A 45,823-nucleotide genomic window follows, 5' to 3' on the forward strand; every position below is an offset into this window, starting at 1 on the left:
TTGCGGAAGTGGCGGAATTGGTAGACGCACCAGATTTAGGTTCTGGCGCCGCAAGGTGTGAGAGTTCAAGTCTCTCCTTCCGCACCATTATCGGAAAACCCAGCATGATTTTGCTGGGTTTTTTCTTTTTTGGTTCTGGACTCGGGAAATCATTAGATTTGCCGAATTAAAAAAGCGAGCTCATGGCTCGCTTTTTTTCTATCTGTGGATTGAGTAACTTACTACATACCTAAAGCGTATTTCAGTACTTGAGCCTTGATCGGTCCTGAGTTTTCAGCAAACTTCAATGCAGCATTACGTACAAACTTCAATGGCCCAAGATCGTTGCTAAAACTTTTATAGAAAAAGTCCATGCCAGTCTGCATGAGTAAGTTGTCAGGTCGACGTGCACGTTCGTATTTCGCGAGTAAGGCATCTTCCAGCTGCTCTTTGTGTTCTGTTACCGAAAGGAGAACGTCTACATCTTTGAAGCCTAAGTTTACCCCTTGCCCTGCAAGCGGATTGATCGTATGAGCAGAGTCACCCACTAATACGCAATTTTTGCTTGAGTAGCTTTGCGCATGACGACGAGTGAGTGGAAATGAGCCAAACTGTAAAACTTCAATATCGCCCAATTCAGCAGGGAAATGACGTAAGATTTCTTCCCTTAGTTGAGGCTTACCCATCGCACACAGTTGTTTAATGCGTTTTGGCGAGTCATACCAAACCAACGAACCTTGGCCTACTTCTTGACCGTCTTCATTAGTCAAAGAGCACAAAGGTAAAAATGAACGCGGGCCTGAAGGAGTAAATTGTTGCCAAGTGATATCTTGCTGTGGCAATTCTGTTTTCACGTTAATCAACATGCAGTGTTGTCGGTAATCCCACGCAGTCACACCAATTCCAGCCAATTGACGAACTTTAGAGTTTGCACCATCAGCACCAATTACCCAGTTAGCTTCAAACTGCACCCCACTTTCTAGTGTCACAAGGTTTACATCTGCAAACTCAATGTCTTTTAATCGCTCGGGACACATCACGGTTAGATTGTCATACTGAGAGAAGACTTGCCAAAGACCTAATTGGATTAGGCGGTTTTCAACGATATAACCTAGTTGCTCCAATGACAGTTCATCAGAGTGAAAACGAGTACGGCACTCCGGGTGCTCCCAAGTCTCTAAACGCCGATAAGGGCAAACTCGCATACTTTTAATTTCTGACCATGCGCCGAGTGAATCAAGTAACTCCACCGACTGGTGCGAAATCGCAGATACGCGAATATCCATCGCCTGAGCGGCATCAAAAGCTTTGGGTTTTGCACCTTCAACCAAGACAACGTTTCTGCCCTGCTTGGCAAATCCAACAGCGACGGCTGCCCCAACCATACCGCCACCGATCACGGCGATGTCATACTTGTTCATTTTTTACTCTTCATCGTGCTGATTAATTGGCTTTTTTTATTGTACTTTCCATGGCTATTTTTACAAAATTGTTTAACAAAAAACCTTGTTCTGCATAGGGCGAAAAACTAGATTTCATCAGGCTTTGCAGAGAATTAGCCAGATCACTAGTCAGGTGCTTTTTAAAGCAGTACAATACGCCGCTTACCGCCGTGATGGCGGCTATAATTTGAGCAATAGCTCTCCAATTTAAGTACAACTGAACGAGCGAAAGTGAGATGAGTAAGAAACTGCTAATTAAAACCTGGGGCTGCCAGATGAACGAATACGATTCATCAAAAATGGCCGACCTGCTTAATGCTGCAAACGGCTACGAGCTGACGGAAGAGCCAGAGGAAGCAGACGTACTTCTACTTAACACCTGTTCGATCCGTGAAAAAGCGCAAGAGAAAGTTTTCCACCAGCTTGGCCGCTGGAAAACACTAAAAGATAAAAAACCTGGCGTAGTTATCGGTGTAGGTGGTTGTGTAGCAACGCAAGAAGGTGACCATATTCGTGAACGTGCACCATACGTCGACGTTATTTTTGGCCCACAAACTCTGCACCGCCTACCTGAGATGATAAAACAATCTCAGTCGGATGACGCACCAGTTATGGACATTTCGTTCCCAGAGATCGAAAAGTTCGACCGCCTACCAGAGCCTCGTGCGGAAGGCGCGACAGCATTCGTTTCTATTATGGAAGGCTGCTCGAAGTACTGTACTTACTGTGTCGTACCGTACACTCGTGGTGAAGAAGTAAGCCGTCCAATGGATGACGTGCTGTTCGAAATCGCACAGCTTGCTGAACAAGGCGTACGTGAAGTAAACCTACTGGGTCAAAACGTAAACGCGTACCGCGGTCCAACACACGACGGTGAAATCTGTTCATTTGCAGAACTGCTTCGTTTGGTTGCGTCTATCGATGGTATCGACCGTATTCGTTTCACAACGAGCCACCCGCTAGAATTCACTGACGACATCATCGCGGTTTACGAAGATACGCCTGAGCTTGTGAGCTTCCTGCACTTACCTGTGCAAAGTGGTAGTGACCGTATCCTAACTATGATGAAACGCCCTCACACCGCTATCGAGTACAAGTCGATCATCCGTAAACTGCGTAAAGCTCGTCCTGATATTCAAATCAGTTCAGACTTTATTGTTGGTTTCCCTGGTGAGACAGACAAAGACTTCCAAGACACCATGAAGCTAATCAAAGATGTAGACTTTGACATGAGCTTCAGCTTCATCTTCTCTCCACGTCCAGGTACGCCAGCAGCGGATTACCCTTGTGATGTATCAGAACAAGTGAAGAAAGAGCGCCTTTACGAACTACAGCAAACTATCAATGCTCAAGCGATGCGTTACTCTCGCTTGATGCTTGGCACAGAACAACGTGTTCTAGTTGAAGGTCCTTCGAAGAAAAACCTAATGGAACTGCGCGCTCGTACAGAAAACAACCGTGTAGTAAACTTTGAAGGTAGTGCAGACCTAATTGGTCAGTTCGTTGATGTGAAGATCGTAGACGTATTTGCGAACTCACTGCGTGGTGAGCTAGTACGTACTGAAAAAGACATGGATCTTCGTAGTGTGATTTCCCCAACGCAGATGATGGCGAAAACACGTCGCGAAGATGAGCTGGGTGTAGCTACTTTTACGCCATAAGCTCGTATAAATAGCCATGGAGAGCCTGGTCGTTATCAGGCTCTCATTAAGTGGCAAAAAATGAGAGGCAACATTGAGTAATAAAATCGTAACTCTAGAAATTAACCTAGAACCTTCCGACAACCGCCGACTTGCTAGCCTGTGCGGTCCATTCGATGACAACATCAAGCATTTAGAACGTCGTCTAGGCGTTGAAATTAACCACCGTAGTGACCATTTTACAATTGTCGGTAAACCTCATACCGCATCAGCTGCGCTGGATATCCTGAAAACTCTGTATGTTGATACCGCACCTGTACGAGGTGAGCTCCCAGATATTGAGCCTGAGCAAATCCACCTAGCGATCAAAGAGTCTGGTGTTCTTGAGCAGAATACTGAGTCTAATATCGAGCACGGTAAAGAAGTCTTCGTCAAAACCAAGAAAGGTGTGATCAAACCACGTACGCCAAACCAAGCGCAGTACTTAGTTAACATGGTCACGCATGATATTTCTTTTGGTATTGGCCCGGCTGGTACAGGTAAAACTTATCTTGCTGTTGCAGCAGCAGTTGACGCACTAGAGCGCCAAGAGATCCGTCGTATTCTATTGACGCGCCCTGCGGTTGAAGCCGGTGAGAAACTGGGCTTCCTACCTGGTGACTTAAGCCAGAAAGTCGACCCATACCTACGTCCGCTATACGATGCCCTATTTGAAATGTTGGGCTTTGAGCGCGTAGAGAAGCTGATTGAACGTAACGTGATTGAGGTAGCCCCTCTTGCTTACATGCGTGGTCGTACTCTAAACGACGCTTTCATCATTCTTGATGAGAGTCAGAACACCACGGTTGAGCAGATGAAGATGTTCCTAACGCGTATTGGTTTTAACTCTCGCGCAGTTATCACTGGTGACGTCACGCAAATCGACTTACCTCGTGGTGCAAAATCGGGTCTTCGTCATGCTATTGAAGTACTAAGCGAAGTCGACGACATCAGCTTTAACTTCTTTTTAGCAGACGACGTTGTACGTCACCCAGTGGTTGCTCGTATCGTTAACGCGTATGAGAAGTGGGAAGCACAAGACCAGAAAGAGCGTAAAGAGTTCGAGAAGCGTCGTCGTGAAGAACGCGATGCGAAGTTATTAGAAGCAGCGAAAGCCGAACTGAATGCACAAGTTGCTTCCACTAAGGAATAATCATGGCGATTGAACTTGATCTGCAACTGGCAGTCGAAAATGAAGAAGGGCTGCCTTCGCAGCAAGATTTCCAATTGTGGCTAGATAAGACGATTCCTCTCTTCCAGCCACAAGCCGAAGTCACCATTCGCATTGTGGATGAACAAGAAAGTCACACGCTTAACCATGAGTATCGTGGTAAAGATAAACCGACCAATGTGTTGTCTTTTCCATTTGAAGCCCCTCCGGGTATGGAAATAGATTTACTTGGCGACTTAATTATTTGCCGCCAAGTCGTTGAAAAAGAGGCAATTGAACAGAACAAGCCTCTGTTAGCACATTGGGCGCATATGGTTGTACATGGCAGCTTGCATCTGCTAGGTTATGATCATATAGAGGATGACGAAGCCGAAGAGATGGAGTCCCTCGAAACCGAAATCATGCAAGGTATGGGCTATGAAGACCCTTACATTGCTGAAAAAGAATAGCCATTGGCTATTCAGCAGGGAAAGGCGAACCACCAAAATGATTCTCGTGTTCGCCTCTCTATGTGTGCTATCACACTTCTGATAGCGTTACTTAATTGAGAAACAATGAACGAAGATAATTCTCCCTCTTCTAACGAAGATAAGAAAGAAAAGGCAGAAGGTCCGAGTAGAAAGTCCTTCTTTGAGCGTCTAGGTCAATTATTTCAGGGCGAACCAAAAGATCGCCAAGAGCTTGTGGATGTTATCCGTGACTCTGAAGTCAATGACCTGATTGACCATGACACCCGCGATATGCTTGAAGGTGTTATGGAAATCTCCGAAATGCGCGTGCGTGACATTATGATCCCGCGTTCGCAAATGGTTACGGTTGAGCGTACTCACGACCTTGATACCTTGGTTGCCTTGATTACCGATGCTCAACACTCTCGCTACCCTGTGATCAGCGAAGATAAAGACCATGTGGAAGGCATTCTTCTTGCGAAGGACTTACTTAAATACTTAGGCTCAGGCAGTAATCCATTTGATATCGAAGAAGTTATTCGACCAGCCGTTGTGGTACCGGAAAGTAAACGCGTTGATCGACTGCTTAAAGAGTTCCGTGAAGAACGTTATCATATGGCCATTGTTGTCGATGAATTCGGTGGTGTTTCTGGTCTTGTGACCATTGAAGATATCCTTGAAGAAATCGTCGGGGATATCGAAGATGAATTCGATGAAAGCGAAGAGACAGACATTCGTAAGCTTAGCAAGCATACGTTTGCTGTCAGAGCGCTGACAACCATCGAAGAGTTTAATGAGACATTTGGAACTAACTTCAGCGATGAGGAAGTAGATACCGTTGGTGGCATGGTCATGACTGCCTTTGGTCACTTACCTTCTCGTGGTGAACTGGTTGAAATTGAAGGTTACAACTTCAAAGTCACCGCTGCCGATAACCGTCGTGTCATTCAACTCCAAGTGACGATCCCAGACGAAGAAACCCTGGTTGAAGCCACTCAAGAGTAACGCGATACCCATTGGGAATCTCAGAAAATTATAATGATGAATGAACTCTTTCATCGCCTCAAGCGGCCCTTAGTGGCCGCTTTTGTTGGCGCCTCTACTACGCTCGCTTTTGCACCTTACCAGTTGTGGCCTATTGCCATTCTTAGCCCAGCTATTCTACTGATTCTTCTTGCTAACCAAACACCGAAACGCGCACTGTGGATTGGCTATGCTTGGGGGTTAGGTCAATTTGCAACTGGCGTTAGCTGGGTGTACGTCAGTATCTCCGGCTTTGGTGGCATGCCACTGATTGCTAATTTATTTTTAATGGGCTTGCTTGTCGCCTACTTGGCTGTTTATTCAGGCTTATTTGCCTGGCTAAACAACAAACTCTTTCCTCAATTTACGCTCACAAAAGCGCTTCTCGCTGCGCCCGCTTTATGGCTAATCAGTGATTGGTTGCGTGGTTGGGTGATGACCGGCTTCCCGTGGCTATGGCTAGGCTACAGCCAGATTGATGCTCCACTAGCAAGCTTTGCGCCTATCGGTGGCGTGGAACTGCTCACTCTGTTTATCCTTATTAGTGCGGGGGCATTAGCCTATGCTTGGGTTCATAAACAGTGGCTGATGGTGGTTATTCCTGCGGTATTACTCAGCACAGGCTTTGGGATTCGAAACTACGATTGGGTAACACCTCGGCCAGAAGACACGACTAAGCTCGCACTGATTCAAGGTAACGTAGACCAAAACCTAAAGTGGCTACCAAGTCAACGCTGGCCAACCATCATGAAATACGCTGACTTAACTCGTGAAAACTGGGACGCTGACATTATCGTTTGGCCAGAAGCAGCAATTCCCGCTTTTGAAATTGAAGTGCCTTCATTTTTGAGCAATATCGACAGCGCTGCAAAAATGAATAACAGCGCAATCATCACCGGTGTCGTCAACCAAGCTGAAGATCGACAGTTCTACAACAGTATTCTGTCCCTCGGCATCACACCATACGGTGACTACAGCTTCGATTTAAGCGAACGTTACCATAAGCATCACCTACTACCGTTTGGTGAGTTTGTACCATTTGAAGATATTTTGCGCCCATTAGCGCCATTCTTTAACCTACCGATGTCGTCGTTTAGCCGTGGGGCTTTTGTGCAGCCAAACATCGTTGCGAATGGCATGCACATGGCACCAGCGCTTTGCTATGAGATCATCTTTAATGAGCAAGTGCGTCAAAATGTGACTGACGAAACAGACTTCATTCTAACGCTTTCAAATGATGCATGGTTTGGTCACTCTATCGGTCCTCTTCAACATATGGAGATCGCCCGTATGCGTGCCTTAGAGTTGGGCAAACCGCTCATCCGCTCGACTAACAATGGATTAACAGCGGTAACCGATCACAAGGGTAAAATCGTTGAGCAAGTTCCGCAGTTTGAAACTGCAGTGCTGCGCGCAGAGCTCACCCCAACCGATGGGAAAACGCCATATCGAATCGTTGGTACTTGGCCATTGTATATTTGGGTTGGGTTAAGTTTAGCGCTGGCTTTCGGTTTAAGAAGAAAACAGAGCTGATAACAGCTTGAAAGTAGAAAAGACAAAAAAGAGGCGACCAAGCCTCTTTTTTATTCATTGTATTATGCAGTCGTTACGCGCCATTTATGGCTTTAATGACTGGCGAGTAAAGCCTTTGTGACCACATTTAATACACGGAATGATTACAGTTGGGTGGTTATACGTTGTCTTGTGACCACACTCATCACAGACCAAAGTGCCTAAGCCTATCACCTCTCCTGCTTCATATAGCCCTTGATGCTCTAAGTCATCGAACAACTCAACCCACTCAACTTTAGTTCGGTCTGTAATCTCTAACAGCCCTTGCCATATCGAATCCGCAATCGTTAAGTAAAACGGTCCGCTTTTGCTATCCTCGTAACTCTCTGAAAACTCTTTTAAGTCTGCTTTAAGGTACGCTTTGATTAAAGCCAATTCATCTTTGGTCAAGTCATTAGCAGCATCCACCACTTTGCCCGACGTCTCAATCGCTTTGTTAACTTCTTCCGGACTGTGCTTCAAGGTTTCAATCACATCCTCGAGCATTTCCTCATAACCTGTTTTACGTTTAGGCATAACTGACCTCCATCTTTCTCCTACCTGCGTCACTTAAGGGCGCATGGGTACAGATTGGCTATTGTTGTGATCCCTAGCTTTAGGTATTCTATGACGATCTATTTAAGTCTGTTCTAACCGAACTCACAAATTCCAAGATAACGGATACCATCGATGCAAGAACAATACAACCCACAAGATATTGAACAAAAAGTTCAAAAGCACTGGGATGACAACAAAACCTTTGTTGTAAGTGAAGACCCAAATAAAGAAAAATTCTACTGTCTATCCATGTTCCCATACCCAAGTGGTCGACTGCACATGGGTCACGTGCGCAACTACACTATCGGTGATGTAGTATCTCGTTTCCAACGCCTACAAGGTAAAAACGTGATGCAACCAATCGGTTGGGACGCATTCGGTCTACCTGCAGAAAACGCAGCAGTAAAAAACAAAACTGCACCAGCACCTTGGACTTACGAAAACATCGAATACATGAAGAACCAACTTAAGCTTCTAGGCTTTGGTTACGATTGGAACCGTGAATTCGCAACATGTACACCGGAGTACTACCGCTGGGAACAAGAGTTCTTCACTAAACTTTACGAGAAAGGTTTAGTTTACAAAAAGACTTCTTCTGTTAACTGGTGTCCTAACGACCAAACTGTTCTTGCAAACGAGCAGGTTGAAGACGGTTGCTGCTGGCGTTGTGATACGCCTGTAGAGCAAAAAGAAATCCCTCAATGGTTCATCAAAATCACTGAATATGCTCAAGAGCTACTAGACGACCTAGACAAGCTTGAAGGTTGGCCTGAAATGGTGAAAACCATGCAGCGCAACTGGATTGGCCGCTCTGAAGGCGTTGAGCTGAAATTTGAAGTTAAGGGTCAACAAGACCTAGAAGTTTACACGACACGTCCAGATACGCTAATGGGTGTGACTTACGTGGGCATCGCAGCCGGCCACCCTCTTGCAGCTCTTGCTGCAGAGAACAACCCAGAGCTTGCAGCGTTTATCGACGAATGTAAGAACAACAAGGTTGCAGAAGCTGAGCTAGCGACAATGGAGAAGAAAGGTATGGCTACTGGCCTTACTGCTATTCATCCATTGAACGGCCGTGAAGTACCAGTATACGTAGCAAACTTCGTATTGATGGACTACGGTACAGGCGCGGTAATGGCAGTACCTGCACACGACCAACGTGACTACGAGTTCGCAACGAAGTACGGTCTAGACATCGTGCCAGTTATCAAGCCTGCTGATGGCAGCGAGCTAGACATCTCTGAAGCGGCATACACAGAGAAAGGTGTACTGTTCGATTCAGGTGAATTCGACGGCCTAGAATTCCAAGCGGCGTTCGATGCAATTGCAGCGAAGCTAGAAGCAGAAGGCAAAGGCACTAAGACTGTAAACTTCCGTCTACGCGACTGGGGTGTATCTCGTCAACGTTACTGGGGCGCACCAATCCCAATGGTAACGACTGAAGACGGTGAAGTTCACCCAGTACCTGCTGACCAACTACCAGTGATTCTTCCAGAAGACGTGGTAATGGACGGCGTAACCAGCCCAATCAAAGCAGATAAAGAATGGGCGAAGACCACATTCAACGGCGAACCTGCTCTACGTGAGACAGATACGTTCGATACGTTCATGGAATCTTCTTGGTACTACGCGCGTTACTGTTCACCGCAAGCAGACGACATCCTAGATCCAGAAAAAGCAAACTACTGGCTACCAGTAGACCAGTACATCGGCGGTATCGAGCACGCTTGTATGCACCTACTGTACTCACGCTTCTTCCACAAGTTGCTACGTGACGCGGGCTACGTAACGTCTGACGAACCGTTCAAGCAGCTACTGTGTCAAGGCATGGTACTGGCAGACGCGTTCTACTTCGAGAACGAGAAAGGCGGTAAAGAATGGGTTGCTCCAACAGACGTAGCTGTTGAACGTGATGGTAAAGGCCGCATTACTTCTGCTAAAGACACTGAAGGTCGCGATGTAACGCACTCAGGCATGATCAAGATGTCTAAGTCTAAGAACAACGGTATCGACCCTCAAGAAATGGTAGATAAGTACGGCGCTGACACAGTACGTCTATTCATGATGTTCGCGTCTCCAGCAGACATGACGCTTGAATGGCAAGAGTCTGGCGTAGAAGGTGCGAACCGCTTCCTGAAACGTGTTTGGAAACTAGTGAAAGAGCACACAGCGAAAGGCGCAGCAGAAGCAGTAGATACAGCCGCGCTTTCTGGTGATCAAAAAGCACTTCGCCGTGACGTTCACAAAACCATCGCGAAAGTGACGGACGATATCGCTCGTCGTCAAACATTCAACACCGCGATCGCAGCGATCATGGAGCTGATGAACAAACTAGCGAAAGCGCCTCAAGAATCTGCGCAAGATCGTGCAATCCTTGACGAAGCACTGAAAGCTATTGTTGTCATGCTTTACCCTATCACTCCGCATATCTCATACGAGCTATGGGCAGCACTAGGTGAAACAGACATTGATAACGCGGCATGGCCGACGTTTGACGAAAAAGCGCTAGTTGAAGACGAAAAAACTATCGTTGTTCAAGTTAACGGTAAGCTACGTGCGAAGCTAACAGTCCCAGCAGATATCTCTAAAGACGATATCGAACAGCTTGGTCTAAACGACGAAAACGTGGTTAAGTTCACTGATGGCCTGACTATTCGTAAAGTTATTTACGTTCCAGGTAAACTGCTGAACATCGTTGCAAACTAATCGCAGCTGTCAATTTGTCTCTGTGTAGCGAACTTATTTGTTAACCAAGAGTCATTAAACAGGGTAGTTTTCTACCCTGTTTATTTACCTCAAACCATTCACATGAGTGGTTTAAGGTAAATAACCCCTTCAATTTAGGATGAATACAATCAATGCGCTTTTTCTCTTTGATTAAACTACCAGTGGTATTGGTATTAGCGGGGCTTCTTTCTGCCTGTGGTTTTCACCTTCGCGGCGAGTATTCCGTACCGGAAGAGCTGCACACTATGTCTTTCTCCAGCTACGATGAATACAGTGAATTAACTCGCTATGTACGCTCTCAACTCGAACTGAACAAAGTTGAACTTGTTCAACCATCATCGACGGTACCCAACCTTCATTTGACGGAAGCGACAATCGATGAGCGTACACTATCGCTTTATCAAAATAGCCGTGCAGCAGAAAAAGAGCTGACATACGTAGTAAAATACCGTGTGACGATTCCTGGCTATGGTTCTAAAAACTTTACGACAACAGTAAACCGCAACTACCTAGACAACCCGTTGACTGCACTTGCAAAATCTGTTGAGCGTGACGTAATTGAAGACGAGATGCGCTTGCAAGCTGCAAAACAGATGATGCGCCAGTTGGGCCGTATTCGTGCCGAATATGAAGCAGGACAAATCTCTGAGCCAGCGAACAAAAACTCTTAGTCACTATGCGAATTTATGCCGATAAGCTAACGGATCATTTAACTAAACAAGTTAAACAGGTTTACTTAATCTTTGGTAATGAGCCGTTACTGATTCAAGAAAGCCGCCAAGCCATCCAAAAGGCAGCGTTTCAGCAAGGTTTTGAGGAAAAACACCGTTTTGCTGTGGATGCTAGCATCGACTGGAACCAAGTTTACGACTGTTTCCAAGCGATGAGTCTGTTTTCAAACCGTCAATTGATTGAGCTTGAAATTCCTGAAAGTGGCGTGACAACCGCCGTCAGCAAAGAGCTGCAAACACTGTGTGATATGCTTCATGATGACATCATGCTCGTCATTGTTGGTAGCAAACTGCCCAAAGCCCAAGAAAATGCGAAATGGTTCAAAGCATTAAGCTCAAAAGGCGACTGGGTAAGCTGTTTGTCGCCAGATCTACAACGCTTACCTATGTTCATTCAGGCACGTTGCCGCACGTTGGGCCTAAAACCCGATCAACAATCACTGCAAATGTTGGCTCAATGGCATGAAGGTAACCTGTTTGCATTGTCACAAAGCTTAGAGAAATTGGCCCTACTCTACCCGGATGGTGGGCTGACCATCATACGTTTAGAGGAAGCCCTAAGTCGCCATAATCACTTTACTACGTTTAACTGGATCGACGCCTTACTGGCAGGTAAAGCAAACCGTGCACAACGTATTCTTCGCCAACTTGAGGCGGAAGGGGTCGAGACCGTGATCTTGATTCGAAGTGTACAAAAAGAGTTGAGCCAACTTTTAAATATGCATCAAGACTTAACTCAAATGGGAATGAACCAGGTATTTGAGAAATATCGAGTTTGGCAAAACAAGCGTCCACTCTATAACGCAGCACTGACCCGCTTATCGGCGAGTCGTATTTGTGCATTGCTCTCCTTGTTGGCTCAAGCAGAGATAAAAGCCAAAACTCAATATGACGAGTCTGTATGGCCAACTATTCATCAGTTGAGCTTAGAAACCTGCTCTCCTGATATTAAGCTGGCAATTTAAAAATCAAAGCGTGATATAGTGCGCGACCTGTTTTGCAAGCAAGAATGTAAAACACTGTAGAGATAAGAGACAAACCGAGGAAAACCGAGTGCTTCGCGAAGAACTGAAAGACTTTTTAGCTGATAAAGCCGACGACATGAAAGCGGAAGACATTATCGTCCTAAATGTGGAAGATAAATCAAGCGTGACAGATTACATGATCATCTGTACTGGCACATCCAAACGCCACGTTTCATCCATCGCTGACCACGTTGCAACAGAAGTGAAAAAAGCCGGTCTTGAGCCACTAGGAATGGAAGGTGAAAACGAAGGTGAATGGGTAGTCCTAGATATGGGCGACGCCATGCTTCACGTGATGCAAGAAGAGCACCGCGAACTCTACCAGCTAGAAAAACTCTGGGGTTAATCTTTTGAAAATTCAACTAATTGCTGTTGGCACAAAAATGCCAAAATGGGTTGAGGAAGGCTTTCAAGAATATCGTCGCCGTTTCCCACATGATATGCCATTGGAGTTGATTGAAATCTCTGCTGGCAAACGTGGAAAAAATGCCGATATCGCTCGTATCCTGCAAAAAGAAGGGGAAGCGATGCTCGCTGCGGTACCAAAAGGCAACCGTATCGTCACGTTAGATATCCCAGGTAAAAAATGGGACACTCCTCAACTCGCTGAGCAGTTAGAAGCTTGGAAATTAGATGGCCGTGATGTATCAATCTTAATCGGCGGTCCTGAAGGACTCGCTCCTGCATGCAAAGCTGCAGCAGACCAAAGCTGGTCATTGTCTGCCTTAACGCTACCCCACCCTTTAGTGCGTATCGTAATGGCAGAAAGCTTATACCGAGCGTGGAGCATCACCGCGAACCATCCGTACCACCGCGAATAATCGTTGTTTAACTTTAGAGCCAAGCGTTAATGATTCGTAAGCGCCGCAGTCAAATCCGAGATTATCAAGCCGAAGCGCGTCTGTTTGCCAGCCGCGCTATTGTCGCTTTTATCGGTATTGTTCTCTTGATGGGAGCTCTGGTCGCCAACATGTACAACATTCAGGTGAACCAGTTTCAAGATTATCAAACCCGCTCGAACGATAACCGTATCAAAGTGGTTCCTATCGCGCCTAACCGAGGTCTGATTTATGATCGAAATGGTGTTTTACTGGCAGAGAACCGTCCCGTCTTTAACTTAGAACTGACTCCAGAAAAAATTAAAGACATTGATGCAACCATCCAAGAACTACAAACCATTCTGGAAATTACCCCAGATCAGATTGAACGTTTCCACCAAGAGCGTAAACGGACTCGTCGATTTAAGTCGGTCCCACTGCTTACCCAACTGAACGAAAAACAAGTAGCGGTATTCTCCGTCAATCAGTACCGCTTTCCTGGTGTAGAAATAAGTGCGACCTTAAAGCGCTACTACCCTTTCAGCGAAGTCTTAACCCACGTGATTGGTTACGTTTCTCGAATCAATGATCGCGACATGCAGCGCCTGATCCGAGAAGAAAAAGACGCAAACTATCAAGCCACTCGCGACATTGGTAAGCTGGGTATCGAAAAATACTACGAAGACCTCTTACACGGTACGGCCGGATATCAAGAAGTCGAGGTAAACAGCCGCGGCCGCGTGATTCGTACGTTAAAGTACGTTCCACCTGTACCCGGAAAAGACATCGTTTTAAACCTTGATATCAACTTGCAGCTGTACGTACACCAATTATTGGATGGCCGCAGAGGCAGTGCTGTAGTGATCGATCCTAGAGACAATGGCGTACTGGCTATGGTTTCAAGCCCTAGCTACGATCCTAACTCGTTCGTGCACGGAATCTCGGGTAAAGACTATCGCGCCCTTTTGAACGATAAAAACCGTCCCTTGGTCAACCGAACCACACTTGGCATTTATCCACCCGCGTCTACCATCAAACCATTTATGGCGGTAGCCGCGCTACAAGAAGGTGTCGTCACACCGAACACTACGCGAAATGATCCAGGTTATTGGCGCATACCAAACTCCAACACTCGCCCATTCCGTGACTGGTTGCGTTGGGGACACGGACGCGTCGATATCATTAAGTCGATCGAAGAGTCTGTTGATACCTTCTACTATCAAATCGCTTATGACATGGGTATTGACCGTATTTCGAATTGGATGATGATGTTCGGTTTTGGTGATTACACTGGCATCGATATCTACGAAGAAAGTAAGGCGAATATGCCGACTCGTGACTGGAAAATGTCTCGCCATAAAACCCCGTGGTACAAAGGCGATACGATCCCTGTGGGTATCGGCCAAGGTTATTGGACAGCAACACCAATGCAAATCGCCAAAGCGACCTCCGTATTAGTAAATGAGGGAGAAGTTATCGCACCTCACTTGCTCAAAGCGACGATAGAGAACGGCAACGACTTCGAAGAACAACAAACAACAGAATACGTGACTTACCCGCCAATCAAGAATGTACCGAAAAAGTACTGGGATATGGCGAAAGAAGGCATGCGTCGGGTAAACCATGGCACGCGCGGAACAGCTCGCCGCTCATTCTACAAAATGAGTTATCAAACAGCGGGTAAATCAGGTACTGCACAGGTCTTCGGTCTGGGTGAAAACGAAGAGTACAACGCCGATGAGATCGCCGAGCACTTACGTGACCATGCGTTATTTACTGGCTTTGCACCATTTGATGATCCAAAAGTGGTCGTCACTGTAGTACTAGAAAACGCCGGCGGTGGTTCTAGCAACGGTGCCCCAGTAGTAAGGAAAATTTTTGACCGAGTCGTTCTAGGCCCAGAAGAAATTGAGCCTGAAAACAATGCGAAGAAAGAGGTAAAACAGTAATGAAGATGGATCCCTCTACAGGTAAAAATCGCGCCCTGTTTGAACGCTTCCATATCGACTTACCACTCCTACTTGGCATATTGGCCCTGATGGGGTTTGGCCTCGTGATCATGTACAGCGCTAGTGGCCAAAGTTTACTGATGATGGATCGCCAAGCTATGCGGATGGTGCTTTCACTCGTTGTGATGATCGTTCTTGCGCAGCTTTCTCCACGAACCTACGAGAGCCTGGCACCTTTGATGTTCGTCGGCGGCGTCATACTGCTCTTTGGCGTGCTGTTTTTCGGTGAAGCATCTAAAGGCGCACAGCGTTGGCTTAACCTCGGTTTTGTGCGCTTTCAACCTTCCGAGTTATTGAAGCTCGCGGTGCCATTAATGGTGGCACGCTATGTAGGTCGACAACCCCTTCCGCCAACGCTAAAAACACTCATCGTTGCACTGATTATGGTCTGCTTGCCAACCATCCTCATTGCAAAACAGCCTGACTTAGGGACCTCTATTCTAATCGCCGCTTCCGGTATTTTTGTTATCTTCCTCGCGGGCATTAGTTGGAAAATCATCGCTGGTGCCGCCATCGCACTCGGTGGTTTCATTCCGATTTTGTGGTTCTTCTTGATGCGCGAATACCAAAAAGTTCGCGTACGTACTCTGTTTAACCCAGAGTCTGACCCGCTAGGTGCGGGCTACCACATTATTCAGAGTAAAATCGCGATTGGCTCTGGTGGTATTTCAGGCAAAGGTTGGTTGCAAGGCACTCAATCACAACTGGAATTTCTTCCTGAACGACACACTGACTTTATCTTTGCAGTAATTGCTGAAGAATGGGGTATGATTGGCTTCCTTTGCCTTTTAGCCATCTATCTATTTATTATTGGACGAGGTTTATACCTCGCCAGCCAAGCGCAAACCGCATTTGGACGAATGATGGCAGGCAGTATTGTACTCAGCTTCTTCGTGTATATTTTTGTAAATATTGGCATGGTAAGTGGCATCCTACCTGTAGTAGGTGTACCGTTGCCACTCATTAGTTATGGCGGCACATCAATGGTAACCTTGATGGCTGGCTTTGGTATTCTGATGTCAATTCATACGCACCGAAAAGCATTCTCTAAGGCGACCTAGACATGCAAAAACGCGCTTTATATTCCTTGGTTTTCTCTGCTCTTATTTTGGCAGGCTGTTCATCAACTAGCCAAAAAGAACAAGAAGGCCGTTACGAACTCGAATCCGATGTTGCACCGGATACACCGCTTTCAGTCGAACACATCGAGGATGCGCACCCTAAATATGAACCGTACAGCCTAGGTGGGAACAAAGATTACCACTTGCGTGGCAAAGACTACAAAATAGTTCGCGATGCCAAAGGCTTTAAAGAAAAAGGCCGCGCATCTTGGTATGGGAAGAAGTTCCAAGGTCATTTGACTTCTAATGGCGAAATCTATGACATGTACTCAATGACAGCGGCTCATAAAACGCTACCGTTACCGAGTTACGTAAAAGTCACCAACACTGACAACGGCAAAACTACCGTAGTACGAGTTAATGACCGAGGTCCGTTTCACGATGGCCGTATTATCGATTTAAGCTATGCCGCAGCACATAAGTTAGATGTGATAAAAACAGGCACCGCGAACGTGGAAATTGAAGTGATCAGTATCAATCAGCCCACGGACAAAAAGTCATTAGAAGCGCACCCTAAGTACGTTATTCAAGTGGCATCATCAAAAAATGAAGAGCGCGCGCGAACTTTAGGCACCGAGCTTGGTCAAAAATTGGATACAGAAACTTTCCTAGAAAATGCGAAAGAGTCTTATCGCTTGTTGTTAGGGCCATTTACTGACTATTCCCTGACGCAAGCCACTCTAGATAAAGTAAAGTTGCTCGGCTATTCGTCTGCATTTATTAAAAAACACAACACTGCCAAATGACCTAGTGTCATGAATTTCTCCTCGATCCCCTCTTACATAGCTGGGGATTCTGATAAGATGTCCGCAGTTAACCCAAAAATTTGAATTACCATGAATAAAAATAAGTTTGTGAAATCTATTCTCGTTTCTTCGGTTGCCCTTTCTGCAACTTTCGCTCAATCTGCTCTTGCATCACCTATCGTTGTTCCAGATGCCCCTCAAATCGCGGCGAAGGGCTACGTACTGATGGATTACCATTCAGGTAAAGTACTGGCAGAGAAAGAGATGAACACAAAATTGTCTCCAGCCAGTCTGACTAAGATGATGACCAGCTACGTAATCGGCCAAGAACTAGCGCGTGGTAATATCTCAGAAGATGACGATGTCACCATCAGTAAAAATGCATGGGCGAAAAACTTCCCTGAATCATCAAAAATGTTCATTGAAGTGGGGACAACTGTAAAAGTACGTGACCTAAACCGCGGTATCATCGTCCAGTCTGGTAACGATGCCTGTGTAGCGATGGCTGAACACATTGCAGGCTCAGAAGATGCGTTTGTTGACCTAATGAACGCTTGGGCCAACACACTAGGTATGACGAACTCGCACTTTGCCAACGTTCATGGCTTAGATAACGCTGAACTGTACTCGACACCATACGACATGGCATTGCTAGGTAAAGCCCTGATCCGTGACGTACCAAATGAGTACCGCGTGTACTCAGAGAAGAAATTTACTTACAACGGCATCACCCAATACAACCGTAACGGTCTACTTTGGGATAAGAGCATGAACGTTGACGGCATCAAAACGGGTCACACAAGTAATGCGGGTTACAGCCTAGTAAGTTCAGCAACTGAAGGTCAAATGCGCTTGGTTGCGGTCGTTATGGGTACTAAAGATGCCAATGCTCGTAAGTCAGAAAGCAAAAAGCTACTAAGCTACGGCTTCCGTTTCTTCGAAACAGTGGCACCGCACAAAGCAGGTCAAACGTTCGTTGAAGAAAAAGTGTGGATGGGTAACAAAGACACTGTAGCGTTAGGCCTTGACCAAGATACTTACGTAACACTACCACGTGGTGAAGCGAAAAACCTAAAAGCCAGCTTCGTCCTTGAAAAAGAGCTAGAAGCCCCAATTAATAAAGGTGATGTAGTTGGTAAGCTATACTATCAGATCGATGGTGAAGATATTGCCGAATACCCACTAATGGCACTAGAAACCGTAGAGCAAGGTAGTCTATTTAGCCGCATGTGGGATTACATCGTATTGTTATTCAAGAGCTTCTTCTAAGAAGAACGTTAGAATAGCAAACTTATTCGCAAAGCCGCCTGAAAGGGCGGCTTTTTAAGTTTGAGATCCTCGTCTTGAGTTCCCCCTAATTTGACTGTACTATTTCGCACCGCAACGAATATCTACTGGAGTTATCGATATGCTAACCATCAACTCTGATGCAAAATTAAAAGACCTGCTTGAGTTCCCTTGTTCATTTACTTACAAGGTAATGGGTCATGCAAAGCCTGAACTTCCAGAGCTCGTTCTTGAAGTTATTCAGCGCCATGCTCCAGGTGACTACAGCCCGACCGTTAAACCAAGTGCTAAGGGCAACTACCACTCGGTATCAATCAACATCACTGCAACGTCTATCGAGCAAGTTGAGACGCTATACAAAGAGTTAGGTGAAATTGACATCGTGCGCATGGTTCTATAATTTTTTGATAGATTAAATTTTTTTTGAAAGCAGCTTCGGCTGCTTTCTTTTTATTTATCAATCAGATAACAAAACTTTACATCGCTTTCAGTTAAAAATCTGTTACTCAGCGGTAGAGCATCAGGGTTATCCGGTTTATAATCCAAAAACTTTATATATTAGCAACAGGAATTCCCATGCAACACCAACTTGTTGTAAAACGACTTGGCCGCCAAGACTATGAACCTGTATGGAAGGCGATGCATGAGTTCACCGACCAACGCACAGAAGAAACCCCTGATGAAGTCTGGTTGGTAGAACATAACCCAGTATTTACGCAAGGTCAGGCAGGTAAAGCTGAGCACCTTATTAACACTGGTGACATTCCTGTTGTACAAAGTGATCGCGGAGGCCAGGTTACGTATCATGGCCCTGGTCAGTTGGTCGCCTATTTCTTGATCAACTTACGCCGCAAAAAATTAGGTGTACGAGATCTCGTTACCACTATCGAGAACCTCGTGATCAACACGCTAAAAGCATACAATATCGATTCGGCCGCGCGACCTGACGCACCAGGCGTTTACGTTGACGGTAAAAAAATATGCTCTCTCGGTTTACGCATTCGTAAAGGATGCTCGTTTCATGGCTTAGCCTTGAACGTAAATATGGATTTAACACCGTTTCTGCGTATTAACCCTTGTGGTTATGAAGGTATGGAAATGGTTCAGGTCAGCCAATTCGGCGGCCCAGACAATGTAGAAGCCGTAGAAAAACAATTAATAGAAGAACTCGTTACTTTGCTCGACTATGAGCAAGTAGAATTCAGCACAGAAGCACCTTCTCAAGGTAATAAAGCATGAGCAAACCAATCCAGATGGAAAAAGGCGTTAAATATCGTGACGCCGATAAAATGGCATTGATTCCCGTAAAGAACATGCCTACAGAGCAGAAAGAAGTGCTACGTAAGCCTGATTGGATGAAGATCAAGCTACCAGCCGACAGCCAACGAATTCAAGACATCAAGGCGGCGATGCGCAAGAATAAACTTCACTCCGTATGTGAAGAAGCATCTTGCCCTAACCTAGCGGAATGTTTTAACCACGGTACAGCTACCTTCATGATCCTAGGTGCCATTTGTACTCGTCGTTGTCCTTTCTGTGACGTTGCTCATGGCCGCCCATTACCACCGGAAGCAGAAGAGCCTCAAAAACTGGCGAAAACCATCGCCGATATGAAGCTGAAATACGTAGTAATCACTTCTGTAGACCGTGACGATCTGCGTGATGGTGGTGCACAGCACTTTGCCGACTGTAACCGCGAGATCCGTGCGTTGAACCCGCATATTAAGATTGAAACTCTGGTTCCTGACTTCCGTGGTCGTATGGACGTAGCGCTTGATCTAATGAAAGATAACCCGCCAGATGTCTTCAACCACAACCTAGAAACAGCGCCACGTCTTTACCGTAAAGCTCGCCCAGGTGCAAACTACAAGTGGTCGCTGGAGCTTCTTAAGAAGTTCAAAGAGCAGCATCCAGATGTACCGACCAAATCTGGTTTGATGATGGGTCTTGGTGAAACCAAAGAAGAAATCATCGAAGTACTGAAAGATCTACGCGCACACGGCGTAACGATGCTGACTCTAGGTCAGTACTTAGCGCCAAGCCGTCACCACTTGCCAGTAGAGCGTTACGTTCCGCCATCAGAGTTTGACGAGCTAAAAGAAGTTGCACTAGAGCTTGGCTTCACGCACGCAGCGTGTGGTCCATTTGTTCGCTCTTCTTACCACGCCGATATGCAGGCTCAAGGTATCGAGATTAAATAAGCTCTCGCTTGTTTTAAAAAGCCTGTTTTGAAAAGAAAGGTTGGCTCAGTGCCAACCTTTTTTGTATCTGTCAAATGGTGATAAAAAGCCATTCTACCTCCGTCATTCTGAACAGCGAGGAACGAGCGTGATTGAGAATCAGTTTCCAACGTACTGATGATTTTTTGGGAAACGCTGAGTAAAAGAGTGTGCCTCAACAAGATTCCTGATCTCGCCTAGGCTCGTCGGAATGACGCGGTTTGGATATATTGAAAGGGACAGTGTTGGTAGCCATCTCCTTATCACACACTCTTCGCTATATCTCATTCCAAACGCCAGACAAACAAAAAGGCCCTCAATTGAGGACCTTTAGTATATCAATGTTCAAAATAGACGAGTCGAGTTCTAGGAGAACACACGGAGTTTGCGCGAGCAAATGAGTATGTTCGACACCGAAATCGACTCATTCTATGAAGAACAGTTAGGCGTAAACCGGTAGACGCTTACAAATTTCGAGCACTTTCTGTTTAGTCGCTTCGATAACTTCTTCGTTGCCGATGTTATCTAGAACGTCACACATCCAGTTTGCTAGCTCTTTTGCATCTTCTTCAGTGAAGCCACGGCGAGTGATCGCTGGCGTACCTACACGGATACCAGACGTTACGAATGGGCTGCGTGGGTCATTTGGTACTGAGTTTTTGTTCACTGTGATGTTTGCTGCACCTAGTGCCGCGTCTGCATCTTTACCAGTGATGTCTTTGTCGATCAGGTCCACAAGGAACAAGTGGTTTTCTGTGCCGTTAGATACGATTTTGTAGCCACGCTCTTGGAATTGACCAACCATTGCTTTTGCGTTTTTCACTACGCGAGCTTGGTAAGCTTTGAACTCTGGCTCCATCGCTTCTTTGAACGCTACTGCTTTACCAGCGATAACGTGCATTAGAGGGCCACCTTGACCACCAGGGAACACTGCTGAGTTCAATTTCTTGTACATATCTTCGCCAGCATTTGACAAGATAAGACCACCGCGAGGACCTGCTAGTGTTTTGTGCGTCGTTGTTGTTACCACGTGAGCGTGTGGAACAGGTGTTGGGTATTCGCCTGCTGCGATAAGACCCGCTACGTGCGCCATATCAACGAAAAGGTAAGCATCTACTTTGTCCGCGATTTCACGCATGCGCTTCCAATCAACGATTTGCGAGTAAGCAGAGAAACCACCGATGATCATCTTAGGCTTGTGCTCAAGCGCTAGCTGTTCCATCTCGTCGTAGTTAATTTGACCCGCTTCATCGATACCGTAAGGGATAACGTTGTAGTGCTTACCAGAGAAGTTAACTGGAGAACCGTGAGTCAGGTGACCACCGTGCGCTAGGCTCATGCCAAGAACTGTATCGCCTGGGTTAAGAAGCGCCATGTAAACCGCGCTGTTTGCTTGAGAACCTGAGTGAGGCTGTACGTTCGCGTATTCACAACCGAACAGTTTGCATGCACGGTCGATAGCAAGTTGTTCCGCTTTATCTACGTACTCACAACCGCCGTAGTAACGCTTGCCTGGGTAGCCTTCAGCGTATTTGTTCGTTAGCTGAGAACCTTGCGCTTCCATTACACGTGGGCTTGTGTAGTTTTCAGAAGCGATAAGTTCAATGTGCTCTTCCTGGCGAAGAGTTTCTTCCTGGATAGCTGCGAACAGTTCCGCATCGTAATCTGCGATGTTCATATCACGCTTAAGCATCTGTATCTCCTGACTCAGATTAGTACTGAAAGTTGCAAAAAAACTGTTGAATGACCCTACGCAAACGTTTTCGTCACCCTAATGGCGCGCATTCTACATAATTTGATCTGGGTCATAAAGAGAAATTTACAATTTTTCTCATGCAGTTTTTTCATGATGGCAAGCAATCTGTATCACGCCCGCATTGCAATTGCATAACGGCGATCTATTGCCTGTCAATTTTGTGCTTTACACCCTGTAAAATAGCAATTACATAGGTTTACCGTAAATTTTACCCTCTAGCTACCGAAAAGATCATCTTTTTACTACTATGCACGCCTTATTTATCACTAATGACTGCAACATTGATGGAAAAACACTCATTAAAAGAAGACTGGATAGCGATTCTCACGGGTACCTTTTTGGTAGCTCAAGGCGTTTTCTTTCTCCAATCCGCGAACCTTCTAACGGGAGGCACGACTGGATTGGCTCTGCTTATTAGCCAATTTACACCTTTTACCTTTGGTGTGCTGTACTTTTTAGCAAACAGTCCTTTTTACTTACTAGCATGGAAACGCTTCGGCCGTCATTTCGCCATTAATAGTGCCATTTCTGGCGCGTTGGTTTCTATCTTTGCCGATCATCTTTATTTGCTAATCTCGCTCGAATCGGTAAATGAAATTTATTGCGCCGTCGCAGGCGGGCTTTTAATGGGGCTCGGTATGCTGATCCTATTCCGACATCGCTCCAGCTTAGGTGGCTTTAACGTGCTGTGTTTGTTTATCCAAGACAAATTTGGCATTTCAGTTGGCAAAAGCCAAATGGCAATCGATGCATGTATCCTGTTTGCTTCATTCTTCTTTGTCACACCAGAAGTGATTGGCCTTTCAATTTTGGGGGCGTTTGCACTCAATGTCGTGTTAGCGATGAACCACAAACCGCACCGCTATTCCGTGACCTACGGTTCATAAATTTTTGATAATGATTGAAGCGCGATTTATAAGATTTCGCGCTCCAATCGCTATATAATACTTCGCGATTTCCAAATAGATCGGTACGGTATGCGCGACTTTCTGCAACAAGCTAAACAGACTCACAGTTGTATTGCGATTGGAGAGCTGATCTATAACCCGAAGACACAGACCCTTCATCAAGATGCTATCGCGATTGATCTTGAACCTCGCACCATTGAATTATTAGAACTGCTGTTAACAAGAGTTGGCCACCCACTCTCTGCTGACACCATTATTGAAACCATTTGGCAGAGCAAGTTCATCTCTAAGAATGTGCTCACGAACCGCATTAGCACCTTACTTGCACTGCTACAGCAGTACTTACCCGAATACGATGCCGCTAAGCTTTTAGTCACTTACCCCCGCAAAGGCTACTTTCTTAACCCTGCCAATATTCGTTTGGTGCCACCAGCGAAAAGCCATCGACGTGCTATTACAGCTCAAGTTGCGAACCGTAAGAACTTCAAGCTAATTTTTGCTTATAGCTTGTGTGCCATACTTGCAGTTTGTAGCGTGACGCTCGCAAGCTTGTTATGGCAACGCCAAGAAATCTCAACACAACAAACACGTCATCAACTACTGATTCCCAAAGTCGAGCTACTACTCAACCGTGTCGATGCGATTGGTTCCGAAGCAAGAAAGTATCGCATACTAGTCAAAGCCATCTTGCTGCAACAACAGGTCGAATATCCATACACCGACATCGCCAACCAAGAGGCTCCCAGTTACTTTCTTGATCCTATCGGTCATACGCCATATTTCCCTGGCGCACGAAACATGCAGACCAGCGACTACGAGCTCAATATCGAGTTAAAAGACGGCGCAGAGCAAGGCATCTTGAAAGCGCAGATGAACCTTATTTATCCTGCGACGGGCAAGCTGGCGTTTCGCAATGAGTACACACTGCGTTTATCTGACCTACAATCGGATATTTTCCAAATGCACTCGGATGTCGCGCATACTTCAATCTGCCTGCCCCTTCGGCAAGTACGTGGCAGCTTTCGGGTGTTCACAAAAAAATGTTATTCGAGAATGCCTTTTCTAGCCAACCTCTCCGACAATCTGATGAGTTTGCGGCTATAACAACGGCAAGACATCTCGCCTTATACGAGCACGAACATCAAAAGCTGGAAGCGTATTTAACTCAAGTACATTCGTCGTTTGATGTTTTGCCAGATGAGCTGAGCCTCTGGTTAGGTCTATTGCATTTCAAATTAGGTAACTTAGACAGGGCAAAAACTCTGTTAACGACACCAGATGGCGACTCACGTATCCAAAACGCGCTGATTTATACGTTTGTGTCTCACATCGCTTATAAACAAAACAAACTCGAACAGTTCCGTCTCAACTACATGGAATCACTGGTGGCACTGCTGCGCGTTTTACCTTCCGAGACATTGTTTGAACGTCTTTCTCAATCTGAATCGAAAGAGACTTGCCTTCAACCATGGAAAACGTTGCATGTCAGTTTGACCGATCAAGAAATTATCAGCCGATGGAAAGCGCTCATCAACGAGTATTGCACCAACGTAGCTAACGAAATAAGCCCAAATAAAACAAAGACCTAAATATAAAATTAAGCTTTCGTTAAGCCCTATTAGCTTTTGTTTTTTGCCCTTTTTAGCTCACTAAACTTAGCATGCTCGCATTCAAGCAACGGCCCAACATGAAGCGGCCTAATCAATCAGGAATGTAAACCATGCTAAACAAAATGACGCTTATCGCAGCAGCAACTCTGGCTCTTTACGGCTGTGGCGGCGGTTCATCTTCTGGCAGTGCTAATCCAAACAAAGTGCCTCAAGAAAGTTTCGACATCGCGATTCAAAACTCAATCTTCGCTCCCACGCCAAGCACACAACTAAACTACGCGTTTAGCCTGGATGGCCAACCTGAAGGCGAGATGAAACTGAGTTTCCAAGCGATGGATAACGAGCAATTGTTGGCAGCATTGGCACAAATCCCAAACAGCGAAGCAATGGTCCAGTTGGTTAATGACTTGGTGAACTACGGCGCCAAACAGTTCTACTATTCTGACGAACAGTACAACGACGATGAAGAGAGCAATACGCTTTATTTTGCAGGCTCTGATGGCGCACTTCATGAAGTCACCGACGCTTATTCCATTAACCAGCAGTTTGTTGCAATGCTGATGCACAGCAGCCCTATTTTCTGTCTCAACGGTGACGACGTAAAAGAGAAAAGCCCGAACATTGATATCGGTGAAGAGACCATATCTCTGCAAACCACTCTAACAGGCTACGCAGTTCACAACCTACTAGACAGTTTTGAAGAGCATGAGTGGGTGCAAAACCTGCCAATGACAGCATCTTGCCAAGTGGTTTGGCGGCAGCAAATCCGAGAGACTGGCGTACGTAAAACGTTCTCGATTTCAAGCAAGAAAATTGAAGCGGCGTACCTGACGGAAGAAAATACTTACAACCTAAACTGCGATGATATGGACTCAATGGAGTTCGCCACTTCGGCAGAACGTTGGTTTAACCCGAGCTTAGGTCTGATTGAGCAAATCGAGCTGCTAAAAGTACAACAAGTACAAATCAATGAAGAGAAAGTGCTGCTAACAGCAATTGAAACAAAATAAGCCTGTACTCCACAAGTATCTCGCATCTCAATAAAAAAGGCTTTGGGGAGCACACCAAAGCCTTTATCTCGAACATCAATCTTAAGGGGTGACACCCGAGTTTATTCTTCTATCAATAAAATACGAGTTTCGTAAGGTCGTAATACTTGATGGTTTGACGCGACTGCGCTCGCTGAGTTTTGATAGTTAGACAGCAAGTTTTTCGCTTTACTCATATCAAAACGTTCTGGCAGAACGCATTCCACCTCTTCAGCATAGTAGTTATTGATACACAGCAGCGTTTGCTTATCGTTCTGACGAGCGTAAGCAAAAATACGTTTGTGCTCTGGCAGTAAATCTTCATAACGGCCATCGGTGATGACTGGAACCTGTTTACGCAGTTCAATCAGACGCTTGTAAAAGTAGAACACCGAGTTCAAATCGGCAACCGCAGCTTCAGCATTGATTTCAGAGTAATTCTGCGCCACTTCAAGCCACGGCGTGCCCTCAGTAAAGCCCGCATGTTTTGCACTGTTCCATTGCATTGGTGTACGTGAGTTATCACGCGACTTCTGTGCCAAGATCGCCATCATATCGTCATGAGATACACCATCACGGTTGACCATGATGTCGTACATGTTAGTACTTTCAACATCACGATATTGGCTGATTTCGGTATAACCCGGGTTGGTCATGCCGATCTCTTCCCCCTGGTAAACATAAGGTGTGCCTTGCATCATATGCACTGATGCCGCAAGCATCTTGGCAGATTCAACACGGTATTTCTCGTCGTTACCTAATCGGCTCACAACGCGTGGTTGGTCGTGGTTACACCAGAACAGCGCCCCCCACCCTTTGCCATTTAAGCCCGTTTGCCAATGATTGAAGATCTGTTTTAACTGAATGAAATCAAACAGTGCTTTGGTCCATTTTTCACCATTTGGATAATCGACTTTCAGATGATGGAAGTTGAACACCATGGATAGCTCTTTGCCGTCTAGCGAAGAATATTGCTGGCAGTGCTCTAGTGTGGTGGAAGACATTTCTCCCACCGTCACGCTGCCGTACTTTTGAAACACGGCTTCGCTGATTTCTTGCAGATATTCGTGCACGCGAGGACCATCAGTATAGAAACGGCGGCCATCGCCAATATCATCGCTTGGGAAATCTTGTTGTTTAGAAATCAGGTTGATGACATCAAGACGGAAACCATCCACGCCTTTGTCTGCCCAGAAGCTGATGACTTCTTTGACTTCTTCACGCACTACTGGGTTTTCCCAGTTCAGATCCGCCTGCTCTTTAGCAAACAGGTGCAAGTAGTACTGCCCTGTCGCTTCATCCAATTCCCAAGCATTACCTCCAAATTTCGATTGCCAGTTGTTGGGCTCTGCGCCATCAACCGGATCTTTCCAGATGTAGTAATCACGGTAAGGGCTGTTTTTATCACCTAACGCCGATTGGAACCACTTGTGTTCTGTCGAAGTATGGTTGACCACGATGTCCATGATGATTCGAATGCCCAGCTGATGAGCCTCTGCCAACAGGGTATCGAAATCTTGCATCGTGCCGAACTCGGGGTTGATCGAGTAGTAATCGGAGATGTCATAACCGTTGTCGATCATTGGCGATTGGTAAACCGGCGTCAGCCAAATCGCATCCACACCGAGGTGTTTTAGATAATCCAGTTTAGAAATGATCCCTTTAATATCGCCCGTGCCTTTACTGCCGCTGTCACAAAAGCTTTTTGGGTAAATTTGATAGATGGTTGCGGTTTTCCACCAGCTCTCATCATGCTTGGTCATAGCCATTTCTAACACTCACTTACCAGTAATCGGAAACTTAAAATTTGAAAAGAAAAATAGGAGGAGGCAGCCAAGTCACTGCCTCAAATTGAATTACGCGTTTGCCGCCTCAAGCTCACCTTTGGCTTGTGCACGCTTATAAAGAATTAATGTTAATGCGGCAGGTACCACCATCGCGACTAACATCGCCAGAGCAAAGATGCCCCAGAACTGCGGCTGGATAGATAAGATACCCGGCAAGCCGCCCACACCGATACCGTTCGCCATGACGCCCGCACTACCACAGATAGCAGCAGCACATGCACTACCGATCATCGCACTCAACATTGGGAACTTGTATTTCAAGTTGATGCCGTACATGGCTGGCTCTGTTACGCCAAGGTAGGCGGAAATCGCCGCAGGCACTGAGATTTCACGCTCATCCTGCTTTTTACTGATGATAATGATGCCAACCACTGCCGATGCTTGAGCAATGTTCGATAGTGCAATCAAAGGCCAAATCGGCGTGCCACCCAATTCTTGCATCAACTGCAAGTCAACGGCGTTGGTTGTGTGGTGGATACCTGTGATCACAAGTGGCGCGTATAAGAAGCCGAAGATGGTTGAACCAATCATCGCAAAGTCACCCGTCATGGCTGCTTTTGCTGCGAAAGCAACGCCGTCACCCAACATACGACCGAATGGGCCAATGATAGAGTGCGCAAGAATCACAGACACAATGATAGAAACAAACGGTACTACTACTAGGTAAAGGTAAGACGGAATGATGCGTTTTAAGCGTGTTTCGATAAACGCCAGTGCGATACCTGCTAACATCGCGGGAATCACCTGCGCTTGGTAACCGACTTTCTCAATCGCAAACAACCCAAAGTCCCACACTTCAGGTACTTGCTTACCAATCAGGTAGGCGTTCATTAACTGCGGCGAAACCAATGTCACACCAAGCGTGATACCCAAAATCGGTGTACCGCCGAGCTTTTTCACGGTCGACCAACACACACCAACGGGTAGGAAGAAGAAAATTGCTTCACCAATTAACCATAGGAATGAATGAACAGTCGCCCAAAACTGACTGATTTCCGTTAGGGTTTGACCATCAAACATTTTGATGTCGCCAATCACATTACGGAAACCAAGAATCAAACCACCAGTAATGATCGCAGGCAACAGTGGTACAAAGATTTCTGCAAGGTGGGAAATACCACGCTCAACGATATTCATGTTTTGGCGAGCAGCATTCTTGGATTCGTCTTTGCTCGCTTCACTTTTACCGCTTAGCTCGATCAGTACTTTGTAAACCTCATCAACTTCAGTGCCGATGACGACTTGGAATTGACCTGCATTGGTAAAGCAGCCCTTCACCATCGGTAATGCTTCTAACTGTTTTGTGTCTGCTTTGTCCGTATCGTTTAGAACAAAACGCAAGCGAGTTAAACAGTGGCTTACACTGGCAATATTGTCCGGCCCCCCGACCAGCTCAATAAGACGCTCCACGTCTTTACGCGCAATCTTACTCATAACTTTGTCCACCCTGTATTGGATACATTCGATTCATCATTTTATTTTTATAAATGGGAACATTCCCATTTCTTAATTTTAATATTGCCACCCAAAGATAAAAAACAAAATGGGAACAATCCCATTAATTGAGAATGATCACAGTATAATTTTAGAGCAAACCGTTGTAGTGTGGATTAGCGGCAAATAGGTTGTTGAGTGAAGTGAACGACTTCTTCATCGCCATTTAATTGATTAATCAGCATTTTAGCGGACTTTTCCCCCGCAAGGGTATAACCAGGATCGACACTAAATACTTTAGGGAAAAGGAAAGAAAGCAACTCGTTACCACCCACGCCTGTCACGACCACGTCTTCACGACCCAACTCTTGAAGACGCTTGATTACGCCCAATGCAATGGTATCGCTGGCACACACAATGGCTTGCGTGTCTGCTTTCAGAACGTGGTCCACCAGCTGATAAGCACTTTCATGGCTAAGCTTACCGGTTTGGAAGCAAGGCGTAAGTTGCTTGCGCTGACACCAAGCTTTGTAAGCATTTAAACGCGCTAAGCCTGTGGTTTTATCTTCGGGATCAACACCAATATAAGCAATGCGAGATAAAGATTGCTGCTCAAGGTGAGACAAAGCCATGTCTATCACGCCTTGGTTATCATAATTGATGGAAGAGACGTTATTGGTATCCATCGCAATCACCACAATGCGATTGCCCCACTCGGCTAAGGCTTGCTCATCGCACCCAGTAAAGCCAAATACAATCACGCCATCCACATTGCGACGCTTAAGCACACTCAAGTGCTCATTGGTTTTGTCGCGGTCAAACTGACTCTCCATGATCACCGCATCATAACCAGCGGAATACAACGCATTGAGCATTGTACCAACGGCGCGATTTTCTGATGGAGAGTCTAGACGGGAGATGATAACACCAATGACTTTTTGGCTACCGCCACGCATTGATTGCGCAGATTTGGACGGTACATAACCAGATTCACGAATGATTTGCTCTACTTTCTCTCGCGTTTGAGGTTTCACTTTTGGATCGTTAGTAAGCACACGGCTTACTGTTGATTTGCCAACGCCTGCCAATTTCGCGATATCAAGAATGGTGAGTTTTTTGCTCATAAGTGATCAAACTAGAATGGATGAATGCTTAGGTGACTGAACTTTAACAGTAATAAGAGAAAAGGGAAGCAAACGCTTCCCTTAAATATGCGAATTGTGCAGATTATTTCTTTAGATATGCAGGCACGTCAGCAACACTATCAAGCACAACCGTTGCCAATGCTTCACCTTGCTCGGTGATTGGCTTACCTGTGCGAACCAAAATCTTGGTGCCAACGCCCGCTGCTTCTGCTGCCATCATGTCTTCGGCTTTATCACCAATCATCACAGATTTTTCCATGTCGATTTTCAAGAAGTCGCGAGCAGAGATAAACATACCAGGCTTAGGCTTGCGGCAATCACAATCCTGCTTGTAATCCCCAATGCCATGCTCAGGGTGATGTGGACAGTAGTAGATACCATCAAACTCAACACCATGATCAACAAAGTTCCAGTCCATCCATTGAGTCAGAGACAAGAAACGGTCTTCACTGAATTTACCACGTGCGATGCCCGATTGATTCGTCACTAGCACTAAGAGGTAACCTTGATCTTTCAGCGCTTTCGTCGCTTCAAATACACCATCAATGTACTCAAAATCATGTTCGTCATGAACGTAGCCGTGGTCAACGTTTATCACGCCATCACGATCGATAAAAACAGCAGGTTTTGCCAAAACGTATTTCTCTATTAACTCGGTTTAATCAGATTATTACATACCTTATAAACTTCAACACTATCTAATTCATTCTAGGCCTCGACAAAACAGTTGATTTGTTGGGCAAGAATCGGTAATTCTGAAGGGTCTCTCCGCTTATCTTCTCCTCGTAACTTACTCCTCATTCTTTTCAAAACAGAACATCCATACATTTAGACGTCTAGACGTAAAAATATCTATTGACTTCATTCTGGTTAACCCATAGCATCAACTGAGAAGTGAGATAAAGCTCAACATTAAGTTCTGTCAAAGGCCGTTTTTGACAGCGAAGTTCCCCGTATCTTTGGGCAGGTTGAAACATGATAGAAATAAAAAACGTCAATAAAGTGTTCTACCAAGGCAGTAAGGAAATCCTTGCCCTGAAAGACATTAACCTACACATCGCCAAGGGCACCATCTTCGGTGTTATCGGTTCATCTGGTGCTGGTAAAAGTACGCTGATCCGCTGCGTAAACATGTTAGAAGCACCAACATCTGGCTCCATCATCGTTGATGGCATCGATTTAACAAAACTCAGCAAAAAGCAGTTGGTCGAAACGCGCCGTAACATCGGCATGATCTTCCAGCATTTTAATCTGCTCTCGTCTCGTACTGTGTTTGATAACGTGGCGCTACCACTGGAACTGGCAGGCAAAGACAAATCGCAAATCACAACAAAAGTCACTGAGTTACTAAAACTTGTTGGCTTAGCCGACAAACAAGAAAGCTATCCGTCCAACCTAAGTGGCGGTCAAAAACAACGTGTGGCGATTGCTCGCGCATTGGCATCCGATCCAAGCGTACTACTGTGTGACGAAGCCACTAGCGCACTGGATCCTGCAACAACTCAATCTATCCTTGAGCTATTGAAAGAGATCAACCGCAAACTCAACATCACGATTTTACTTATCACTCACGAAATGGAAGTGGTAAAAAGTATCTGTCACGAAGTAGCAATCATCGGTGGTGGTGAGCTGGTGGAAAAAGGCACCGTTGGCGATATTTTTGCGCACCCTAAGACAGAGCTAGCGCACCAATTCATTCGCTCAACGCTGGATCTTTCCATTCCTGAAGATTACCAAGCACGTCTGCAAGCAGAGCGTGTTGATGGCAGCTACCCGTTGGTTCGCTTAGAGTTTACTGGCGCAACCGTCGATGCACCGTTAATGTCGCAAATTTCTCGTAAATACAATATTGATGTGAGTATTTTGAGCTCCGATCTTGATTACGCTGGCGGCGTGAAATTCGGCATGATGGTCGCAGAGCTATTTGGTAACGAAGAAGATGACAACGCAGCTCTTGAATACCTGCGTAAGCACAACGTAAAAGTAGAGGTACTTGGTTATGTCCTTTAATACGATTTCTGAATGGCTGAGTTTAAACAGCAAACTACTTTTAGGTGCAACGTGGGAAACGCTTTACATGGTTGCGGTTGCCGGATTAGTCGGCTTTGCTGTGGGTATTCCATTAGGCGTAATCCTCCATATTACTAAGAAAGGCGGCCTACTTGAAAACACCAAACTAAATAGCGGCTTAGGCGCTATCGTTAACATTGGTCGTTCTGTGCCATTCCTCGTACTGATGGTTGCGATTATTCCAGTGACAAAAATGCTGGTTGGAACCTTTATCGGTACAACCGCAGCAATCGTCCCACTGACTATTGGCGCCATTCCTTTTGTCGCTCGTCTTATTGAAGGTGCTTTATTAGAAGTACCGACAGGCTTGGTGGAAGCGGCACAATCAATGGGGGCGACACCAACACAGATCATCACAAAAGTTCTACTACCTGAAGCAATGCCGACTATTGTTAACTCAGTAACGATCACCTTAGTCACTCTCGTTAGCTACTCGGCCATGGCGGGTACGGTAGGCGGCGGCGGCCTAGGCGACGTAGCCATCCGTTACGGTTTCCACCGCTACGATGTAACTATCATGGCCGTGACTGTCGTGATGTTGATTGTTCTAGTACAGATTATTCAGTCTATCGGCGACGCAGTGGTGCGCCGTGTAGACCACAGATAAGCATCAAAAATACAAATTATAAGGAGATAAAGATGAAATTTAGCCTTAAAGGTCTTTTGACTGTAGCAACGGCCGCCTCTGCTCTTGCTCTAGCGGGTTGCGGCGACAAAGAAGTAGACGTAAACAAAGTAAAAGTTGGCGTTATTGCTGGTGCTGAAGCACAAGTAGCCGAAGTTGCCGCTAAAGTAGCAAAAGAGAAATACAACCTAGACGTTGAGCTAGTAACATTTACCGATTACGTAACACCAAACGCCGCTCTGGATGATGGTTCAGTAGACGCGAATGCGTTCCAGCACAAACCATACCTAGACCAACAAGTGAAAGACCGCGGCTACAAACTGGCTATCGCGGGTAACTCATTCGTTTACCCTATTGCTGGTTACTCTAAGCAAGTGAAGTCAATCGATGAAATCCAAGATGGCGCACGCATCGCAGTACCAAACGATCCAACAAACCTAGGTCGCTCACTACTGCTTCTTGAGCAACAAGGTTTGATTACACTACGTGATGGCGTTGGTCTACTCGCTACAGTACGTGACATCGTAGGCAACCCTAAAAATATCGAAATCATTGAGTTAGAAGCGCCACAACTTCCACGTTCATTGGATGACGTAACGCTATCTATCATCAACACCACTTACGCAAGCTCTATCGACCTATCGCCAGAGCGTGACGGCGTGTTCGTTGAAGATAAAGACTCACCATACGTAAACCTAATTGTTGCTCGCGAAGAAAATGTTAATGCGCAAAACGTACAAAACTTCGTAAAAGCTTATCAAACGGAAGAAGTTTACGAAGCAGCAAAAGAGCTATTCAAAGGCGGCGTAGTGAAAGGTTGGTAATCCCACTTTTCTAAACCGTACTGAAAATATAGTCTGAACATAAAAGGGCTGATGTGAAAACATCAGCCCTTTTATTTCTCTATCTAACCATTTAAGTAACCTCAATTAGTTACTTAAGGTGGTCCCAAGAGATATTCGACACGATTCGGCAGTCATCACACTTAAAGTGAAATATGTCATGTAGTGGCTCATCGAGTAGCCACTCTCCACCGCATTTTGGGCACTTGCGCGCTTTCTCACTCTCCAGCGACTGACCACCGACACGATATTGGTAATAGTACGTAGGAACCTTGGTGATGTATTCGATACGACCTCGCAAATCCCAACCGCGGCGGAACAACACGCTGTCTACATCGCAAATCTCGTGCAGCGCCGCATGCTCTGCACGGCACCCGCCAGCCATTTGGATTTCATCGCACGCTTGCCATTCTGTCTGCCATTTGATGACGGCTTTATGGTCACCATTTAGCGTCGGCTCATTGCGATACAAAGGAATCGGCAACAACGTTTCCCCACTGCGCAATGGCGAACACGTATGAACATAAGTTGTGTACAACACTTGCCAGCTAGGGATCTCTTCTTCGGCCGCTTGTTCTGAATTTAAATCACGGCCAAGCATACGCATTTTCGGTGCAAGCAAAGACGCGTCTGACAAACGGTTCATGCACACTTTGACAAAATCTGAGTGATAACGTGGATGCAAACTGTCTTGCTCTGGGCAAACGACACGAACATAAAACTCGCCATCTCCCATCACTATAGGGAATTCTCGGCCTAGTACTTGGCCGTTGTAACGCAACGCATCCATCAAGCCATTAATGGCTTTGTCTACCGCGCTGACGGTGGTGTTATCAAAACACTCAAACTGCAACTCAACAACGTACATATTTAGACAGCGGCCTCTAACTTGCTCAAGAACTCAGCCAATGAATCCGCTAGCACATCGCGTTTAGACGTACCTAAACGCTCTAAAATCACATTACCAGTGAGGTTACAAATCGAGATCACATCCATTTCCTCATCTGTCGCCGCGATAAATACCGTTGGTTTAAGTTTCAGGCGACGTTGCGTCACCAAATGACCAAGAATATTTTCTTGTAGGCGCACAAAGTCATCATCGCTCCACACTTGCAGCAACGTCAACGAATTACCTTGCCAAGTTGCCTCCATATCGGCGCTGTATTGAGAACCATAAAAGGCTTTTACATCATCTTGCAGTGACAACTCAATAGCATTTTCCACATTAGTGAAATCGGCCATCTCATTACGCGCGACCGCTTTCCAAAGCACCTTTCCATCACGCTTCTCTTCGACACAAGGAGAAACAAGATCTGCAAGCTCTTCACTGCTTGGCAACTCATTATATTTAGCTTGCCAAGCTTGTTGGTAGCGCAGGCTGAACTCTTGTAGCGCCTGAGTAACGTTTTGGGTCATGAAGGTCTCCTCATTCCTTATTTATCAGATAGCCGTGTTTGCCGGATGGCAATTGACCAGCGGATTCAGTAAAATTCTCGCCATTCTAATCGAAAACGACCACAAAGTATGAGCAAATATTCTGACGCTAAAGAGCTTGCTGGCCTAACACTAGGTAAAAAGACCGAGTATGCGAACCAATACGACCCAAGCTTGCTGCAACCAGTCCCTCGCAGCCTGAACCGAGATGACCTTCAGTTAGGCGATACTCTGCCTTTCATGGGGCACGACATTTGGACGCTGTACGAGCTCTCTTGGTTAAATAGTAAAGGTTTACCACAAGTGGCCGTTGGCGAAGTATACATTCCAGCCACCAGCGCAAACTTGATTGAATCGAAGTCTTTCAAACTGTACTTAAACAGCTATAACCAAACCCGCTTTGCAAGCTGGGAAGAAGTTGAAGAGCGTTTAACGCAAGACCTATCTGAATGTGCCGGTGAAAAGGTGTTGGTCGAGGTGAACCCGGTTACTCACTACACCAATCAACCTATTGTGACAATGGAAGGCGAATGTATTGATGACCAAGATATTGACATCACCAGTTACGATTTTGATGCTGATTTGCTTGAAGGCGCAGCAGGTGAAGAGCAAGTGGAAGAAATCCTACATAGCCACCTATTGAAGTCAAACTGTTTAATCACCAATCAACCCGACTGGGGCAGTGTAGAAATTCGCTACCAAGGTGCGAAAATAGATCGCGAGAAACTGCTGCGTTACTTGGTATCTTTCCGCGAGCACAACGAATTTCACGAACAATGTGTTGAGCGTATTTTTACGGATCTAATGAAATACTGCCAACCAAGCAAACTGACCGTATTCGCCCGCTACACGCGCCGTGGTGGCTTGGACATCAACCCGTACCGCTCAACGGAACAAGACAAGCCAGATCACAACCACCGCATGGCTCGTCAGTAATCACGTTAGTGACAGAAATAAGTTCGGTAATCTAAAGGGTTACCGGACGTTTTTATTGTCCAAGCATGTTACTATATCAAATGGCTTCAACCTGCATTTAAGGGGCTTGTTGAGGTCTTTTACCGTTATCCGCCATATCTAAAAACAGTTCGAGGGAACGAAAGGATGTTTTGGGACAGTTCGCGTCTATTCAAGTTGATTGGCTTTCTTTGCTTGCTGTTTGTACAGCCGCTTCATGCGACTATTTTATCGTCCGCGTTACTCAACGAAGCACAACAATTGGCGGAAATAGAGCCATCACAAGCAAAACAAGCGGCAACCAACTACTTGTCACAACGTGAGCTAACGGAACGCAAAGAGAGTGACAGCCCTTCTGCGATATCTCGTGACGAGACCGATCGTAGCGTTCGCACACCAAGCAGCACCATCGAAGCACACAAGATTATCGCTCAGGCAGACTACGCCATGGGTAACGTTCGTTCGGCTATCGAACACCTAAACAAAGCCGAGCGCTTAGCGCAAGAATATCAATTGCCGTACATGGATTTAGATCTCCAGCTGATGCGCAACCAAATGATTTGGATGTACGACAAAAACTACTCAAAAGCGGAAGACACGCTTAACCAAATTGAGCAGCAACTCGATGAAGCTGATGCGGTATTGCAACGTACCGACAGCGTTCGCTATCGATTAGTGATGCAAAGAGCGCTCCTCGCTTCACATAGTGGCGATCTGATTAAAGCGGAAAGTTTGTATTCTCAAGCCAAAACTATGCTTGAAGACAGCCGATCTGACTTAGCCTTGATCGACTATTACACAGCCGTCGGCGAGTTTTATCTGAATAGCAAGAAATACAATTTGGCTTTGTCGGAACTGCTTTACGGTTATTGGCAATCTATTGAGAGTGACAGTGGCGCAAGGTTAGCAAAAGTTAATCGCCTGTTGGCAAGACTCTTCCAAGAGCGTCGAGTTTACGACAAAGCGATCGAATACTTATCTCAAGCCGCAGACTTCTATGACTCCTACCCTAGCTCTCCCATCCTAGCGGATGTCCTTGAGCAAATGGGTGACATTTATTTTTACCAAGGCAAGTTTAACCTTGCCTTAGTGCACTACTTCAACGTGCTGGACCATGAAAGCACCAGTAAGAACATTAATCGGATCATTAAGATTCGCTTAAGCTTAGCGGCTACCTATCTGCAACTCTATAACTACGCGCTAGCTGAGCAATACCTAGACCGATCTAAAGAGCTTTTAGAATACACTGACATTCCTAAGCTTGAAGCAAAGGCAGCGTTGCTTCAGTCAGGCCTGGCTTATCATCAAAACGACAGCAAAAACGTCATTACCAATGCAAAGCTGGCGTTAACACTTGCTGAAAAGTCACCTGAGAATAACAACTTCATTAAGCAGCAGTCTTACCGCTTACTCGGGCTTGGTTACGAGCAGGCAGGCGAATACCAACTTTCTCTGCAGGCTTATAAGAAATACACCAACCTTGTGCGTTTAGAGCAAAAACAGCTCAACCAAATCAGTGAGGATGCATTCCGCCAACAAAAAGAGTTTGCTGAACAAACCATCCACTATATCGGCCAATCGGAACGCCTTGAGCAAGTGGAAAGGGAACACCGCAAATTCCAGAAAATCTCATTCGCATTGTTTATTACTGTGTTGGTGATGTTTTTGTTCATTATGCGCCGCGGCGTGATCATGCAACGCCAAGCAAGTGAAATCGAAAAACTGCGTAATGATCTCTTCACTCACTCTCGTTCCCGTTTGCGTAACTTGCGTATGCTGAACGTGAAGCTCTCTCGCTCATTGAAAAAGTCGAGCGAAACTTTCGAGCAATGGCAAATGGGCGAATTGATCCACGAGCCACTTAACGATCGCCTGCGCTTTGTCATGATCGACTTGCCATTCCTACGAAGCATGTACGTCCACAACGGTTATAAAGCGGGTCTAGAGCTGGAGCGCGCATTTGGCGACTTTCTAGCGGAAAAGATAGAAAAGCCATCACGTCTTTACCATTTCTCAGATGCAAACCTACTCTATATCGAGCCGAACGCTGACCGTGATGCTTCTGCCGAAGTCATGTTCGAGAAATTCCAGACTTGGGTGGATGAGTTCGCTCAGCAGCACAACGTCAACCGTATTATTCGCATGGGTATCAGCGATTATCCGTTCTTACCACGAGCCTACACTGCAATTAACGACGAGGAATTACTCGATCTGTTGCTGCTTGCGACTCACATTGCGCGAGAAGTCAGCTTGAAGGATAAGCAAAGCCACTGGGTTTTCTTGAAAGCCATCGATAACGCACCTGCCGCGAGCTTTGCAACGGGTAACATAAGAACTGCCTGTCAGCATGCCATTAGCCAAGGCCTGATTAAGATCCATTCGTCCTACAAGAATGAGGACGACATCAAGAAAATATTAAAAAATGGATAATTAAACGCCTGTTAGACATAATAACTAATGACGCTATAACGTTTTTTGTTATTATCGGATAATTGTCAGTAGTACATGGACTTAACCGTAGTCACTTCATGGGAATCTTGGAATCCGATATTCAGTCGCAGCTTCATCAGCTGAGTTGTCAACTTGACCAACTCAGGCTGACACATCGTGATACTTCACTCAAATTCAAACGTGAACAACAAGTTCTTAAACGCGTTGTGGCATCATTGTCTTCAGCTTGCCAGGGTTCGAATACCCAGGTATCCAATTACCTGTTTGAAATCCAACAAGAGCTGCAACATCAAAAAGATATCAGTACTCTTATCCCACGTTTAGCGGTATTAGAGAGAATGCTCAAACAGCAGTCGAAGACGATGGACAAACAGAACGGCTACCTAGACGAACAAATCAAACACAGTGGTGAAACACTCCAACGTGTCACAGGGTTACCTGCGCAGTTAAAACGTGAACTACGGAACTTAATGAGTTTCTCAGAAGCTCATGCCAGCAATAAAGCCGATCAAGCCACTAAGCTACTGAGCATTTACGAACGCGCTCTGAAAATCATCACTTCCAACTCGCGTTTGCATCTCAGTGAGTTTGAGAATAATCCTGATAAGTCTCAACTTGAGTGCTTAGCCAGCGATCTACAACATACCATCACCGAGCTGGATTTTGAGGGAGAAACGGGAGATCGATTGCTCGATATTCGGGCTAAGCTGCTTCTTGGCGTCAGCGCGGAATCTCTCATTGAGCTAACACTTTCAACGCTAAAACTGGTTGTCGAAGCAACAAAGTTCGAGCGCGAAGCGTCTAGCCAATTCCTTGATCAGCTGAACACTTCTCTCGCAAATAACCTAAAAACCGTTCATCAGAACGTCGACCAACATCATACCTACTTTGAGCACCGCCAAGAGCTCAACACAGAAATGAACAGTCTGGTTGAATTGAGTCAACTATCGCTCGACCAAGCTCAAGATCTAGCGGATGTAAAAAAAGAAGTCGCCCCGTTACTTGCGAAAATGGCGTCGCTGACAGAGCGACTTAAAATGACGGAAGAACGAGAACAAGCGCTGCAAGAGCGTTTGAATTACAGTAAGAACCAGCTCGAAGCCGTGTTTGAAACCACCCAAGATCATCGTCGACGCTTAGATGACCAAGCTCAGCGCATGTTGCTAGACCCTCTGACTAAAGTCTATAACCGCACCGCATTTAATGATCGACTAGAGCTAGAGTATCGGCGTTGGATTCGCTCTCAACAGAATCTGCGTGTAGTGTTGTTTGACGTTGATAACTTCAAAGCGGTGAATGACAGCTATGGCTATACGGCTGGTGATAAAGCGTTGAAGATCATCGCTCGCACCATTAATAAACGCGTATCAGAAACTGAAACGGTAGCTCGCTTTGGTGGCGAAGAGTTTATTTTACTCGTTCCAGAACAATCTGAAGAATACACACTGGATCTCATTAAACATATCCAGCGTGATATTAGCCAATTACCATTTAAGTTCCGTGAGCAAAATATCATGATTACCTTAGCCGCTGTATCGACGTCTTTCAAAGAGTCCGATACGCCAGAGTATGTGCTCGATCGTCTTGGCAAGATGCTTGCAGACGCTAAAAAACGTGGAACAAACCAGCTTAACTGGAGCTAAGATTCGTACAAAAAGCGAACAAACAAACCAGAATTGGCGAAATTTACGCTTTATAACCACCCATTTTCAACGAGTTATCACATTTCTTCCCTTTCAGTCTGCTAAGCTGTAAAAACCCAAGTCACTTCAAGATGATGCATTTACAGAACGCGAATGTACCATCTTGAGGTTGCTTGGGAGTCAATAACCATAAAACCAAATCGGCCAACTGCCTTTCATCAAACCATACGTATAACCCAAAAAGGTGAGTTGGTACTTTCCCTCAAAATAATGCAACACAAGGAGGCGTTATGATTACCCATATAAGCCCCGCTGGTAGCATGGACTTGCTATCTCAATTAGAAGTAGAGCGCTTAAAAAACACGGCCTCGAGTGAACTTTATCAACTGTACCGCAACTGCACGTTAGCGGTGTTGAACTCCGGCAGTCATACCGATAACTCGAAAGAGCTGCTCGATAAACACCAGTCGTTTGATGTCAACGTCGTGCGCCGCGAGCGTGGTATTAAGCTTGAGCTGACTAACCCACCTGAACACGCCTTTGTCGATGGCGAGATAATTAAAGGTATCCAAGAGCATCTGTTCTCCGTGTTACGCGATATCGTTTATGTCAATATGCATTTAGCAGACGCACAACGACTCAACCTGACGAACCCAATTCACATCACTAACCTCGTGTTCGGTATTCTGCGTAATGCCAGAGCACTCACACCAGGTATCGAGCCAAACCTCGTCGTGTGTTGGGGTGGTCACTCTATCAATGGCGTGGAATATCAATACACACGTGAAGTCGGTAACGAGCTTGGCTTGCGTGAGCTTAATATCTGCACGGGTTGTGGCCCTGGTGCGATGGAAGGGCCAATGAAAGGTGCCGCTATCGGACATGCGAAGCAGCGTTATACTCAGCAACGTTATCTTGGTTTAACCGAGCCTTCGATTATTGCAGCCGAGCCACCAAACCCAATCGTGAATGAGCTGGTTATCATGCCAGACATCGAAAAGCGTTTGGAAGCCTTTGTGCGTATGGCGCATGGCATTGTAATTTTCCCTGGTGGTCCGGGTACTGCAGAAGAGTTGCTGTATATTCTTGGCATTATGATGCATCCAGACAACGCCGATCAGCCAATGCCTATCGTGTTAACTGGACCAAAAGAGAGTGAAGAGTACTTCCGCTCTATCGACGAGTTTGTTCGCGATACACTTGGCGAAGAAGGTCAAAAGCATTACGAGATCGTCATTGACGATCCGGCAGAAGTGGCACGCATCATGAAGCGCTCCATGGACTCTGTACGCCTTCACCGAAAAGAAAAAGGCGATGCTTATAGCTTTAACTGGTCATTAAAAATCGAGCCTAACTTCCAGTTACCATTCGATCCAACTCATGAGTCGATGGAGCAATTGGATTTAAGCTTAGATCAAGAACCTCAAGTCTTAGCGGCCAACCTGCGTCAAGCTTTCTCCGGTATCGTGGCTGGTAACGTCAAAGCCGAAGGCATTCGAGAAATCGAACGTCGAGGCCCTTTCACCATTCACGGTGATCCTGTGCTAATGAAAAAGCTCGATAAGTTACTACAAGACTTTGTCGAACAACACCGAATGAAATTACCTGGCGGTTCAGACTACGAACCGTGTTATCGCATCGCTCACCCAGAAATTGGTGGTCGATAGTCAGGCTAGCATTCGTTACACTAGGGGCATTACGCCCCTTTTTTATTGCTAAGTCATTATGTCTATTCATCTTGTTATTATTGATGCCCTAAACCTGATCCGCCGTGTTCACTCTGCACAACCGGATCCAACCGACATAGCAAGAACCATCACCACGACACAAAGAACCCTCACTCGCATTCTGTCAGAAGCCAACCCGACACACATCATCGCGGTTTTCGATCACCATGAACAAGACAGAGGGTGGCGAGCTGAGATTCTCCCAGACTATAAGCAAAATCGAAAACCAATGCCGGAACCACTGATGCAAGGTCTAGATGCGATTCAGCAAGCATGGTGGGAACAAGGTATTGATTCATTGCTTTCTGAAGGCGATGAAGCGGACGACTTGGTTGCTACTCTCGCGACGAAAGTGGCCAGTCATGGTGAAAAAGTCACCATCGTTTCTACGGATAAAGGCTACTGTCAGCTGCTTTCTCCTACCCTACAGATCCGTGATTACTTCCAACATCGTTGGTTAGATGAACCGTTTATCGAAAAAGAGTTCGGCGTAAAACCGAGCCAACTGGCCGATTATTGGGGGTTAACGGGGATCAGCTCTAGCCAAGTGCCGGGGGTTCCGGGCATTGGACCAAAAGCGGCGAAAGAGATTCTTACTCAGTTTGAGAATATTGAAGCAGCCTACGCCAGTGAAGACCTCGCACCGAAATACCGTAAAAAATTAGACGAGCACATTGAGTCTGCACGCTTATGTAAACGCGTCGCGGCTTTAAAGTGCGACATTGAACTCGGCTTTAACTTACAGGACATTCGCTTTACAGGACCAAATAAAGCGGAATAGTGTCTGATGATGGTTTCAAACCATAAAGCTCTCAGACAATAAAAAAAAGCGCCATTTGAAGGCGCTTTTTTCTATTCTCGGGACTATCCCCAAATGACTAGGAGATAGAATTAGTACGGCGAAATGTTCGATAGACACTGGATATGAATCGTGATTTCTTCACGATCATGATACAAATGCTTAGCTTGTAGTCTGAACTTTACCTTATTATCAATCAGGAACTGCTTCAGGTTTTCAAGGTCTTGCAGCACCTCGTCATAGCGGCCTTTCATTGGCAGCTTAAGGTTAAAGATTGCCTCTTTCGCCCAACCTTTTAACAGCCACTGGCCCATAAGGTGAGCAACACGAGCTGGCTTTTCTACCATGTCACAAACAATCCATGTTACGTTCTTACGGTCTGGTTCGAATTTAAAACCATCCACCATATGATGCTTGATCTGGCCGGTTTCCATCAAGCTGTCTGCCATCATGCCGTTATCGACACAGTGAACGAACATCGAGCGCTTCACCAGTTGGTACGTCCAACCGCCTGGACATGCCCCTAAATCGACCCCCCACATTCCTGGAGCCAAACGCTCATCCCACTCTTCACGTGGAATAAAGACGTGAAATGCTTCTTCCAGTTTAAGCGTTGAACGACTTGGGGCGTCTGTTGGGAACTTAAGGCGAGGAATACCCATGAAGAACTGAGAGTTATTGTCTGTGTAAGAATAGCCGACATAACAGTGGCCAGGCTCCACAAAACAAATGTGCAGTACTGGCTTCTTCGCGTTGTCTTTGTTCAACATTAGACCTTTACCGCGCAACGCTTGACGCATTGGGACAGTAAATTTACGGCAGAATTTCAGTAGCTCTTTCGCTTCATTCGTATCCGGAGTTTCAATTCTCAAATCCCCACAGCGAGGAAACGCTTCAATGTCTGCTAGCTCATTCAAAATTGGGCTAATGCGGTCATCACTTGGCAGCGATTGAAACTCAGCCGCTACCGCAAACATTTGGCGAGCGAAGATTAACGACTTAAAGTCCAAACCTCTCGCAAGTTTGTCCGCATCTCCATCTTGGTAACACTCGAAGACAACATAACCTGAGTTTCTCTTCACACGAGGGAAGCCATACACTTCCAACTGTGTCGCTTTGTCCTGAATTTCACCAGCACACTCTTTCTCAAAGCCAGAACGGCAATAGAGCATTAGTTGTTTCACTTGGAGACCTCTTTGATATTGAACGCAGCAAAAAAGAACAGACACCAAGCAATCATGAACAGCAATCCTCCCATTGGAGTAATCGGCCCAAACCACTTAATGCCTGTCAGCGCCAGTGCGTAAAGACTGCCGCTAAAACAAAAGATGCCGATGATAAAGCAAATCGCTGCAATGAAAAAATATTTTTGTGCTTTTTGTCCCAAATTCAATAGCAATAAAACCGCACAAAACACAATCGCCAGCGTGTGAATAAATTGGTACAACACTCCGGTCTCAAATACGCCAAGCAAATACGGAGCCAGCTGAGCTTTTAGCCCATGTGCAGCAAAGGCACCTAGAGCGACAGAAACCAGCCCAGACAGACCAGAAAATGAGAGTAACCACTTACTTTTCACGGTACACCCCTTTGATAAACGCCGCTAACTGCTCTACCGCGAGCTCGATGTTACCCGCCTCGGTATGGCCTGAGCTCTTGCGCGGTTTAAAGCTGTGGTCACCATCGGGTAAAAAACTCACCTTAACTTGCGATGAAAGGACAAAGTCATCGAACTCCTCACGCTTACCAAAGGTGTCTCGCTCCCCTTGTAGAATCAGCGTAGGTTTCTCAATAGTTGCTAAGTGCTCGCCTTTGTATTTCTCTGGTTTTCCCGGTGGGTGAAAGGGAAACCCTAAACAGGCAATGCCCGCCACCAGCTCATTTTCAGCCAGTAAACTCGACATGCGACCACCCATTGACTTACCACCAATGACAATAGGTTGAGAGGTAAAGTGAGCAATCACTTCTTCATAGGCTTCAAGCAGTTTTGGCGCACGATCTGGTGGACGCTTTTTCCCATCTTCCGCTCGCTTAATCATATACGGGAAGTTAAATCGCACCACGCGAATTCCTTGCTCAACTAATCCTTTGGCAACGGCGGCCATGAAATCATGTTCCATCCCCGCTCCAGCGCCATGGGCAAAGATAAATAGAGGACCGCTTTCAGGTCCCTCAACTATCCATTGGCTCATCTAATACTTCCTCTTGCTCTTTTCTCGCGGTCGCTAACATCCAGTCTCTAAACGTTGCGATTCGGCCCATATCTGCCTGCTGTTCATGACACACCACGTAGAATGCATTCTTGGAGATCAACACCTCGTCGAATGGCGCGATGAGTCGTCCAGCTTCCATTTCTGGCTTGGCGAGTACGTTGTTACCAAGCGCGACCCCCTGACCATGCGCAGCAGCCTGTAGCACCATCGTCGAGTGACTGAAAATAGGACCGTGGTTTACATTGATACCTTCGATGTTGTAATGACGCGCAAACTGCTTCCAGTCTTTACGCGAAGTATCATGTAACAAAGTGTGTAATTTGAGGTCACTTAGAGATTCTAATGGTTTGTTGCCTAAAAGTAACGAAGGTGAACAAAGTGGGATCAGAAACTCTTGGTACAATTTATCCGCTCGCAAACCCGGCCAATTCCCACGGCCATAGTAGATAGCGACATCTACATCATCAGTCAGTGAACCTTCATCCATATCCACAGCTTTAATACGTACATCGATATCTGGCTCTTGAGCATTAAAGTCGGCCAAACGAGGCACCAACCATTGGATAGCAAAACTCGGCGGTAGACTGATCGTCAATGCCCCTTTTTCACTACGTTCCAATACCTTATCTGTCGCCTCGGCAATCGAGGTGAAAATATCTTTGATGTCGAGAAAGTAACTTTGTCCTTCTTCTGTCAACAATAGCGAACGATTACGGCGACGAAAGAGCTTCAACGATAAGAACTCTTCGAGTGCTTTAATTTGGTGACTGACCGCGGCTTGAGTAACAAACAACTCTTCTGC

The 45,823-nt window shown here is 45.8% G+C and carries 40 protein-coding genes, 1 tRNA gene and 1 pseudogene; 29 read left to right on the forward strand and 13 right to left on the reverse strand.

All coding sequences use genetic code 11. The features are described from left to right. The first annotated feature begins 2 nt into the window (after window positions 1-2). A tRNA-Leu gene (locus CAG69_RS03885) sits at window positions 3-87 on the forward strand. A gap of 134 nt (window positions 88-221) precedes the next feature. Here CAG69_RS03885 and CAG69_RS03890 read toward each other — a convergent pair. Further along, window positions 222-1,400, reverse strand: a complete 1,179-nt coding sequence (locus tag CAG69_RS03890) for a 2-octaprenyl-3-methyl-6-methoxy-1,4-benzoquinol hydroxylase (RefSeq protein ID WP_161442812.1) — start codon at window positions 1,398-1,400, stop codon at window positions 222-224. Between the two features lie 257 nt (window positions 1,401-1,657). On the opposite strand from CAG69_RS03890, the gene miaB reads away from it, so the two are divergent. The 5 genes from miaB (at window position 1,658) to lnt (ending at window position 7,276) form a co-directional block, all read left to right on the forward strand. Further along, window positions 1,658-3,082 (forward strand): tRNA (N6-isopentenyl adenosine(37)-C2)-methylthiotransferase MiaB, encoded by a 1,425-nt coding sequence (gene miaB, locus CAG69_RS03895; RefSeq protein WP_005391310.1) that lies wholly within the window; start codon window positions 1,658-1,660, stop codon window positions 3,080-3,082. 73 nt (window positions 3,083-3,155) lie between these two features. Continuing rightward, on the forward strand, window positions 3,156-4,253 hold the full coding sequence (locus CAG69_RS03900; protein WP_161442814.1) for a PhoH family protein: 1,098 nt from the start codon (window positions 3,156-3,158) through the stop codon (window positions 4,251-4,253). A gap of 2 nt (window positions 4,254-4,255) precedes the next feature. Beyond that, window positions 4,256-4,720 carry an rRNA maturation RNase YbeY gene (gene ybeY / locus CAG69_RS03905; RefSeq protein ID WP_005391311.1) on the forward strand — a complete coding sequence of 155 codons (465 nt, stop codon included), beginning with the start codon at window positions 4,256-4,258 and terminating at the stop codon, window positions 4,718-4,720. A gap of 105 nt (window positions 4,721-4,825) precedes the next feature. After that, entirely contained in the window at window positions 4,826-5,725 is a 900-nt protein-coding gene (gene corC / locus CAG69_RS03910) for a CNNM family magnesium/cobalt transport protein CorC (protein ID WP_005384118.1), read from the forward strand. Between the two features lie 33 nt (window positions 5,726-5,758). Further along, window positions 5,759-7,276, forward strand: a complete 1,518-nt coding sequence (lnt, locus tag CAG69_RS03915) for an apolipoprotein N-acyltransferase (RefSeq protein ID WP_161442815.1) — start codon at window positions 5,759-5,761, stop codon at window positions 7,274-7,276. Between the two features lie 84 nt (window positions 7,277-7,360). On the opposite strand, the gene CAG69_RS03920 is transcribed toward lnt, so the two are convergent. Next, window positions 7,361-7,831 (reverse strand): zinc ribbon-containing protein, encoded by a 471-nt coding sequence (locus CAG69_RS03920; RefSeq protein ID WP_005373024.1) that lies wholly within the window; start codon window positions 7,829-7,831, stop codon window positions 7,361-7,363. A gap of 153 nt (window positions 7,832-7,984) precedes the next feature. On the opposite strand from CAG69_RS03920, the gene leuS reads away from it, so the two are divergent. The 12 genes from leuS to lipA all read left to right on the forward strand — a co-directional run bounded on the left by leuS (window position 7,985) and on the right by lipA (window position 20,517). Continuing rightward, window positions 7,985-10,558 (forward strand): leucine--tRNA ligase, encoded by a 2,574-nt coding sequence (gene leuS, locus CAG69_RS03925; protein WP_005391313.1) that lies wholly within the window; start codon window positions 7,985-7,987, stop codon window positions 10,556-10,558. Between the two features lie 152 nt (window positions 10,559-10,710). Further along, window positions 10,711-11,250, forward strand: coding sequence for an LPS-assembly lipoprotein LptE (locus CAG69_RS03930; protein ID WP_005384122.1), 540 nt, complete (start codon window positions 10,711-10,713; stop codon window positions 11,248-11,250). A 5-nt stretch (window positions 11,251-11,255) separates the two neighbouring features. Next, window positions 11,256-12,275: a DNA polymerase III subunit delta gene (gene holA / locus CAG69_RS03935; RefSeq protein WP_161442818.1), complete on the forward strand. Its 1,020-nt coding sequence runs from the start codon at window positions 11,256-11,258 to the stop codon at window positions 12,273-12,275. An 88-nt stretch (window positions 12,276-12,363) separates the two neighbouring features. Next, window positions 12,364-12,681 (forward strand): ribosome silencing factor, encoded by a 318-nt coding sequence (gene rsfS / locus CAG69_RS03940; RefSeq protein WP_005373015.1) that lies wholly within the window; start codon window positions 12,364-12,366, stop codon window positions 12,679-12,681. A 4-nt stretch (window positions 12,682-12,685) separates the two neighbouring features. Beyond that, window positions 12,686-13,156 carry a 23S rRNA (pseudouridine(1915)-N(3))-methyltransferase RlmH gene (gene rlmH / locus CAG69_RS03945; protein WP_017821762.1) on the forward strand — a complete coding sequence of 157 codons (471 nt, stop codon included), beginning with the start codon at window positions 12,686-12,688 and terminating at the stop codon, window positions 13,154-13,156. 29 nt (window positions 13,157-13,185) lie between these two features. Then, a complete protein-coding gene (mrdA, locus tag CAG69_RS03950) occupies window positions 13,186-15,102 on the forward strand; it encodes a penicillin-binding protein 2 (RefSeq protein WP_005391316.1) in 1,917 nt (638 codons plus the stop codon). Beyond that, window positions 15,102-16,223: a rod shape-determining protein RodA gene (rodA, locus tag CAG69_RS03955; protein WP_005391317.1), complete on the forward strand. Its 1,122-nt coding sequence runs from the start codon at window positions 15,102-15,104 to the stop codon at window positions 16,221-16,223. Before mrdA ends, rodA begins: the two co-directional genes overlap by 1 nt. Before the next feature lie 2 nt (window positions 16,224-16,225). After that, window positions 16,226-17,029, forward strand: coding sequence for a septal ring lytic transglycosylase RlpA family protein (locus tag CAG69_RS03960; protein ID WP_046874297.1), 804 nt, complete (start codon window positions 16,226-16,228; stop codon window positions 17,027-17,029). A 90-nt stretch (window positions 17,030-17,119) separates the two neighbouring features. Continuing rightward, window positions 17,120-18,298, forward strand: coding sequence for a serine hydrolase (locus tag CAG69_RS03965; RefSeq protein ID WP_161442820.1), 1,179 nt, complete (start codon window positions 17,120-17,122; stop codon window positions 18,296-18,298). A 139-nt stretch (window positions 18,299-18,437) separates the two neighbouring features. Next, the gene (ybeD, locus tag CAG69_RS03970; RefSeq protein ID WP_005384135.1) at window positions 18,438-18,716 is read left to right on the forward strand and encodes a DUF493 family protein YbeD; all 279 of its coding nucleotides are present in this window, start codon (window positions 18,438-18,440) and stop codon (window positions 18,714-18,716) included. Window positions 18,717-18,892: 176 nt separating this feature from the next. Then, the gene (gene lipB / locus CAG69_RS03975) at window positions 18,893-19,555 is read left to right on the forward strand and encodes a lipoyl(octanoyl) transferase LipB (protein ID WP_005391320.1); all 663 of its coding nucleotides are present in this window, start codon (window positions 18,893-18,895) and stop codon (window positions 19,553-19,555) included. After that, window positions 19,552-20,517: a lipoyl synthase gene (lipA, locus tag CAG69_RS03980; RefSeq protein ID WP_005391329.1), complete on the forward strand. Its 966-nt coding sequence runs from the start codon at window positions 19,552-19,554 to the stop codon at window positions 20,515-20,517. Before lipB ends, lipA begins: the two co-directional genes overlap by 4 nt. Before the next feature lie 460 nt (window positions 20,518-20,977). On the opposite strand, the gene glyA is transcribed toward lipA, so the two are convergent. Then, a complete protein-coding gene (glyA, locus tag CAG69_RS03985) occupies window positions 20,978-22,228 on the reverse strand; it encodes a serine hydroxymethyltransferase (protein ID WP_005391333.1) in 1,251 nt (416 codons plus the stop codon). Between the two features lie 347 nt (window positions 22,229-22,575). Between glyA and CAG69_RS03990 the strand changes: the two genes are divergently transcribed. From CAG69_RS03990 to CAG69_RS04000, 3 genes and pseudogenes are all read left to right on the forward strand, one after another. Then, window positions 22,576-23,178, forward strand: coding sequence for a YitT family protein (locus CAG69_RS03990; protein WP_161442822.1), 603 nt, complete (start codon window positions 22,576-22,578; stop codon window positions 23,176-23,178). A 90-nt stretch (window positions 23,179-23,268) separates the two neighbouring features. Further along, window positions 23,269-24,788 (forward strand): annotated as a pseudogene (locus CAG69_RS03995) (winged helix-turn-helix domain-containing protein). A 131-nt stretch (window positions 24,789-24,919) separates the two neighbouring features. Beyond that, window positions 24,920-25,819, forward strand: a complete 900-nt coding sequence (locus CAG69_RS04000) for a hypothetical protein (protein WP_161442824.1) — start codon at window positions 24,920-24,922, stop codon at window positions 25,817-25,819. Between the two features lie 101 nt (window positions 25,820-25,920). Here the strand turns inward: CAG69_RS04000 and treC are convergent, their stop codons facing one another. The 4 genes from treC to gmhB all read right to left on the reverse strand — a co-directional run bounded on the left by treC (window position 25,921) and on the right by gmhB (window position 30,897). Continuing rightward, entirely contained in the window at window positions 25,921-27,606 is a 1,686-nt protein-coding gene (gene treC / locus CAG69_RS04005; RefSeq protein WP_161442826.1) for an alpha,alpha-phosphotrehalase, read from the reverse strand. A gap of 87 nt (window positions 27,607-27,693) precedes the next feature. Further along, on the reverse strand, window positions 27,694-29,118 hold the full coding sequence (gene treB / locus CAG69_RS04010) for a PTS trehalose transporter subunit IIBC (RefSeq protein WP_046874302.1): 1,425 nt from the start codon (window positions 29,116-29,118) through the stop codon (window positions 27,694-27,696). 176 nt (window positions 29,119-29,294) lie between these two features. Beyond that, window positions 29,295-30,242 carry a trehalose operon repressor TreR gene (gene treR / locus CAG69_RS04015; protein WP_161442828.1) on the reverse strand — a complete coding sequence of 316 codons (948 nt, stop codon included), beginning with the start codon at window positions 30,240-30,242 and terminating at the stop codon, window positions 29,295-29,297. Between the two features lie 103 nt (window positions 30,243-30,345). Continuing rightward, complete coding sequence (gene gmhB / locus CAG69_RS04020) at window positions 30,346-30,897, reverse strand: D-glycero-beta-D-manno-heptose 1,7-bisphosphate 7-phosphatase (protein WP_005391350.1); 552 nt, start codon at window positions 30,895-30,897, stop codon at window positions 30,346-30,348. A gap of 341 nt (window positions 30,898-31,238) precedes the next feature. Between gmhB and metN the strand changes: the two genes are divergently transcribed. The 3 genes from metN to CAG69_RS04035 are packed head-to-tail and all read left to right on the forward strand — an operon-like array spanning window position 31,239 to window position 33,782. Beyond that, the gene (metN, locus tag CAG69_RS04025) at window positions 31,239-32,273 is read left to right on the forward strand and encodes a methionine ABC transporter ATP-binding protein MetN (RefSeq protein ID WP_161442830.1); all 1,035 of its coding nucleotides are present in this window, start codon (window positions 31,239-31,241) and stop codon (window positions 32,271-32,273) included. After that, window positions 32,263-32,940 (forward strand): methionine ABC transporter permease, encoded by a 678-nt coding sequence (locus tag CAG69_RS04030; RefSeq protein WP_005383604.1) that lies wholly within the window; start codon window positions 32,263-32,265, stop codon window positions 32,938-32,940. The genes metN and CAG69_RS04030 overlap by 11 nt, the downstream gene beginning before the upstream one ends. Window positions 32,941-32,972: 32 nt before the next feature. Continuing rightward, a complete protein-coding gene (locus CAG69_RS04035; RefSeq protein ID WP_005381966.1) occupies window positions 32,973-33,782 on the forward strand; it encodes a MetQ/NlpA family lipoprotein in 810 nt (269 codons plus the stop codon). Window positions 33,783-33,891: 109 nt separating this feature from the next. Here CAG69_RS04035 and CAG69_RS04040 read toward each other — a convergent pair whose 3' ends face one another. Both CAG69_RS04040 and syd read right to left on the reverse strand, forming a co-directional pair. Beyond that, window positions 33,892-34,668: a Zn-ribbon-containing protein gene (locus CAG69_RS04040; RefSeq protein ID WP_005391359.1), complete on the reverse strand. Its 777-nt coding sequence runs from the start codon at window positions 34,666-34,668 to the stop codon at window positions 33,892-33,894. Between the two features lie 2 nt (window positions 34,669-34,670). Next, the gene (syd, locus tag CAG69_RS04045; RefSeq protein ID WP_005391362.1) at window positions 34,671-35,216 is read right to left on the reverse strand and encodes a SecY-interacting protein; all 546 of its coding nucleotides are present in this window, start codon (window positions 35,214-35,216) and stop codon (window positions 34,671-34,673) included. A gap of 108 nt (window positions 35,217-35,324) precedes the next feature. On the opposite strand from syd, the gene queF reads away from it, so the two are divergent. The 5 genes from queF (at window position 35,325) to xni (ending at window position 42,790) form a co-directional block, all read left to right on the forward strand. Beyond that, complete coding sequence (queF, locus tag CAG69_RS04050; RefSeq protein ID WP_161442832.1) at window positions 35,325-36,170, forward strand: NADPH-dependent 7-cyano-7-deazaguanine reductase QueF; 846 nt, start codon at window positions 35,325-35,327, stop codon at window positions 36,168-36,170. 165 nt (window positions 36,171-36,335) lie between these two features. Then, window positions 36,336-38,618: a tetratricopeptide repeat protein gene (locus CAG69_RS04055; RefSeq protein ID WP_161442834.1), complete on the forward strand. Its 2,283-nt coding sequence runs from the start codon at window positions 36,336-36,338 to the stop codon at window positions 38,616-38,618. A gap of 98 nt (window positions 38,619-38,716) precedes the next feature. Further along, window positions 38,717-40,282: a GGDEF domain-containing protein gene (locus tag CAG69_RS04060; protein WP_031780205.1), complete on the forward strand. Its 1,566-nt coding sequence runs from the start codon at window positions 38,717-38,719 to the stop codon at window positions 40,280-40,282. 290 nt (window positions 40,283-40,572) lie between these two features. Further along, window positions 40,573-41,949: a nucleotide 5'-monophosphate nucleosidase PpnN gene (gene ppnN / locus CAG69_RS04065; protein WP_005391372.1), complete on the forward strand. Its 1,377-nt coding sequence runs from the start codon at window positions 40,573-40,575 to the stop codon at window positions 41,947-41,949. Window positions 41,950-42,007: 58 nt separating this feature from the next. Next, a complete protein-coding gene (xni, locus tag CAG69_RS04070) occupies window positions 42,008-42,790 on the forward strand; it encodes a flap endonuclease Xni (RefSeq protein WP_005391374.1) in 783 nt (260 codons plus the stop codon). Window positions 42,791-42,900: 110 nt separating this feature from the next. Here the strand turns inward: xni and rlmM are convergent, their stop codons facing one another. The 4 genes from rlmM to CAG69_RS04090 all read right to left on the reverse strand — a co-directional run. After that, on the reverse strand, window positions 42,901-43,992 hold the full coding sequence (gene rlmM / locus CAG69_RS04075; protein WP_161442836.1) for a 23S rRNA (cytidine(2498)-2'-O)-methyltransferase RlmM: 1,092 nt from the start codon (window positions 43,990-43,992) through the stop codon (window positions 42,901-42,903). Then, window positions 43,989-44,387: a DUF423 domain-containing protein gene (locus tag CAG69_RS04080; protein ID WP_161442838.1), complete on the reverse strand. Its 399-nt coding sequence runs from the start codon at window positions 44,385-44,387 to the stop codon at window positions 43,989-43,991. Before CAG69_RS04080 ends, rlmM begins: the two co-directional genes overlap by 4 nt. Beyond that, window positions 44,377-45,000, reverse strand: coding sequence for an alpha/beta fold hydrolase (locus tag CAG69_RS04085; protein WP_161442840.1), 624 nt, complete (start codon window positions 44,998-45,000; stop codon window positions 44,377-44,379). The genes CAG69_RS04080 and CAG69_RS04085 overlap by 11 nt, the downstream gene beginning before the upstream one ends. Continuing rightward, window positions 44,981-45,823, reverse strand: an 843-nt coding sequence (locus CAG69_RS04090) for a transcriptional regulator GcvA (RefSeq protein WP_161442842.1), incomplete at its 5' end; no start/stop codon positions are given. The genes CAG69_RS04090 and CAG69_RS04085, both read right to left, overlap by 20 nt.

It is taken from the genome of Vibrio sp. V43_P6S15P86, assembly GCF_009904725.1.
GTDB classification, from domain to species: domain Bacteria; phylum Pseudomonadota; class Gammaproteobacteria; order Enterobacterales; family Vibrionaceae; genus Vibrio; species Vibrio diabolicus.

Coding starts and splice junctions, on each gene's coding strand:
- CAG69_RS03890 (WP_161442812.1), bottom strand. CDS start 1,400: ATGAACAAGTATGACATCGCCGTGATCGGTGGCGGTATGGTTGGGGCA.
- miaB (WP_005391310.1), top strand. CDS start 1,658: ATGAGTAAGAAACTGCTAATTAAAACCTGGGGCTGCCAGATGAACGAA.
- ybeY (WP_005391311.1), top strand. CDS start 4,256: ATGGCGATTGAACTTGATCTGCAACTGGCAGTCGAAAATGAAGAAGGG.
- corC (WP_005384118.1), top strand. CDS start 4,826: ATGAACGAAGATAATTCTCCCTCTTCTAACGAAGATAAGAAAGAAAAG.
- lnt (WP_161442815.1), top strand. CDS start 5,759: ATGATGAATGAACTCTTTCATCGCCTCAAGCGGCCCTTAGTGGCCGCT.
- CAG69_RS03920 (WP_005373024.1), bottom strand. CDS start 7,831: ATGCCTAAACGTAAAACAGGTTATGAGGAAATGCTCGAGGATGTGATT.
- leuS (WP_005391313.1), top strand. CDS start 7,985: ATGCAAGAACAATACAACCCACAAGATATTGAACAAAAAGTTCAAAAG.
- CAG69_RS03930 (WP_005384122.1), top strand. CDS start 10,711: ATGCGCTTTTTCTCTTTGATTAAACTACCAGTGGTATTGGTATTAGCG.
- holA (WP_161442818.1), top strand. CDS start 11,256: ATGCGAATTTATGCCGATAAGCTAACGGATCATTTAACTAAACAAGTT.
- mrdA (WP_005391316.1), top strand. CDS start 13,186: ATGATTCGTAAGCGCCGCAGTCAAATCCGAGATTATCAAGCCGAAGCG.
- rodA (WP_005391317.1), top strand. CDS start 15,102: ATGAAGATGGATCCCTCTACAGGTAAAAATCGCGCCCTGTTTGAACGC.
- CAG69_RS03960 (WP_046874297.1), top strand. CDS start 16,226: ATGCAAAAACGCGCTTTATATTCCTTGGTTTTCTCTGCTCTTATTTTG.
- CAG69_RS03965 (WP_161442820.1), top strand. CDS start 17,120: ATGAATAAAAATAAGTTTGTGAAATCTATTCTCGTTTCTTCGGTTGCC.
- ybeD (WP_005384135.1), top strand. CDS start 18,438: ATGCTAACCATCAACTCTGATGCAAAATTAAAAGACCTGCTTGAGTTC.
- lipB (WP_005391320.1), top strand. CDS start 18,893: ATGCAACACCAACTTGTTGTAAAACGACTTGGCCGCCAAGACTATGAA.
- lipA (WP_005391329.1), top strand. CDS start 19,552: ATGAGCAAACCAATCCAGATGGAAAAAGGCGTTAAATATCGTGACGCC.
- glyA (WP_005391333.1), bottom strand. CDS start 22,228: ATGCTTAAGCGTGATATGAACATCGCAGATTACGATGCGGAACTGTTC.
- CAG69_RS03990 (WP_161442822.1), top strand. CDS start 22,576: ATGGAAAAACACTCATTAAAAGAAGACTGGATAGCGATTCTCACGGGT.
- CAG69_RS04000 (WP_161442824.1), top strand. CDS start 24,920: ATGCTAAACAAAATGACGCTTATCGCAGCAGCAACTCTGGCTCTTTAC.
- treC (WP_161442826.1), bottom strand. CDS start 27,606: ATGGCTATGACCAAGCATGATGAGAGCTGGTGGAAAACCGCAACCATC.
- treB (WP_046874302.1), bottom strand. CDS start 29,118: ATGAGTAAGATTGCGCGTAAAGACGTGGAGCGTCTTATTGAGCTGGTC.
- treR (WP_161442828.1), bottom strand. CDS start 30,242: ATGAGCAAAAAACTCACCATTCTTGATATCGCGAAATTGGCAGGCGTT.
- metN (WP_161442830.1), top strand. CDS start 31,239: ATGATAGAAATAAAAAACGTCAATAAAGTGTTCTACCAAGGCAGTAAG.
- CAG69_RS04030 (WP_005383604.1), top strand. CDS start 32,263: ATGTCCTTTAATACGATTTCTGAATGGCTGAGTTTAAACAGCAAACTA.
- CAG69_RS04035 (WP_005381966.1), top strand. CDS start 32,973: ATGAAATTTAGCCTTAAAGGTCTTTTGACTGTAGCAACGGCCGCCTCT.
- CAG69_RS04040 (WP_005391359.1), bottom strand. CDS start 34,668: ATGTACGTTGTTGAGTTGCAGTTTGAGTGTTTTGATAACACCACCGTC.
- syd (WP_005391362.1), bottom strand. CDS start 35,216: ATGACCCAAAACGTTACTCAGGCGCTACAAGAGTTCAGCCTGCGCTAC.
- queF (WP_161442832.1), top strand. CDS start 35,325: ATGAGCAAATATTCTGACGCTAAAGAGCTTGCTGGCCTAACACTAGGT.
- CAG69_RS04055 (WP_161442834.1), top strand. CDS start 36,336: ATGTTTTGGGACAGTTCGCGTCTATTCAAGTTGATTGGCTTTCTTTGC.
- CAG69_RS04060 (WP_031780205.1), top strand. CDS start 38,717: ATGGGAATCTTGGAATCCGATATTCAGTCGCAGCTTCATCAGCTGAGT.
- ppnN (WP_005391372.1), top strand. CDS start 40,573: ATGATTACCCATATAAGCCCCGCTGGTAGCATGGACTTGCTATCTCAA.
- xni (WP_005391374.1), top strand. CDS start 42,008: ATGTCTATTCATCTTGTTATTATTGATGCCCTAAACCTGATCCGCCGT.
- CAG69_RS04085 (WP_161442840.1), bottom strand. CDS start 45,000: ATGAGCCAATGGATAGTTGAGGGACCTGAAAGCGGTCCTCTATTTATC.